Origin of the sequence: Phormidium sp. FACHB-592, assembly GCF_014695795.1 — a bacterium.
Taxonomy (GTDB): domain Bacteria; phylum Cyanobacteriota; class Cyanobacteriia; order Leptolyngbyales; family Leptolyngbyaceae; genus Stenomitos.
The window spans coordinates 1-57,671 of record NZ_JACJOZ010000014.1; the positions used below are offsets into that span (position 1 = coordinate 1).

At 47.6% G+C, this 57,671-nt stretch carries 41 protein-coding genes and 1 pseudogene (1 of these 42 running past the window's edge); 15 read left to right on the top strand and 27 right to left on the bottom strand.

Features of this window, described 5'->3' with window-relative positions; genetic code table 11:
- On the bottom strand, positions 1 to 185 hold a 185-nt coding region (locus H6F86_RS02925; protein ID WP_190446619.1), incomplete at its 3' end, for a hypothetical protein.
- Between the two features lie 261 nt (positions 186 to 446).
- Between H6F86_RS02925 and H6F86_RS02930 the strand changes: the two genes are divergently transcribed.
- The 3 genes from H6F86_RS02930 to H6F86_RS02940 all read left to right on the top strand — a co-directional run bounded on the left by H6F86_RS02930 (position 447) and on the right by H6F86_RS02940 (position 3,753).
- Positions 447 to 791 (top strand): RidA family protein, encoded by a 345-nt coding sequence (locus H6F86_RS02930; RefSeq protein ID WP_190446620.1) that lies wholly within the window; start codon positions 447 to 449, stop codon positions 789 to 791.
- A gap of 145 nt (positions 792 to 936) precedes the next feature.
- Positions 937 to 1,143, top strand: coding sequence for a hypothetical protein (locus H6F86_RS31440; RefSeq protein WP_199304983.1), 207 nt, complete (start codon positions 937 to 939; stop codon positions 1,141 to 1,143).
- A 1,350-nt stretch (positions 1,144 to 2,493) separates the two neighbouring features.
- Positions 2,494 to 3,753 carry a glycosyltransferase family 4 protein gene (locus H6F86_RS02940; RefSeq protein ID WP_190446621.1) on the top strand — a complete coding sequence of 420 codons (1,260 nt, stop codon included), beginning with the start codon at positions 2,494 to 2,496 and terminating at the stop codon, positions 3,751 to 3,753.
- Between the two features lie 21 nt (positions 3,754 to 3,774).
- On the opposite strand, the gene H6F86_RS02945 is transcribed toward H6F86_RS02940, so the two are convergent.
- The 9 genes from H6F86_RS02945 to H6F86_RS02985 form a co-directional block, all read right to left on the bottom strand.
- Positions 3,775 to 6,102 (bottom strand): sialidase family protein, encoded by a 2,328-nt coding sequence (locus tag H6F86_RS02945; protein ID WP_190446622.1) that lies wholly within the window; start codon positions 6,100 to 6,102, stop codon positions 3,775 to 3,777.
- A gap of 278 nt (positions 6,103 to 6,380) precedes the next feature.
- Positions 6,381 to 6,944, bottom strand: coding sequence for a serine O-acetyltransferase (locus H6F86_RS02950; RefSeq protein WP_190446623.1), 564 nt, complete (start codon positions 6,942 to 6,944; stop codon positions 6,381 to 6,383).
- A 23-nt stretch (positions 6,945 to 6,967) separates the two neighbouring features.
- Positions 6,968 to 8,293, bottom strand: coding sequence for a flippase (locus tag H6F86_RS02955; RefSeq protein WP_190446624.1), 1,326 nt, complete (start codon positions 8,291 to 8,293; stop codon positions 6,968 to 6,970).
- A gap of 387 nt (positions 8,294 to 8,680) precedes the next feature.
- The gene (locus tag H6F86_RS02960) at positions 8,681 to 9,475 is read right to left on the bottom strand and encodes a glycosyltransferase family A protein (RefSeq protein WP_190446625.1); all 795 of its coding nucleotides are present in this window, start codon (positions 9,473 to 9,475) and stop codon (positions 8,681 to 8,683) included.
- Between the two features lie 64 nt (positions 9,476 to 9,539).
- On the bottom strand, positions 9,540 to 10,673 hold the full coding sequence (locus H6F86_RS02965) for an exostosin family protein (protein WP_190446626.1): 1,134 nt from the start codon (positions 10,671 to 10,673) through the stop codon (positions 9,540 to 9,542).
- Positions 10,670 to 11,770 (bottom strand): glycosyltransferase, encoded by a 1,101-nt coding sequence (locus tag H6F86_RS02970; RefSeq protein ID WP_190446627.1) that lies wholly within the window; start codon positions 11,768 to 11,770, stop codon positions 10,670 to 10,672. The genes H6F86_RS02965 and H6F86_RS02970 overlap by 4 nt, the downstream gene beginning before the upstream one ends.
- 30 nt (positions 11,771 to 11,800) lie before the next feature.
- Positions 11,801 to 13,057, bottom strand: a complete 1,257-nt coding sequence (locus H6F86_RS02975) for an O-antigen ligase (RefSeq protein WP_190446628.1) — start codon at positions 13,055 to 13,057, stop codon at positions 11,801 to 11,803.
- On the bottom strand, positions 13,054 to 13,998 hold the full coding sequence (locus tag H6F86_RS02980) for a glycosyltransferase (protein WP_190446629.1): 945 nt from the start codon (positions 13,996 to 13,998) through the stop codon (positions 13,054 to 13,056). Before H6F86_RS02980 ends, H6F86_RS02975 begins: the two co-directional genes overlap by 4 nt.
- Positions 13,999 to 14,005: 7 nt before the next feature.
- A complete protein-coding gene (locus H6F86_RS02985; RefSeq protein ID WP_190446630.1) occupies positions 14,006 to 16,228 on the bottom strand; it encodes a polysaccharide biosynthesis tyrosine autokinase in 2,223 nt (740 codons plus the stop codon).
- Positions 16,229 to 16,788: 560 nt separating this feature from the next.
- On the opposite strand from H6F86_RS02985, the gene H6F86_RS31445 reads away from it, so the two are divergent.
- The 8 genes and pseudogenes from H6F86_RS31445 to H6F86_RS03030 all read left to right on the top strand — a co-directional run bounded on the left by H6F86_RS31445 (position 16,789) and on the right by H6F86_RS03030 (position 23,781).
- Complete coding sequence (locus H6F86_RS31445) at positions 16,789 to 17,016, top strand: hypothetical protein (RefSeq protein ID WP_199304985.1); 228 nt, start codon at positions 16,789 to 16,791, stop codon at positions 17,014 to 17,016.
- Positions 17,013 to 17,207: a hypothetical protein gene (locus H6F86_RS31450; RefSeq protein WP_199304987.1), complete on the top strand. Its 195-nt coding sequence runs from the start codon at positions 17,013 to 17,015 to the stop codon at positions 17,205 to 17,207. Before H6F86_RS31445 ends, H6F86_RS31450 begins: the two co-directional genes overlap by 4 nt.
- Positions 17,208 to 17,538: 331 nt before the next feature.
- Entirely contained in the window at positions 17,539 to 18,516 is a 978-nt protein-coding gene (locus H6F86_RS02995) for a GNAT family N-acetyltransferase (RefSeq protein ID WP_190446631.1), read from the top strand.
- A gap of 754 nt (positions 18,517 to 19,270) precedes the next feature.
- Positions 19,271 to 19,501: a hypothetical protein gene (locus H6F86_RS03005; protein ID WP_190446633.1), complete on the top strand. Its 231-nt coding sequence runs from the start codon at positions 19,271 to 19,273 to the stop codon at positions 19,499 to 19,501.
- A gap of 177 nt (positions 19,502 to 19,678) precedes the next feature.
- Positions 19,679 to 20,470 (top strand): TnsA endonuclease C-terminal domain-containing protein, encoded by a 792-nt coding sequence (locus H6F86_RS03010; protein ID WP_190446634.1) that lies wholly within the window; start codon positions 19,679 to 19,681, stop codon positions 20,468 to 20,470.
- 331 nt (positions 20,471 to 20,801) lie between these two features.
- A complete protein-coding gene (locus H6F86_RS03020) occupies positions 20,802 to 21,245 on the top strand; it encodes a hypothetical protein (RefSeq protein ID WP_190446636.1) in 444 nt (147 codons plus the stop codon).
- Between the two features lie 130 nt (positions 21,246 to 21,375).
- A pseudogene (locus H6F86_RS03025) lies at positions 21,376 to 22,737 on the top strand (IS4 family transposase).
- 334 nt (positions 22,738 to 23,071) lie between these two features.
- A protein-coding gene (locus tag H6F86_RS03030) for an IS1 family transposase (protein WP_199304989.1) occupies positions 23,072 to 23,781 on the top strand; the annotation gives its coding sequence in 2 pieces (ribosomal slippage) (positions 23,072 to 23,357 and positions 23,357 to 23,781; 711 coding nt in all).
- A gap of 1,002 nt (positions 23,782 to 24,783) precedes the next feature.
- Here the strand turns inward: H6F86_RS03030 and H6F86_RS03035 are convergent.
- The 4 genes from H6F86_RS03035 to H6F86_RS03050 form a co-directional block, all read right to left on the bottom strand.
- Positions 24,784 to 26,916 (bottom strand): ATP-binding protein, encoded by a 2,133-nt coding sequence (locus H6F86_RS03035; RefSeq protein WP_242033337.1) that lies wholly within the window; start codon positions 26,914 to 26,916, stop codon positions 24,784 to 24,786.
- 13 nt (positions 26,917 to 26,929) lie between these two features.
- Positions 26,930 to 27,418: a hypothetical protein gene (locus tag H6F86_RS03040; protein ID WP_190446637.1), complete on the bottom strand. Its 489-nt coding sequence runs from the start codon at positions 27,416 to 27,418 to the stop codon at positions 26,930 to 26,932.
- A 3-nt stretch (positions 27,419 to 27,421) separates the two neighbouring features.
- Positions 27,422 to 28,249 (bottom strand): GNAT family N-acetyltransferase, encoded by an 828-nt coding sequence (locus H6F86_RS03045; RefSeq protein WP_190446638.1) that lies wholly within the window; start codon positions 28,247 to 28,249, stop codon positions 27,422 to 27,424.
- A 191-nt stretch (positions 28,250 to 28,440) separates the two neighbouring features.
- Positions 28,441 to 29,268, bottom strand: a complete 828-nt coding sequence (locus H6F86_RS03050; RefSeq protein WP_190446639.1) for a hypothetical protein — start codon at positions 29,266 to 29,268, stop codon at positions 28,441 to 28,443.
- A 140-nt stretch (positions 29,269 to 29,408) separates the two neighbouring features.
- Here H6F86_RS03050 and H6F86_RS03055 point away from each other — a divergent pair, with 140 nt between their 5' ends.
- Positions 29,409 to 29,786, top strand: a complete 378-nt coding sequence (locus H6F86_RS03055) for a four helix bundle protein (RefSeq protein WP_190446640.1) — start codon at positions 29,409 to 29,411, stop codon at positions 29,784 to 29,786.
- Positions 29,787 to 30,090: 304 nt separating this feature from the next.
- On the opposite strand, the gene H6F86_RS03060 is transcribed toward H6F86_RS03055, so the two are convergent.
- The 5 genes from H6F86_RS03060 to H6F86_RS03080 form a co-directional block, all read right to left on the bottom strand.
- On the bottom strand, positions 30,091 to 30,792 hold the full coding sequence (locus tag H6F86_RS03060; RefSeq protein ID WP_190446641.1) for a hypothetical protein: 702 nt from the start codon (positions 30,790 to 30,792) through the stop codon (positions 30,091 to 30,093).
- Between the two features lie 260 nt (positions 30,793 to 31,052).
- A complete protein-coding gene (locus tag H6F86_RS03065) occupies positions 31,053 to 33,056 on the bottom strand; it encodes an ATP-binding protein (protein ID WP_190446642.1) in 2,004 nt (667 codons plus the stop codon).
- On the bottom strand, positions 33,049 to 33,597 hold the full coding sequence (locus H6F86_RS03070; protein ID WP_190446643.1) for a hypothetical protein: 549 nt from the start codon (positions 33,595 to 33,597) through the stop codon (positions 33,049 to 33,051). Before H6F86_RS03070 ends, H6F86_RS03065 begins: the two co-directional genes overlap by 8 nt.
- The gene (locus H6F86_RS03075; protein WP_190446644.1) at positions 33,594 to 34,835 is read right to left on the bottom strand and encodes a DUF4255 domain-containing protein; all 1,242 of its coding nucleotides are present in this window, start codon (positions 34,833 to 34,835) and stop codon (positions 33,594 to 33,596) included. Before H6F86_RS03075 ends, H6F86_RS03070 begins: the two co-directional genes overlap by 4 nt.
- Before the next feature lie 535 nt (positions 34,836 to 35,370).
- Positions 35,371 to 35,586 carry a Nif11-like leader peptide family natural product precursor gene (locus tag H6F86_RS03080; RefSeq protein ID WP_190446645.1) on the bottom strand — a complete coding sequence of 72 codons (216 nt, stop codon included), beginning with the start codon at positions 35,584 to 35,586 and terminating at the stop codon, positions 35,371 to 35,373.
- A gap of 205 nt (positions 35,587 to 35,791) precedes the next feature.
- Here H6F86_RS03080 and H6F86_RS03085 point away from each other — a divergent pair, with 205 nt between their 5' ends.
- The 3 genes from H6F86_RS03085 (at position 35,792) to H6F86_RS03095 (ending at position 41,854) form a co-directional block, all read left to right on the top strand.
- On the top strand, positions 35,792 to 37,936 hold the full coding sequence (locus H6F86_RS03085) for a substrate-binding domain-containing protein (RefSeq protein ID WP_190446646.1): 2,145 nt from the start codon (positions 35,792 to 35,794) through the stop codon (positions 37,934 to 37,936).
- Between the two features lie 26 nt (positions 37,937 to 37,962).
- Positions 37,963 to 39,093 carry a hypothetical protein gene (locus H6F86_RS03090; protein WP_190446647.1) on the top strand — a complete coding sequence of 377 codons (1,131 nt, stop codon included), beginning with the start codon at positions 37,963 to 37,965 and terminating at the stop codon, positions 39,091 to 39,093.
- Positions 39,094 to 39,373: 280 nt separating this feature from the next.
- On the top strand, positions 39,374 to 41,854 hold the full coding sequence (locus H6F86_RS03095) for a ShlB/FhaC/HecB family hemolysin secretion/activation protein (protein WP_190446648.1): 2,481 nt from the start codon (positions 39,374 to 39,376) through the stop codon (positions 41,852 to 41,854).
- A 90-nt stretch (positions 41,855 to 41,944) separates the two neighbouring features.
- Here H6F86_RS03095 and H6F86_RS03100 read toward each other — a convergent pair whose 3' ends face one another.
- The 8 genes from H6F86_RS03100 to H6F86_RS03140 form a co-directional block, all read right to left on the bottom strand.
- Complete coding sequence (locus H6F86_RS03100) at positions 41,945 to 42,109, bottom strand: hypothetical protein (RefSeq protein WP_206755999.1); 165 nt, start codon at positions 42,107 to 42,109, stop codon at positions 41,945 to 41,947.
- 332 nt (positions 42,110 to 42,441) lie between these two features.
- Entirely contained in the window at positions 42,442 to 42,831 is a 390-nt protein-coding gene (locus tag H6F86_RS03110) for a hypothetical protein (RefSeq protein ID WP_190446649.1), read from the bottom strand.
- Positions 42,832 to 43,089: 258 nt separating this feature from the next.
- Positions 43,090 to 43,851 carry a DUF928 domain-containing protein gene (locus H6F86_RS03115; RefSeq protein WP_190446650.1) on the bottom strand — a complete coding sequence of 254 codons (762 nt, stop codon included), beginning with the start codon at positions 43,849 to 43,851 and terminating at the stop codon, positions 43,090 to 43,092.
- Positions 43,852 to 43,976: 125 nt separating this feature from the next.
- A complete protein-coding gene (locus H6F86_RS03120; protein WP_190446651.1) occupies positions 43,977 to 44,810 on the bottom strand; it encodes a DUF928 domain-containing protein in 834 nt (277 codons plus the stop codon).
- 66 nt (positions 44,811 to 44,876) lie between these two features.
- The gene (locus H6F86_RS03125; protein WP_190446652.1) at positions 44,877 to 51,998 is read right to left on the bottom strand and encodes a DVUA0089 family protein; all 7,122 of its coding nucleotides are present in this window, start codon (positions 51,996 to 51,998) and stop codon (positions 44,877 to 44,879) included.
- An 11-nt stretch (positions 51,999 to 52,009) separates the two neighbouring features.
- On the bottom strand, positions 52,010 to 54,685 hold the full coding sequence (locus H6F86_RS03130; protein ID WP_190446653.1) for a CHAT domain-containing protein: 2,676 nt from the start codon (positions 54,683 to 54,685) through the stop codon (positions 52,010 to 52,012).
- A 154-nt stretch (positions 54,686 to 54,839) separates the two neighbouring features.
- Positions 54,840 to 56,495, bottom strand: a complete 1,656-nt coding sequence (locus H6F86_RS03135; RefSeq protein WP_190446654.1) for a tetratricopeptide repeat protein — start codon at positions 56,493 to 56,495, stop codon at positions 54,840 to 54,842.
- 13 nt (positions 56,496 to 56,508) lie between these two features.
- Positions 56,509 to 57,671: the 3' portion of a hypothetical protein gene (locus tag H6F86_RS03140; RefSeq protein WP_190446655.1), read on the bottom strand. It continues 1,354 nt past the right edge of the window; 1,163 of the gene's 2,517 nt are visible here — the last part of the coding sequence; its start codon lies off the right edge, out of view; the stop codon is at positions 56,509 to 56,511.

Below are 57,671 nucleotides of genomic sequence, written 5' to 3' on the forward strand. Positions count from 1 at the left end.
TTTTTTTGTCGCGTTAGCCCCCATTTCTTGAGTGCTCGGCTAATTGTACTGGTACGAACCTGGAGTTGAGTTTGTTGCTGTAAGCGACTTGCCAGTTGTGGCAGTGTGGCATCCTTATCCGCTTGCATCAATTGTTCAAGCACTTGTAGATGCGGCGATTGTAAGGTTGGTTTGGAACCACCCACAGAGGCTTTAGGAGCAAGGCTATGGGTTTCACGTTCTTGCTTCAGCAGTCGGTGTACGCAGTCGGGGCTGGCAGCAAAGCGGTGTGCTCATTGACGGATTGAGCCTTCACCGTTGTTGTAAAGGTCTACATTTTTTTGGCGTAAGTCGCAGGCGTAAGGCCTCATAGAAGCAGGGGAAATAGAGCAATTCTGCATCTCATAAGTGTACTGAGCAAACTTGCACACCGCTATAAAGAACTCTATGATGGTTCTGCATTTGGCATGTCTCAAGCCGTGATTGAGACAGAAACGGGACTACTCTACATTTCTGGACAAGTGGACTGGAATCAACAATATGAGACGACAGAGAAATCTGTCGAAGGACAAACGAGGAGGGCGCTGCACAACCTCAAAATTGTTTTAGAGAATGCTGGAGCGTCAGTTGGTCAGCTATTGCATGTTCGCGTTTACGTTCGTGGCGAACTCGGCGAACACATGAATACCATTGCCCCGATTTTTTCTGAGTTTGTCGGTGAGTCTCGTCCTGCCGTGACTGGAATTGGAGTCGCTTCTCTGGCATCACCAGAGACTTTAGTGGAGATTGAAGCAGTAGCAAGTGTTAGATAGCCCAAGAATGAGGGTTCTCCTCGCCATATGTTTTTGTCCGATATTTAACCAACCGACACAAGATGTGAAACAGAATCCGATCGCTCAAGTTTTTGCTGCCCATCTCGCCTTAATTGGAACGGACATTTAAGCGTGGTCTGATCTCTTGGCTGAAGATGCGATCGTAGAATTTCCCTATGCTGCCGCTCTGGTTTCACTGAGCCGATTAGAAGGCAAACCTGCGATCTATACCCACATGAAGAACGCAGTCACACAATTGCAAAAATGGGTTTTTACCGATGTTCCTGCCTATCAAACGCTGCTTCCAAATGTTCTGTTTGCTGAATTTCATGGAGAAGCTGTGTTTGTGTGACGGGTCAGCCCTATCAGCAAGACTATGTAGTGCGGCTAGAAACCAAGCATGGAAAGATTATGCACTACCGCGAATACTGAAATCCGGTTCCAATACTTGAAATAGTGGGCGGAGCGGAACTGCTTTCTCATTGAACCCAAACGCATAGAGATTTCAGCCTCTATAGCAAAGAAATGACATGAGATGCTTCGGCGATCGTAGAAAATGATAAAGCTCTTGCAGGACATGAGTTTCAAGCAATAATCAACGAAATGACACTTATTTCTTCGGTAGTTCCACGAAATGACATTTATTCCTTGTCGAAGGTAAAGCTGCTTCAATGAAATAACACGTAATCATTCGGCAAACTTAGTAAGGCTTAAAACTGCTGATACGTAAAGGTTTTAGCTTCTAAACCAACGAAGTGACATTTATTTCTTCGGTGATCGCCACGGAACGTTGAAATCATTTCAGAGCAAAGGTTTCAAGCAACAACTTACGAAGTGACACTTATTTCTTCGGCAGCCCCACGAAATGACATTTATTTCTTCGATTTTTTTTCTAAAGATTGAGCGCTAAAAAACCTCAAAGCCTTATTCTGCTGGACTTTGAGGCGAAGGGCGGCTGTGACATTCCTTCCTTCGATTGTGACACTTATTCCTTCGCCCTACAAACGGGGTCAGTCAATTGGAGAAAAACACTTGCCCCCAAGGGAGCTAAAAGCGTGAGGGCAGAGGAACACTTGGAATTGCTTGACAACCTTTTCGTGGTTAGCAGAAAGATAGGTTAATGCGAGCAGCACGACTAGTCACAAACGCTCCTGAGCGGTCTCGAAACTTGGACAGACAGCCTAAAAACAGCGGTGCAGATCCTGTTGACTGAACTTGACTAAGCCCATCAGCCTGAGAAAGCGCTGATAAAAACTGCCTTCGCAACATCTTAGTTTCACATCACCTTATGTGAGCAGTATGTAAAAATACGGTGAAAATTTTCCTTTAGAAGGTATTAAGTACAGCTTTGCTTTATTATATGGAGAAGAAATTGTAAAGGAACGAGGTACTGTACTTTGTTCCTTTGATTCTTTAATAAAAGTCGGTCTGTATATACCGTCATGAGGAGGGGTTGAGAATACCACTTTTATACACGCTCATGACGTAAATTTTTCAACTATGTTTTATCGCGTCTGTAAAACCTGTTATCAAGCTAGGAAAGTGAGGTTCTAGCTAAATGAATCTGATGTAAATATTGAAAGGCTGTTTCGATAGTAAGTGTTGGAATTAACAGTATATCTACAACACTTGAACTGGAACTTGTAAGCCAATCTTGTAGGGATTGATTTCGTTCTGATAGCGGACAGCTTTCAAAGCTTCGATGAAACATCCAAACCTTTTGAGAAAATATTTACTGTCGAATGTGATGCACCAAACTTCATTCCTATCAGAAACCAAGGGCAACAGAAAAGCATCTGTAGTTAAACTGCCAATTCCAAAATCTAAAGAAGGTAGAGAATGCCTGCATATTCTCATGATGGGTCCGAGCTTGAGCCAGCAAGGTGGCATGGCAACAGTCGAAAATCTAATCATGGACAGAACTGCTGATGATATTCAAATCCGCCACATTACGACTCATGAGGAGGGGACAGTTCTTCATAGAATTTGGATATTCTGCTTGGCTCTTGCTATGCTTCTTCTGAATCTATTGAGAAATAGATGTGATTTAGTTCATCTACATGTTTCTGAAAGAGGTAGTGTTGTTAGAATATCTATCCTTATATTAATTGCGCGTTTTTTTCAGAAACCGGTTATTGTCCATGCTCATGGTTGCGAGTTCCACACTTTTTATAATTCGCTAACAGTCTTCTTTCAAAGATGTGTAAGTTTAGTCTTTAAACAATGTGCTTGTGTCTTTGTTCTATCTAAAAGCTGGCGAGATTATTACGTGTCTCAATGTGGTCTTTCACCAGAGAGAACAGTAGTTTTAACAAATCCAGTAGATTTTCCAACTACAGTTCCGGATCGAAGTGGCTTAGATAAAATTACCCTTCTTTTTCTTGGACGTGTTGGTCAACGTAAAGGAGCCTTTGATCTGCTCCAAGCGTTCTCAAAGCTCTCAAAAGAAGATAAAGAAAAATCTACTTTGATACTAGCAGGCGATGGTGAGCTTAATGCCGCATACGAAGTGGCAGAAAGCTTAGAAATCCAACCTTTTGTTTCTATACTAGGTTGGTTATCTCAAGCGAAGTGTAAGGACCTCCTTGCCCAAGCTGATATTTTTGTTTTGCCCTCCTATAACGAGGCTCTTCCTATGTCAATCTTGGAAGCGATGAGCTGGGGGCTTCCTATTATCAGTACACCTGTAGGGGGCATCCCAGAAATCATTATTCCTTACAAGACCGGAATTCTAGTAACTCCTGGTGACGTACAGGGAATTAAAGAGGCAATTCAGTTCTTTATAGAAAATGAAGAGCAGAGAATATCGATGGGGCTAGTTGCAAGAAACTGTGTGGCACCGCTTGCTATAGAAAACTATGCCTTACATCTTGCCAATGTTTATCGAAGAGCGATTGCTTCAAGAAAGTTGCAAACAACAGATTTTTTCTCAATGCCATCGATTAATTTGGACGAAGGTTAGGCTTACCTGGTTGAGCCTAGGTTATTTGTCCTCAACATCGAACTTAGTTTCCATTTTAGGATCTCCATATAGAATGCCACGTCCTCCTGTGCCAACGTATACTCGCCCAAAAAGGCTGCGATCGCCCTCCAAGAAGGTTATTAATCCCAGTTTTTGTTGATCAGTCGAAATTTTGATCCATTTTGCCCGAGCCGCATCTCCAGGTAGGTTCGTTGCATCATCTGAGCGAAATAAACCTTTGATGCTATTAATAGTTCCATAAACGAATACTGTTGGATTACGGCGACCTAGTGCTGCTTTGCCAAAAGCAACTTCATCTGCTGTTTGAACTTGAGCAAGTGGAGTAAATGTTAAGCCAGCATCACTGGATCGGTATAAATGATTTTTATGTATGCTTAACCATACTTCTCCTCGCATTTCAGGGGCTGCTTTAACTGAATGTAAGTGAAAATCTGGCAGCCGTGTTACGGTTTTTTGCCAACTTGCTCCACCATCTGTACTGCGGTAGAAGGCTCCCTGACTAGACGTATCGCTGTACTTGTAGAGGTAGAACAAATTACCATCAACCCGGTCTGAAGCGATCGATTGGTTAGCAAACCAGAGTTGTAGAGTTGTACGATTCGGTGCTCCTTGTACAGGGAGCCAGGTTTTTCCTCCATCTAGCGATCGCTGGGGGTATACATCCCCTTGAGGTGCCCAGTTGATTATGGGATACCCATTAGCTTGAAGCGTTGCCGAAACAGCAACTTTACCGTTAACAGCCCCGGATAGAGTCTTGCCAAAAGGCGTCCAGGTGCGTCCATTATTAGTGGAGTAAGCTGAGCGCCCTTGGCTGTCTTCCCTGCCTCCCTTCCCTGGTGAGCTGCCTACCCGTACAACAATATTGGGATTAGTTTCGGAAAAATCAATACCAGTTGTGTCACCAAATTTACCGCGATCGTAGGTTTGCGTGGGAATACTAGTCAAAGATTCGTGTCGAAATCCATCCATATCCGCAACACCACTTAATAATGATGCTCCTCCAGGTACCGGAGGACTCTTTACAACGAATGTAACCAATTCTTCTAAATTGGTCATGCACGCTGACCAATGAGATGGATTAGCAGTAATGTCATCGGTTCGCAGCACTCCAAACCCGTTTGTTAACCAGGCACGGTTAAGATGATGAGGATCAAGCACTAAACGTCCCATCAATGTGTACAAATGCCAATTAGGCCACCAGGATGGCGTTTGTACGCGCAGCTTAATTTGCTGCCATTGCCTGCCTCCATCCGTTGAACGATAAAGCCCTTCTGGAGAAAGCGGATACGTCGCAACAAGCAACTGGTTACGATTGCCGGAATCGACTGCGATCGCAGAGTAATTTTTGTTTGGAGAGGGGGTCATCTCAAACCAGCGACCATTCTCATACTTCCACACCCCGCCACGAGTATTTTTCTGAGTAGCAAAAAAGGTTGTGTACAGCGTCCCCTCTGCTGTTAAAGCTGCTTGCTGTGGGGAAGCATCAGGTGAGCCGATTAAACGTACCCAATTTGTGCCACCATTTGTACTGCGGTAAACTCCGCCACCCATGACACCCACATACAAAGTCTGAGATTTTTTCGGTGAGGACTGTTCGCTTTTACCAGAACGACGATCGAACACTACAAAAGCAATTCCGCCGTTTGTCCCTTTGTCCGAAAAGCTCTTGACCACTTGCCAAGACTTTGTTCCATCTATACTGCGATAAAGCCCATCAAGCCGCGAACCAAAATAAATAATCTGGCTGTTATTTGGATCAACGGCTAATCGTTCCCCAATCCAACGCCACTCTTCATTGCCCCCCATCCGTACGCGTGTACCAACGGGAGTGCTTAAATTTGTTGCAGTCCAGGTCTTACCACGATCAGTCGACTTCAACACCTCACCGTCTGAGTTGCGAGTATAAGCACCTGTCGCTGCATAAATCACGTTTGGGTTGTTCGGATCTAACGCAATACTCTCAATACTGTAACGATCGTGCTCCTGATCCAAGAGCTGTACCCAACTCGATGTACTTCCATTCCAACGGTAGATTCCTCCAACATCAGTGCGAGCGTAAATCAGGTCAGGTTCATGAGGATGAATAACTAAACCTGTGACGAAACCCATTCCAGCTATAGCAACATTGTTCCAGCTATACGGTTCACTTTGAGCAAGAGTAGCTGCTGAAGCAACGAGAGAGGAATTTAGCTGGGTTTTAAGAAGCTTAGAAGAGGAGGGACAGGGGTATGAGGACTGAGGACTGGTGCAGCCTATGAGATTAAATGTTACATAGGCAATCGCTAAGGCAATGATAATGTAGTAGTATCGCCGAGATAGGATTGCCATGCGATCGCCTCTTATTAAAGTTGATAGTACCAGTTGTACAGACTCAAATCTGAAGCGTCTTATTTTCGACAACTGTAACGATATCTTTCAGAGTTTGAGTAGCAGAAGTAGAAACTTTGACTGGTAGCAAACGTATTAGCATCAGCTTAGCAGTTAGTCTTTGAGCATACCTTCTCAATAAAATTTGAGGATAGTCACTTTACTAGTCGCCATCCATAAATACTTATTAAGCTTAGCTTTACTCCACCTTCGATCGCTCTCTAACCACTGAGGTAAAGCTATTGACGATAAATAACATAATCATATGAACCTTCGTAGCTAATTACTTTGGCTGGAATGCCTACAGCAACGGCTTTATCTGGTAGATCTTTGGTGACAACCGCATTTGCACCGATTGCAACGTCGTTGCCGATCGTAATAGCACCAAATAACTTAGCTCCAGGACCAATAAAGACACGATCGCCAATTTTTGGACAGCCACGCTTTTCTCCCCTACCACCAACCCCGATCGTAACTTCCTGGCTTAAGTTACAATTCTCGCCCATTAATACATCATCATTAATAAATATGCTTCCAAAATGCCCTATATAAAGACCCTTACCAATTTGAGCTTCGCAGGCAATACTGATTCCTGTTGTGATTTGAATTAGCTTATGCCAAATAAAACTGATTAGTTTTAGGATTTGGCGCAGCAGAGGAATATGAATATACTGACGTATCCAGTAGCTGAAGCGGTGCTCTGCCAAAGCCCATAAACCTTGCTCTGTTAGAACTAAGAATAGCCATGATTTCTGACGCAATACAACGTACCGATCGAGGTCTGCTCTAAATTTCTCAAACATTACAACAAGCTTTCTCTATAAAATTAGGCTCTGTTTTTGATAAAATTTAAGCTCATTGCCTGTGTCATTATCCAGCCAAAGCGACGGGTTGAGGGATAAAAAAAGCACAGAACATAGTCTGCAAGACTATAAGAAATCACTGTTGCCAACGCAGCCCCTACCTCTTTGTAAGGTGGGATTAACACAAAGTTAAGTAGTACATTCATAGCAGCGCCTACAATGGTAAAGGAAAAAGCAAACCAGGTAATACCTTCAGTCGTAATCCAAATTTCTTTTACATATCCCAAGAATAGAAACATTGAAGACCAAATGTGGATTGATAAAACCACTCCTGCTGGCTCATATGCTTGACCAAACACCAAAACTACGAAGGGTGTGGAAAGAAAGGTCATGGGAATTGCAATGCAATAAACTAATAATGCTTGTAAATTACACAGCTTTTGCAGCTTCCCGTAGTAGCTATCCTCACTTACTTTTTTAGCTGCAATAATAGATGGAGCCAGCGACTTCACAATTATTGTTGAGGCAAACGGCCAAAGTTCTGAAAGCCTTACTGCTGCTGAGTAAGTTCCTACTGACTGTGCTCCTGCTAACTGCCCAAGCATGATCTGATCTATTCGCATATAAATGACAATAGCAAAAGTAGAAAATATTAAAGGAAAACTAATCTGTATTAAATCTTTAGCTAGCTTCCAGTCAAATTGCCAAGCTAAAATATTATTTCCAGTTAATTGAAAGACAATAATGAACCCGAAAACATTTAGAAGACTTTCAATCACCACTAACCAGGCGAAGAATTCGATCGGTGCTTCTAGCTCAAGTAAAGCGACTCGTAATGCTGTAGCTACCACAAAAACGCTGTTTCTTGCCCAAATTGTGTACTTCACCTCAACTTGAGATTGAAACCAGAGTTCAATACCCACAAAGCCCCCTAAGAAAGAGCTTGTGGCTAAAATAATAACTAGTTTGCAGATTAGAGGATTACTTCTCTGTAATAAAATAATTGAGGCTACTGATAGAAAGAAAACAAAGATTCCAGCAATAAACTTGATCAGGAAAGAGGTTCCAATGATTTTCTCTTTGGCTTCAGGACTATTAACTAAATCTCGAAATGTAATCTGATCAGACGCAAGTTGAAATAGGGGCGAAAACATAGCCGCAAAAGCAAGTGCATAATTGAGTGAACCAAACTGGTCAACTCCTAGATAGCGCGCTGTCCAAGCTAAAGTTAGAAAGCCCACAGCCATGCGAAAAACTCGTTCTGCTGATAGCCAGCCAATGTTAGTAATAACTTTACGTTGGTCAGCACTATATTTGCGATGAATTACTGCTGCCAGTTTCTTCAGCATTGGTTGTAGAAGTAATAGATATGTAAGTACTGAGCAACAACAATGACTATAAATGGTATAGTCAACATTTGTATATCCTATTAAGGTGTCAATCGCATACAAACTGAACTTATTACAAATAGAGTCCGCAACGAGTTAAGTAATAGGAGATGGGTAGAGTCTTTCTAGGGGAGCCAAAATCAGTTTTTTAAGCATTCTACCGTTAGGAGACAGTGTTTTTTGGACCCGCTACGTATTTTCCCCATTATCCATAATATGAATTATGCTTCAAAGAGCAGTAAACGAAGAGATATCCTCCTTGCCTTCAAAAGTCTTCTCGCGTCGGTATGGTACAAAACACATTTTAAGTTGATGTCGCACCTAAGACATTGGGTAACATCTGTTCTCTTAACGAATAGGAAACAGGCTAAAATTTTCCCGAACCTCGTTAGTAAGTAGCTGTTCATTCATAGGAGCCATAACGGCTTTCTTAATACCTCGTAGCACTTCCTTAGGATTGCGTTTTAACTTAGCTAAAAGTGTTTCTTGCATTGAAACACTTTCTCCAGCACTATCTCGTACAAAGACAACTCCAGGGAACGGAAGTGGTTCAATAGGAGCACCCCTTTCTGCCAGATCTCCTTTAGCAAGGGGATGCCCACCTAGAAAACGGTCATACCCCGTTAATTCCTCATAAGGCAGCATTTTCTCTGGCAAGCTAAATAAACGATAGTTAATGATGTTGCATGTTCCACAGATTTTATGGAAATCCTTACGTCGGATAGAAATCTTGTGGCTTCCTTCTTCGTACTCATAGCCACTATTGACGTACCAACCATTGCTGTCTTTGTGCTGGCTAACAAATGCTGCAATTTGTTGACTAATACAATCATCTGCATCTACAGACATAACGTGGCTTGGTTGTAAATCCCTCACGGCTAAAAGTCCAGCAACAACGCGTTTTGCACGATCGTCAACCTTTGCCCCGTAATCAGCTTTAGGCGGAGGGAAATCAACTTCTAAATAAGTAACGTTAGGGTGCTCAAATGAGGTCTGTGGTCTTTCGTTACAAACTACAAGAACTTGAAAATCTGTTGACGTTTGATTGCAGACTGAACGTAAGCATCGATCAAAAAGCTTAGATAATGCTGGCCAAGAAGTAGCAGCTCTTTGACTTTTAACAGGAATAATAAACATTAACATAATCGAGAACCCTATACTATGGAAAATCATTAGAACGATAAAGCTTTGAGAAGCTCTTCAAAAATCAAGGATAGGACTGAAAGTGTAAGTGAAGCTTAGAGTAAAATCCCTCAGAACTAAGCCATTCCTTCCACATTTTTCTGCATTGTTGTTGTAACTCTATAAACTCTTCTGGTGAAAGACGTTGGTGGAACTGTGATACCTTCTTGGCTATTTGCGAAACTTCTGACTCTTCTACCCAAACACAATACTTCTTCCAATCTAAAGCAAAATCATACGGCAATGCGCAATCGGTATTAATCAGAATTGGAATTCGTCCGCAACAGAGAGTTTCAAATAAGCGATTTGAATAGTTGCCAGCACCGCGAGGACAGATAACATAGTCGCTATTAACAATATTTTCGACAAATTCAGTCCTGTGCTTATGCCTCGTTTCCATATTTTTTTCCGTTAAGAAAACCATGCGATCGTAAACGTCAAAGTTGGTTGCTACAAGTGGGCTATGCTCAAAAAGTGCCAAAAGTTTAGAACGTAATATGTGACCTTGTATAGGTGGGAATCCTAATCTTTGATGATGTAAGAGCATATGACCATAATAAGCGAGTTTTTTAAGCTGATTTGTTACTGATTTTGATTTAATACATCCAGAAAAACCAATTACTGGTTTATTTGATTTTTCGCGAATAGGAAGAGACCCATTCAGGTAATGTTCAACTAGATCTTCACAAAAAGAAGGCCAAACAAAATTTTTAGGCTGCTGGCGCGAACGGTAATAGGAATGGCGAAAAATATAAGTGTTTTCAATGCAGACCGCTTCATCTGAGCGATCGCTACCAAAAAAAATAATTAATGGTTTACCAGCCTGCTGGACTTTCTCTGCAAATTGCAAGTAAAGTTCTTTTGCTTCGTGGTTAACATTGGCATACCAGACTTCACCGACGACAGTTCTCCAATCATCAGGCATTATTGCGAAATCAGCTTCCTCTAATGAAGTCATTTCAAATAAATCTTGAGCAATCTGCATATAGGGCTCATGGAACTTCATCCAGGAATAGGCACCATCTTCTGCTAAGTGTTTCCAGAAAGGATATAGCATTGGATGAGGGCGTACTCCATCCTGCTTCAGTAAATAACGTTCATCTGAATGAATTTTTAATTTCATTCCCTTACTTAAAGAACTACCAATTTCTACGATCATAAATTATAGAGGGATTTTAACAACTTGTCATACTGTGCTACCGCTTTCTCAAGTGTAAATTCCTCTGCCCGTTTTTTGAGGTCTTCTCGATTCAGGGGATCTTGAAGCGTATCTGCCATAGCAAATGCCATCTCTTTAGGATTCCCTACAGGAACTAATCGACCATATTTTCCGTGCCCTAAAATCTCTGCTGGACCACTTTCACAATCTGTTGCCAAGACAGGAGTTCCTGCTGCCATTGCTTCTACTAAAACGTTGCCAAACCCCTCCCATGCGGATGAAAGGGCTACAATCTCTGCTTTTGCCATGTAGGCATAAGGGTTAGCAACAAACCCTGGAAACAAGACATTCTCCGAAAGCCCTAACTCTTGTACTAAATTTTCTAAATTAACTCGCTCTTCCCCTTCCCCTAAAATCATTAGACGAACGAACATATGTTGTTGCAGCTGAGCAAAAGCGCGAATTAAGGTAGAAAAATCTTTTTGCCTGGTTAATCGTCCTACACCTAAAATGACTGGCGGTTGCCCTGCTTGGAACCAAGGATGTTCCAATTCTTCTTGAAGCTTAAGCCGCAACTCTGCTGTCACAATTGGATTAAAGACTGCCTGGACTTTTTTGGGATCAAGCCCAAGATGAATAAGATCATCTGCTACCCCCTGAGAAACCGCAACAGTGTGATCAGCCAAAGGATAAAACAGTTTAACTAGCTGAGGCGTCATCCGACGCTTGAGCTGAGTAGCGTTCCGAGACTCACAAGAAAGATGGTTATGAACAGTAACAATTATTTTGGAAGAGACACCCGAAAACTTTTTAGCTAAAAGAGCAATAATATTTGTATCCTCTAAAGCAGATAACAATACTGAAGGTTTTGTCTGTTTCAAGTAGCGAATTAAGGCTGGCAGACTAAAAAGCAAACGAGAACTTTTCAACTTGACCAAGTTAATCTTGGATGACAATTGAGATAGGTAAGGACCTTCTGCTTTGACCAATACTAGGTCCACTTCCTTGCCTTCAGCAAGGAAACCATGAGCTAGATTAAGCATTACTCTTTCAGCCCCACCACCACTAAGATCCATTAGAAAAATTGATACTTTCATGAGTCGTTTGAATAATTAGTGATTCTACGCCTAAACTTTTGGCTGCATGGGCTGTATTCGATTATGCTGTTTTGTTGATAGAGCAACAGAAACTAGTAAAGCCCAAAAAATCGAATTCTGCTCAATAATCGTATTTTCGCTATAGTTATACATAAAAAAGAATGTGACGTAGTAGATTGGCCATAGCTCTAGTACCGTTTTACCTGAGCGTAAATAGCCAATGGCTCGCACATAGCTCACTGTAAGAATAGCTAAAAAGATAAATAGTCCTATTAAACCCAAATCTAGCGGTATGTTAATAAACCCGTTATGAGCATGAGGAGGCTTGTATCCTTCTGACAACCAGATGCTAGCAGCTCCTCCTCCATCACGCCAAAATCCCTGATAGCCGTATCCTAACCAAGGACGTTCAACAATTTTCTCAATTGCTGCTTCCCAGAGACCAGTTCGACCACTTAGGCTAGGGTCTCTCCCTATAGCAGTTAAAGAACTCTCCCAATTTGTCAGAATCAGTGTCGCAATACTTCCACTGATCACAATTACCATAATGGCAATAGGAACCGTAATAGTAGCCTTCCATCTCAACGCTTTGTAGAATGGTAAAAGAACTAAGACCATGAGCAATAGCAGTAAAGCTGTTTTGGAAGTTGTTATCAAAATCAACAGAAGGTTGATGCCAAAGCCTATCCATAAAACAGCTCTCCTTCTGGGAAACCCTAAGGCGTTAATCAAAAAGACAATTAATCCTAGAACGGCTATACGGGCAAGTAAGTTTTTCTGCGTGAAAGGTCCCCTAAACGCACCTGCATTAGCCCCTGTTTCTATAGCAGACCCTCGGAAAAGCAAACAAAAAATTAGTGAGAGGACAGCTACAATTCCGAAGACCCATGCGAGTATCTGTAACTGCTGCTTTAAGCGAAAACGCGAAGCAAAATATAAGCCAAAATAGCTGGTTTGAATCGTTGCAATTCCTTTACGGAGTGAGTCGTCAGGAAAATCTGACCAGAGGAATGAAACTACTGCCATTAATGGTAGAAACCAGATCAATAACTGTCCTTTCGCTGTGCGAAAAGAGCTTTTCCCGCGTGCTAGAAGTAAGAGAAGTGAAACTGCGTAAATAGTATATTGAAAAAGTGAATTAATAGAATCAAATGGATTGTATTCATCAGTAGAAACTGCTTTCGCATCAGGAGATACAAAAAGACTTGACCACCGCAAGATGCCAGTCAAAAAGACAAGAGAGAAGACAGTAAACCATTTTTCTATAAAATTTAGTGTTGGATTCATTTTTTGAAACCAAAGGTATTAAGACGATGACGTATAAAGCGGTAATAAACCACCTTTGTATATATTTTAGCTTTCTCCAAGTAATTTATTGTTGACATATAGGTATTAAGCAATTTTTGAGTAGCTGCCTCAATGCTTCCAATCTTCCAGTAAATACTGATACCCATTGCCACTAAATTATTAGAAAACTTAGATAGCTCCGGGAATTTTTCCTTCAACTGGCAAGCCGTCAGGATTTGAGTTTTGGCTCTTAATTTTTCAATGCCTGGCGTTAATGTGTAAGCATTATTTCCGTGTATCCTTTGACGGGCTAAAGGTTGAAAGGAAATAAATCCTTTGCTAATTCCTAAAGCCGCATATTTGATGTAATCATCACTTGTGATTCTAGTTTCTTCTGACATTGGCAGAATTCTTTCTAACAGCGATCGCCGGCAGCAAGTTCCAGAAGTTGCTATGTTTACCTCAAAAGGTAGGCTTCCTCTTAGCTTCCCCCTTAAAATATAGGGTCTTAAATCATATATTCCTGACAATTCTGACGAGACTGAATCTAACTCCTTTTGATCAAGCTGACTGCCAAATAACTCTAGAGTATGAAAGTACCAACCAATAGTTTTGTCTTGCTGAAAAGCATTAACAACTGCTGTCACTTTATCTACCTTAAATAGATCATCAGAATCTAGAAAACAAATAAAATCCCCTGTACTAGCTGCAAAGCCAGCATTGAAAGCAGAAGCCTGCCCTCCATTTTTCTTAAGGATAGGTTTAATACGATCGCCATAACTAGCAATAATTTCTCTAGAATTATCGGTCGAGCCGTCATCCACAACAATTACTTCGATTTCAGGATAGTTTTGGTTGAGGGCACTGTCAATTGCTTCCGCTATAAAATTTCCATAGTTGTAATTATTAATTAATATGCTAACAAGAGAGTTTTTGTCCATGATTTTATTAACTTTTTGACTTTAGAGAATTAGAAATATTCTGAAGCAGCTTTGCTAAAGAGCTAGAATTATCCTCGTGATACGATCTGCTACGGCGAAGATAGCTATTAGGCTCATTCTCTTCTATTACGCCATTAACTACTAAACCTAAAACCTCTTGATTAGATTGAGTTAATAGCTCGTTAGCTGCCGTTGCACTAGCAAGATCAATCGTACCTGGGCGAGCCACTAATAAAACGCCATCAACCATTTTCCCTAACGCTAAAACACCGGAAATTAGAATTAAAGGAGGGGTATCAAAGATGACAAGGTCATAAATCTGAGAAAACTCCTTTACTAATTTAGCCATTTGGCTAGAGTCAATAATGGCTAATGAATTGGGAGCAATTTTTCCGGCAGGAAGCACGTGAAGGTTCTCTTGAATTATCTCGATCGCTGTTTCTGAATCAATCTGCTTCATAACTAAATCGCTTAAGCCTACGGCATTCGTTATATTCCAAATATGGTGCTGAACAGGGTGATGTAAGTCGGCATCGATCAGTAAAACCTTCTTGCCTAACTGAGCAACAGAAAGCGCTAGGTTAGCAGAGACTGTAGACTTGCCTTCTTTAGAAACTGAACTCGTCACAACAATAGTCTTTAAAGGCTGGTCAGGTTTCAGAAATTTTAAGTTGGAGTGAAGCATTCGGTATGCTTCACTAACCAAACTTAGAGGGGCATCTTTGACAGGAAGCATTGCCTCATAGAGCTCTGAATCTTTATTTGAATTTTTTCGAGTAAAAGGGATCAAACCAAGCCAGGGATATTTAAACACCTCACGTATCTCTTTTACTGTTTTAACTGAGGAATCTGTTAAATCAATTACAAAAGCAGTTACTACATAAAGTAAGCTGCCAACTAAAAAACCACCGATAAGGATTAGTTTTTTCTTAGAAGCAGATGGTTGATTAGGAATAGTTGCTGCTGAAACTACACGAGCATTTCCCAGATTTTGACTCTCCGAAATTTGAACTTCTTGAAACCTCTTCACTAGAAGCTCATAATTTGATTTAATAGTCTCAACTCTACGTTCTAATCCTTGTAACTCTTGCTCTACTTGCGGCAGCATATTTGCACGCTGCTGGTAGGCTCTCTGGGAACTAGACAAGGAATTTAGCTCATTAATTAAACCTAAACGTGCTACCTCATTATTGACAAAGCTCTCAATCAACGTGTCAAGTAATGCTGGTGTAGTAGATTCATTGCTTTGCAAATTTACTTGAGGAATGCGACCCTGATCTCCAACAACCTCTTTAATTCGCTCTTGTAGTAATGCTTTGAGCGATGCCTGTTTTGCTTGCAAACTAGTAATGACAGGATTAGACTCTTGATAGCGAGAGCGTTGAATAGCTAGTTGTGATTCTAACTGCTGTAGATCAATAAATGCCTTCTGAACACCTGAAGACTGGCGAAGCGAACTTAAAATTACTGCATTTTCTGAGTTGAACCCTAACCGTGCGGAAATAGCAGCGATTTGGGCTGATGTGTTGGCTAGCCGAGCTTGTGCCATTGAAATTTGGCTGTTGAATGCCGCTATTGAAGTAACAACTGAGTCTGATTCGGCTTTTAAGCCAACAACATTATTCTGCTCCTTAAAGTTACGTAGATTAATCTCTGCTTGCCGTAATTCTGCTTCGGTTTTAGGAAGCTGCTGTGCAATAAACTCGCGAGCCGCTGTGGTTTCAGTTCGATTAACAAGGACGTTACTATCTAAGTATGCTTTGATCAGTTGGTTGACAAAAGCCGCTGCCTCCTTAGGATCGGCGCTTTTATAGGACACTAACAAAACATCAGTGCCTTTAATTCCCTTTGCTGTCAGATTCTTTAAAGCTTTTTCTGGTTCAACCGGCTTTCCTTCTTTATCCCTCAGATCTAACTCTGTAATCGTTTTTTCAATTAAAGGAAGCGAGCGAAGTACTTCTGCTTCTGTATCGATTGGCGTATTTTGCTGACTGAGCGATTCCAATTCACCAACTTTTCCGGCACCTTCTGTCAGGAGTGCAGCCGTTGTATCTCTTTTCCTGAACAGAATCTTACCTGACGCTTCGTATCCAGGTTTTTGTAAAGCTACAACGATCGCTGTTAGTAAGAGAACAACTACGAAAACGCTTCCGGCAGGTACCCAGCGACGTTTTAAGATGAGCCAGTATTTACCAAAATCAATATCTTCTGGGTAAGACTGCGCTTCCATTGGCATGTGCTCTTGGAGATGAGGGACGGTAAATGCCTATACTCTATCAAGCTACCGAGACTCTACCTAAGGATTTACTTAACCTTTAGAGAGATTTTATTAAATGGTTGCTTCTTCTGTACAATGACTTTTTATTTGTTGTGGAGACGTCTTAGTGTCGTTAAAACAGCAAAGCTAAACCAAGCTGGCTTTTCCACCTAAAGTCAGTTTGGCAATCCTCATAGATTGAGGCGGTCACAGAGCAAACTCTCTCTGCAAACCTGCGACAGTGAGGGTTTTGCTCAGCGACATAAATTTGTCTGGATGTCATTTAATTTGGCACTGTATAAAGGGTCCTTTTTTCATAGTGATCAGAGCACAAGTGATTGCCCCTAATTTTTTGTCTTCCTAGTTCATTAACTATTAAGGAGAAGTTAATGGGTTAGAGGAGAGGCTGGAAAGTTTGCTGAGAAGGGCTTTGAGTGTGGTGCGGTTGAGACGGACTAAAATTGGGGGCGGCTTACTGAATAAGTATTTAGGCTGAAATGCAGGAAAGTTAATCAAACTGAAGGGCGATCTCGATGCCGTTTTCCAAGGGGCAAAATCCTAACTATCCCACTGCTGGCTCCACGACTGCGATCAGCCGCATCAAGAAAATTCTGACCGACCGTCCCCGCAATTTATGCCTGTTCACGTTGGGGATTAACACCGCCTACCGTGCCAATGAGTTGCTATCACTTAAGGTCGGACAGGTGAAGAATCTGCAAGCCAGGGATGTGAGCGCAAGACGTACAAGTACCGCCCCATGACGCTAAATGCTACAGCCGTCGCGTCAATACAAGCCTGGTTAGCGATTGGTGACCTGAAGGTAGACGATTACCTCTTCATAGGACAACGCGGTCGTCTGACAGTGGAAATAATGAGTACGCGGATGAAGACCTGGTGCCAGGATGTCGGGCTGAAGGGCAGCTATGGCAGTCATACCCTACGGAAGACCTGAGGCTATTGGCAGCACCTGGAGCGGGGTATAGCCATTCCCCTGTTGATGGAAGCCTTGGGCAGGCGACGCAGCAGTAAACGCTGGCGTACCTGGGCATCCAATCGAATGAGATTGCCGCCATCTATGAGCTGGAACTGTGAGCCATTCGACCTGATTTGCATCGAAAATGACCTTTGGTCAGCAGATTGGCAAAAGACATCTTGCCCACTGTGCGTCTGAGCTTGATAGGGGCTTCAAGCAAGGTATACTACAGATATGCTACAACTTGTACGAAATCAATTGCTCACTTGCTGTAGTTGGTTACAGGCTCTCAACCATCTCAAAGGTGCTTATGCCAGCACTTACTCAACCAAGCTCCACATCTCGCTCCTATGCAGATGAAACGGACTTACAAGCGATCACCGATCTGATGAACGCCTGTGAGGTCGTTGACCAGTTAGACCAAGGAACCTCTGTCGAAGAACTGCGGCGCGACTTTGCTGACCCAGACTTTGACCTGACCCGTCATCTCCAGTTGTGGGTGAATGCTCAAGGACAGTTAGTTGGGTATGGTCGCCTCTGGATGCTACCTGCTGGTGATACTCAAGACGGGTTTCTAAGCTTTATGGTGCATCCAGAGGTCAGAAGCCAGGGGCTTGAAGATCAGATTTTGGCTTGGGCTGAAGACCAGTTACGGGAACAGAGCCAAGCCAGTGGCTTACCAGCAAACCTGCGGACTGGTGTTCGCGAGCAGCAGTCCGACCGGATGGCCTTCCTTGAAACGCACGGCTTCCGCATTATGCGCTATTTCTATCGGATGGCGCGTCCACTCGCCATAGCGATCCCGACCCCACAACTACCGCCAGGGTATCGAGTGCAATCGCTCGCACCGAGCCAAGTCGAAGCGTGGGTTGAGATGTTTAATCAAACCTTTATTGACCACTGGAACTTCCACCCTCTCACTGTGGAACAGCGACAGTATTGGCTATCAGACCCTGACTATGAGGCTGGTTTAGATTTGGTGGCACTTGCCCCCGATGGCACGTTTGCGGCTTTCTGCTTCGGCTATCTCTCTAACCAGAACAACAGGCGCACGGGACGCCATGAAGGTTGGATTGCTGATTTGGGTACTCGGCGTGGGTTTCGGCAACAGGGCTTAGGTCGGGCAATGCTGTTAACTGGAATGCAACAACTAAAGGCAAAGGGGGTTGATACAGCCCTGCTAGGCGTCGATACCGAAAATCCCTCAGGCGCTTTACGGCTCTACAAGTCCGTCGGCTTCCACCAGATCTTTACTAGCCTTGCTTACTGCAAAGCGCTGTCTGGTTAAAGCAAATGCACTCGATCGCGGCTCTAGCAAGTTGTCTCTATCCTTTGCTAGTTTGAGACTTAAGGGCTAGAGGCGGCTGCAATGATAGGCAGTACTGCCTCAAGGTCTAACGTGATAGTGAACGCTTGGAGCAGTCGACAAGTCTCAAAACGCATTGGCATAAGATAAGTCAGTGAGAGTGCTTCCGTCCATGCCTGACCTCGGAGAGTGCACGCTCGTAAGCAGCTTCCTGTGCTTGCACGAAGCAGTTCAGGTGATACAAGTCGCCCGTATGACTAGCTTGGCTCATGTTTACCCTAAAGCTTTCCTAGCGTCTGTTGTAGAGTGAAGAAATAAGTGACAAGAACGAAGCACTATTTGTCAAGGTCATCTGATGCCCTGAATTCATCTTCTTGGGGTTTGAAGCTTCTCTAAAAAACTCTGTAGCTGAGACGAGCAGCAAGAGCAAACCTTGATGTAGCAATACATTTTTTCTAGTGAGAATTAGCAAAGAGTCAAAATCGCTCATCGTGACATTTAGTTCTTCGTCAAGGACACTTATTTCTTCACCCTACACCTGGTGTACAGGTTGAACACTGTGATGCCTCAAAATGTTCTATTGCCAAGAAAAGGCAGGTTTCCACTGTTAACCGTTTAAACGTTAGGCAGTCTACTTGGAAGGAATTTTTCCTGCAGATTCTACAAACACTTCCTAATCAATTACAAACAAATCCAAATTCTGAGGTTATTAACCCAAATTCTGAGGTTATTAACGATGTTGAGTAATGATGAGTTTGAGGCATGGTGTTGTCGTCTTCATCTATCAGATGAAGCCATAGAAGGGATTCAGCGTATTCACAACTCACCACCCTCCCGATTAATCAGTGGTAGTAAAAAAGCTATTTCTGGTCGCTATCCAAGCAGAAAGATTAAGCAAGCCACCGAATTTGAGTCACATCAGAAAGAAATTGCTCATCCCTTTGAGTACAAAGTTGATGATAAGTAAGTTTGAATCTTGAGACTCACTAGCAATGTTGACTGAAGCAGAATTTGAAGATTGGTGCCGTAGCAATAATCTCTCAGATGAAGCCATAAAAGAGATTCAGGGTGTTCGCAGCTCACCACCGTCACGATTGATTGATGGTGGCAAAAAAGTGTTTCTGGTCGTTATCCAAGCCAGAAAATGGGATGCACTATCCAGTTCGAGTCCCATAGAAATAAACTAGCGCACATTTATAGATATGAATTTGATGATAATGTTCTCGAGTATTGGGATCAATCGCCTACTTTTCATTTAGATTATTCAAGTAAGTCGGGACGTCCAACCTATCACCTACATACATGTGACTTTTTCGTAATTCGGAGAAAGAGTGCAGGTTGGGAGGAGCATAAAACCGAAAAAGATTTACTGAATTTAGCAGAAAGTAGCCCATATCGGTGGAAACGAGAAGATGAAGACACTTGGCGCAGTCCACCCGGTGAGGAGTACGCACAAAAGTTTGGTTTGTACTATGTGGTGCGATCGTCTGCTGAAATTAACTCAGTATTGGTTCGCAACTTTGAGTGGCTTGAAGATTATTTCTTTTCTAATAAGCCTTTGAAAGTTGATGAGGAAATAACTCTCACTATTCAAAATCTGGTTCAGGCTAATCCCGGAATTACTCTTGCCGAGATTCGCCAACAGGTGAAGCGCACCACCGCTGACGACTTGCATATTCTAATTGCAACAAGAAAGGTCTTTGTTGACCTCGATGTCTATCTTTTGCCTCAACCTGAAAAAGTTGAAGTTTTTTTAGACGAGAAAACTTACACGGCATATAAACTGGTCAGGAGGATTGAACCATATCCTACCTTTAATCGAGTATGGGTCATATTCGCCGCAGAGCGGCGGCGAAACGTCAAGCTTGCAATCCGACTCCTTGGGGTCGGGAGTAAATCTGCTTCCATACCCCGTCTGCTTGCAGCGGGTTCTTGATTGCATGAAGTGGCTTGGCTCTGCTACAAGTGAACAGTGTGAACTGTTGTCAGAACACGAATTAAAGTGGTTGGTTTGGGTTGCAACTGTAGTTGGAGAATTAATCTCTGCTGCCTCTGGCTTAGAAAGCATGCCTGAAAGAGGGCAAATTTCTCGCTCTTTGAGGACTTACGTGAATCTCACAACTAAAGGTAATGTTGCAGAGTTTGCCCGCCAAATACAGATGCCTCGCAACACCGTTTGGTTGTGGCATGAAGGCAAAAATTAACCTCAGCTAGAAGCTTTATTGAAGATTTGTTACTGCCTTGATGTATCAATACTTGAGTTCTTATTGGAAGAACCGACTAAAGGTAATCTAGGAATTCTACGCTCACCATTCCCAAGTTCAAACAATTCAAGAGCTAAAGCAAGAAAAATTGATTTGAAGCAGTTGGAGCAGAAACTTAATGCTTTGCTTCTAAATCCTGAATATCCACCGCCATCGATGGAAGAAGCTGCTAGGCAATTGGGATACGCCTGTCGAACAATCTTCAGGCATTTCCCAGAACTGTGTAATTCTATTTCTGCTAGATACTTGAGCTATAGAAAAGAAGCCAAATCAAGAGCGATCAAGCAATGTTGCTATGAGGTGAAGCAAACAGTTGCCGAGTTGCGTAATCAGGGATTAACTCCATCAGAAGGGCGCGTTGCAGAACTCATAACCAGACCGGGTTACTTACGTTACGAAGCAGTGAGAAAGGCCTTGAGGCAAGCGAGACTTGAAATTGAGTTGTAGAAGCCCCCAAGGGAGTATCTCAATTTCAAGCTTAAGTTGAATGGCACTAAAATAAGGAGATAGAAAAAGGCTCTAAGGCTTGATATGACAGAATCAGAGCCTTAGAGACCAACAAAATCATCCCTTTACTATGGCAAATCGAGCCGCCATCCTCAAGCAAACGTTCCAAAACAGTGTTGCCCTGCCCTTTGAGCAAGTCTTGCCGGAAGTGGTGCTTCAAAAGCTCCTCGAAGAGCAAGGATTCAAGTACCGCAAACGCTCTACACCCCAATTGTCGTTCTGTGGGCGTGGGTCTGCCAGGTGCTTGATACAGATAAAAGTTTAAGCAACGCCGTCAACCGAGTCATAGCTTGGTTAGCTGCCGCTGGACAGGCAGTCCCTTCTGGCGATACTGGAGCTTATAGCAAAGCCCGCAAACGTCTCAGCGATGCTCCAAGCCTTGTTGCCGTGAACGTCACGGGCTCTCACCGCACAGGTCAAACCAGAACAGCAATGGTGTGGACGACGAGTTAAAGCCTATGATGGCACGAGCATACTGATGAGCGATACGCTCGCAAATCAGGCTGTCTATCCCCAACACAGCAACCAAAAAGTGGGGTGTGGCTTCCCGTTAGCCAAGGTCGTGGTGTGGTTTTGTGGGACGACCGGAGCCGTCCTAGAGGTGGCGGTCGCAGCCTTTAACACGAGTGAATGGCAACTCTCCCGACACTTGTATGCCAGCCTCAACCCGGAGGATGTGGTAGTGGCTGATTCGGCCTATGGGACTTATGTGGATCTCGCGTTGGTGTGTGTAGCAAAAGCAGATGCGGTGTTTCGGAAACATCATGCCCCTCGGTGTAATTTTCGCAAAGGCAAAGAATTAGGGATTGGCGATCATCTTATGCAGTGGCAACGTCCGTTACAGCGCCCTTTAGCCATGAACTCGACGAACTTTGAAACCCTGCCGAGGCAACTGGCGGTGCGGGAAGTGCATTTGTTGATTCAACAACCGGGGTTTCGCCCGAGCGAGATCATTTTGGTCACAATGCTCGTAGACCCCAAACGCTACCCCAAAGCGAAGTTAGCAGAACTCTATCAACTGCGTTGGTGCGTCACAGAAGTCAACTTCAAGCATCTCAAAACGACCTTACAAATGGAGATGATTGCAGCCAAGACACCGGAAATGGTGCAAAAGGAAATCTGGATCCATTTACTCGCCTACAACTTGCTGCGCCTGCTCATGTGGCAAGCCGCTCAGCCAGCCCAGGTCTCCCCTTTACGACTGTCCTTGCAGGCAAACCGCCAACAATTCAATCAACTTAGACCACTGTTAGCGCACGCAACCGCTAAACATCGTCGTCACCTCTACATCACGCTGTTAGAAAGCATTCGAGTGCAGGTGGTGCCGTTGCGACCGAACCGTAAAGAGCCGGGAGTGGTGAAACGAAGACCCAAGCCTTTTTCGAAAATGCAGCAACCTCGCTCAGTGCTCAAAGCTAGACTGGCTGCTTGATGCATCTTCTTTTAGTGCCATTCACCCTTAGTGTATTCCTAACAAATTAGGGGGAAGTAGGCGAGGAGTTACCTGAGTGGACGTAGCTTAGATCCGCAGTTCCTCATGATATTGAGGTTGAAGGAGCACTTCTCCCATTTGCATACCTAAGATTTTCCGTAGTAGTCGAACACTAAGATACGGTCTCTACTTATAGCGACTGATAGGGTTAACTTTGCGATCGCACGTCTTCAAGTCCTAACTGAGGACTGCTTACTCTTGCAAAGGTTTCTTTTCAGTCTAAAAGGGTAGTGCTCAAGATGTAATGATAGAGAAGTAGAGTTGTTCTCCTCCTATGCCTGCCTGCCCCCTTTGTGCCTCCTCCAAAACGGTTAAGAACGGACGTATCCACAATGGTAAACAACGGTTCAAATGCCACGACTGCGGACGACAGTTCATCGAACAACCGACGAAGAAAGTGATCGACCCAGCCACACGAGCACTGATTGACCGTTTGCTGTTGGAGCGTATTTCTTTGGCTGGGATTGCTCGTGCAGCGCAGGTTTCGGAACAATGGCTCCAAACTTATGTCAACGAAAAATACGCCCAGGTGCCCCGCAATGTGCAGGTGACACCCAAAAAAAGGGGAGGCTAACGCTTCAATGTGATGAACTATGGTCTTTCGTGAACAACAAAGGCAACAAGCAGTGGGTTTGGTTAGCGCTTGATGCCAGCACCCGTGAGATTGTAGGCGTTTATATTGGCGCACGTGATGAAGCGGCAGCACGCCAGTTATGGCAATCCTTGCCGCCAGTCTATCGTCAGTGTGCCATCGCCGACACAGACTTCTGGGCAGCCTATGGGGCAGTGATACCGCAGTCTCGCTATCGAGCTGTGGGTAAAGAAACGGGTAGAACCAACTACATTGAACGCTTCAACAACACGTTGAGGCAACGAGTGTCTCGACTGGTCCGCAAAACCTTGTCATTTTCGAAATCAGTAGAAAATCATCTTGGTGCCCTTTGGTATTTCATCCATCACTACAACGCATCATTACTTGTGTAGCACTACCGTCTAAAAAGAATGATAAACTCGTCTTATAGTACAGCCAAAATCTTGGCTGGTACAAGGAAAAAATTGACAAGCATTAATTGTCCAAGGAGAGTTACAAGCATTAATTGTCCTTTTTGGACAATTAATGCTTGTTGTTCCATACCCTGTGGCTTTGCCTGAATTTTGGACAGCAGCATACCCAAATTTTGGACAACTGCAGGGCTGAAACCCTGATTCTTCCGTTAACCCTCAAGACCAGTTTTTTGCTGTTTTACTCCCAAATCTTGGACAAACATCAGTTTCCGAACCCAACGACTGGACAAAAGTTATCAATAATTATTTGCAATTCTTCTGATAAATTTTGCGTTATCTATGATAAAGCGATTGTGCAGTGACTTTTATGGCTCTTCCCAGCTTTTTGGGAAAAAGGGCGTAGCCGCTGATCTTGATTACGAAGATGCTAGGTTTCCAAACTGTTGCAGAACCCAGATCACCAAAACCTGGGAAGAGCCCAGATCTTCTGCTCATTCACACCAGTACTCACAGCTTCCGGCAAACGGCAATTATCTGAATGCACAATGAGCGTGTGCCGATCAAACACATTTAGTCGCTCTCTTGGCGCAAAAATCTGTCGGCATTACAGCGGTACATTGGCGTGACAAAGAAAGACAAGGAGATAGCGATCGCAGCACGCAGCATTTGATCAAATCGCTAATGAGTAGCTTTTGCGACACAACCAGAAACACTCAACAACGCAGGTTTTAACCGCTGTAACACCCCGACTCCTCGACCCAACACACTGTGTGGTAATGTCGCTAGAAACGGTTTCATCTTCTCAGGAAATACACAGGTCTAGAACATTACCGAACCATTTGTCCACAAGGATTATTTGTGACGCAACCGATGCTTTTGTTGCTCCTTTGGGTGTGTTGCTGCAAAGACATGAGCAAAGTCGAGATACTTCTACCTTTTATTGGAGTGAGCTAAAAGCAACTCTAGCAACAGTACTGGCGATCACTCTCTCCATCCTTTAATTTCAGCTTCCGTAAGGGGGCGTTCTAGCTTGATGTACTCACTTTGAGCGGCTTGCAAAAGGTGTTGCATTTGTATGGGCATATTGGTTTCTGCTGCTAAAAAAGCTGCATTTAAGGCAATATTGCGGATATTACCACCAGAAACATTGAGTCTTGCTAACTTTTGGTAGGACAGATTTTGAATGGGTGTTGACTTGGGAAAGACGCGCTGCCAGATTTCTATCCGTTGAGCCATTTCAGGAAAGGTAAAATGGACCACAAAGCGTAAGCGCCGGAGAAAGGCTTGATCGAGCGAATTTTTTAGGTTAGTTGTTAAGATTGCCAACCCGCGATAGGCTTCCATCCGTTGCAAGAGGTAAGCGACCTCCATATTGGCGTAACGATCGTGAGAATCTTTCACTTCGCTACGTTTACCAAAGAGGGCATCAGCTTCATCAAAGAGCAGAATGGCTCCGCCCATCTCGGCGGCATCAAAAATGCGTCGCAGGTTTTTCTCGGTTTCGCCAATGTATTTGCTTACCACCGAACTTAAGTCAACGCGGTAGAGGTCGAGGTGCAGTTCGTTCGCTAACACTTCGGCAGCGAGTGTTTTTCCGGTACCGCTGCCGCCCGCAAAGAGAGCGCTAATACCTAAACCTCGTTGTCCTTTGTTAGCAAAACCCCATTGTTCGTAGACCTTTGCCCGTTGTCTAACTTGAGTGGCAACGGTTTGCAATATTTGCTTTTCCTTGTCGGGTAAGACTAGATCATCCCAATCGACCTGGATTCGTATCGGTTGCGCCAGCTCTTCCATCTGGGGACGGGCATAACTCAAACAAGCCTTCCATAAGCGTTCTGGTAGAGAGTGCACTGCTGGTGATGGTTGCAGCTTCGATCGCAAAGATAAGGGAGATTCTAAAGAAACGCTTGCTAGCTGAGGTACGCACTGATCACATACCATCTGAATCACTGGAGGCGACAAGCTAAAATGGCTGACCAACTTATCAATCTGCGGAATGATTTGGGATGGTTCTGAGCCATTGCGTACGTCCTTCTCCTGCTCTAATGCTGCTTCCAGGCTTTGTAGCCAGATCTGCCGCTGTTCGGTAGTTGTGGGTTGAGTCACCTCAAAGCTGAAGACAGTTCGCTGTCGCGCTGAACGACGATCGCGGCTGAACACAAACATTGATTTGTGACAAGTTTCCATCAAACGAGCGATCGCCCTGCTTTGGGAATGGGCGGCATGGTTTCCCTCAACTTCCTGCATACCATCACAGTCAAGCAGCAACAGGCTGTTGGTTAATAGGGCTTCTCGCTCTAGGAGCGTTTGCATGAGATGGAGTTGATTTAAGTCGGTTGGCAGGCTGTCAGCCGACAAATTGAGCAAGCCGCAGCCCAGCTTGGCACAGACGGCGGTGGCGATCGCGCGTTTCGTGGCACTGTCGTAGCCGCAAAGTTGTATGAGAGAAGGAGCCTGAGCTGATTGCAAGAGGGCTAGCACCTCGACCACAAGCTGCTGTTGCGACTGCGGTAAAATAGGCGTTGCAGCGGTGGGTAGGGCTGTAACCAGACCAATTAGCTGTGGCTCAAGCTGTGTATCGCCGAGAAGAAAGTGCAAAATGCGCTCATTAAGCCGTAAGGGACTGTGAGTGAGCGTAGAGGCAGTACCGAGTTCGATTAAATGCCAGCGCCGTAGAGGAGACTCTGGTGTGAGGGCGCTCCAGTGTCCCTGAGGAAAATGAGTGAGGGCAAGACTAAACGTCGGGTTGGCACGTTGTGGATCGTCGGAGCTGCTTGCCAGTAGTCTTGCGAAGTCGCTTTGCAGTTCCATCCCTGCACACAGTAAGACGATCGCCCGCTCAAAACTAGACAACCGGAACATCTGACAAAGTTGATCAATGGCAGCAGGCGGCTGGATTGTTTCTGGGAGGGTAACAGACGTACTTGGCGCTTGTAGATAGGAGGCAACTTGGGCGATCGCTGCCAGCAGATAGTGCTCATTGAGTCTTGCCCAATCAGACATGTACTGCGCTGCCAAGACCTGATTCAAAGCGACTCGATCGTTCATTGCTACCAATTTTGATTGCATTTTGCCGACACCCTGAAGTGCTTTCAGCAGGGGAGGAGGAAGCATTTAATGTACTGACTCAGGCAAGCGTGACCCTCGGTCCGACATACCACTCATACGTCGGACTGTCAGGATTATCGTCTACTTGCAGTTGGCTTTCGGCGCCATCGATCATCAATCGCACCAGATAGTCGCCTGGTTTAACCGCCTGAAAGGGAATAGTCACTGAAGTGCTATCCCCTTCCGGTTTAGGTGCATCAAACAAATAGGATGCCGGACGCTCCACATTCCATTCGTTGAGCACCATTACAACCCGCTGTTTTGCTCCAATGGTTAAATTGGTTTGTAGTTGCAATTGTCCCGATCGCGCATCCTCCTCCTCTTCCTGCTCTGCTATAAGCTGCACCTGTAGCAAGCGTGGGCGCAACACAAAAGGAGCCGCATTTGATTCTTTACCCCGTCTACGGGACGTATCGCTTGATGGGGAGGGATGAACTACTTGTAGACTTTGAATTCCAGCTCTTAGTGCTGTAGACGGCTGATGGCGGAAGCTTTCCTTTTGAGACACAAGTTATAGATCAGTTTCCATCAAGGGCTGTCCAGATTTGACATTGCCCGATCGCTTGAAGCCTTGACGGGCATAAATCCCCTGGAGTGTAGCCGTGCTCATTCCGGGAGCTTCGGGATCAACTCCCAGCTGAGCTTTTTTGTAACCGCTCTTTTTGCCTTCTTGATTGGCAGCGTCCAGTAGTGATTTAGAAATTCCTTGCTGACGATGGGCAGGATCAACCCAGAGGTTGGCAATGTGCAGTTGGGAGCGATCAAGCGCTCCTTTGATTTTTACGGTGCCAATCTGTTGATGGGTGGTTTGATTGACAGCGGTAATTTCTCGATAGCCATCCGCACTGGCTTGGGGGGAAGTGATTTGAAACTTAGCTGATTGATCGGAGTGTTCCTGTTTCTGTAGCGTGGCAGGTGTCTTCATCTGAGCAGCTTTCTGCCCCAGGGTGTCGGCTTCCTGTTCCAAATTAGACTGATCGTTAACGGGTAAACCATTCACCTGGGTCGTTGGTTTGACTCTGCCCTGCCGTTGTTGCAGAACGTGGGCGAGTTCATGTCCGATCAGCGCTTTGCCGGAGCGAGTGTCGGGGTTGAACTGACCGGGCGCAAAGTGGACATCGTTGCCCTGGGTGTAGGCTATCGCCCCCACAGCCCCCACATGATTGCCTTCATGGATTTTGACGTTGGCAAAACTGGCATTAAAGGCACTTTCCATATGAGTGCGGAGCGGTGCAGGCATTGTGCGTCCACCAGAGGAGACAACGGCTTGATGTTGGAGGGATGTTTGATCGTCCTTGTCAGATTTTTGGGATCGGGTAGTGTGCGATCGCTGGGGCACAATTAACCTCGTCTAAGATATGGCTAAAATTTAACATTTTACTCTGAGTAGGTTATTGAGGTTATGGGCAGGAACTCACTCTACAAAATCAGAGCTCGTACTGTGGGAACCACAATTACTAGATCAATTCACTCGTCGATGAAGCATAATTTTTATTCTTCATTACAGTGTGAAAACTTCGACGACAGATCTTATCTAGACGGAAGCATGTGGTAGATAAAATCTATGCCACCTCGACTTCTGTGAAAGGAAAGCCCACCTGACCAACTATCAGAAAACCTCCAATTCCCACCCGCAGCATTCGCTTTTCGTCTTAATTCTTGAATAATGCCAGAGGAAACAGCTTTGGCTCCTGTAGTTAAACCGGGGGCAGCAGATCCCCAATATGCGCCGCGCTTAGTCTTAGTTCCATTCCAGCGGCTAAACTGATCTTCCATATCCCTAAAGACTGCCTCGCACTCCCTACTGAAAGTTGGTTTAGTGTCAGCGCCTTCGGACCGTTCTTTCGGCTTGAGTTCATCGCTAAGTGCTCGGTATGCTCCCCACGCTTCAACACCATCCCCTTTTTTCCAGGTTATAAATTCCTTTAAAGACTGCTGAACGAGTTTATCTGGATTCAGCAGATCTTCAAAGAACCTGTAGAGTCGTCGCAAACAAATTTCTAATTGACCTCCCGTTGATGACATCTGTCCTTTCGGAGTTTTCTGAAGCTTAAGAATCTCCATACGTTGAGTTTGAATATCTTTCTTCAGTTGCTCTACATCTATACCAGGTGCTGCTGGGCTGGGGATAATAGCACGTTGGATGGGTGAAATGGTGATCGCGCCCACAGCCCCCACATGATTGCCTTCATGAATTTTGACGTTGGCAAAACTGGCATTGAAGGCACTTTCCATATGAGTGCGGAGCGGTGCAGGCATTGTGCGTCCACCAGAGGAGACAACGGCTTGATGTTGGAGGGATGTTTGATCGTCCTTGTCAGATTTTTGGGATCGGGGAGCGTGCGATCGCTGAGGCATGGCTCAAACCCTCTGGGATATGGCTAGGATCTTAGCATTTGACATTAGCGGGAATGAGTAATGGGTAGTAAGTAATGAGTAACGAGTAATGGGTAACAAGTAATGGGTAATGGGTGGGTAGATGACGGTATTTTTATCTTGTGGCTAATTATATTAGTATTCAAGAACGAACTGAATTATTTGCGGTTAGGGTCGTTAAAGCCTATGTGGAATTAAACAAGAAGCATTTTGATGATGCCAGCAAGGTTTTGTCTAAGCAGTTTTTGAGGGCTGGGACAAGTATTGGTGCTAATTGCGCTGAAGCAGAATTTGCTCAATCAAATAAAGATTTTATTTCCAAGTATTCGATCGCTCTGAAGGAAGCTTCAGAGTGTCGTTATTGGATCCGAATCTTGATCAACTCCGGCGTTGTTTCTGATCAAAGGTTTGAACCCATGCTTTCTGAGCTGAATAGCATTATCAAGATTCTTGTATCAAGTATCAACAAATTGAAACAAAAAGAATCATCACCCGCGTAAAGTTCGCTCTCGATCCTGACGACTTGTTACTTGTTACTCATTACTTGTTACCCATAAAGCACTCCCTATCTTCAAGCCTTGTTACTTGTTGCTCATTACTTGTTACTCCTAAAGAATGCGGATGATATCCGGATTGAGACGTACCTGAACCGCTGGTGGCAATAGGTCAGGGGTGGGGTAGATGGGGTTTTGAGCACGGGGGATTGTGGTGCTGAGGCGTGGATTTGTGCGTTACGCTCTCGCTAATGCGCGCTACAAGATCTGTGATCGCGCTGCTCTCGCCACCTTGAGGACATTGGGAGCGCTATGTAATCAAGTGTCTGATGACTATCGCCATCCGGTTTTTTTGAGCGGCGTTTCCAATGCCAGCCGCAGCGAAGGTACCGTTGTCCCACACCACGGCGCCTCCAACGATGTGGAAATAATAATTGGCTACCCTGCCGGCTTGCTTCTTCTTCTTGTTCCCAAGCTGCGTTCCCACCATCGTCACATGATGCTCCTTTGACCCGGGACAGATGGATATATGCCCCTCGCCGACTATGTCATCGTCAAAGTTGTAGTACCACTTGCCACTGCTCATTGTTACCGGTTTCTTCGTGAACCCGCTCGGAAATCCCCCAGCTTCCCATTTATTCTCGAACGCAATACAATCGATTTCATCGCCTTCGCGGCCAAGCCTTTCCGCCTTTTTGACGGCCCTGTCCTTCTTGCTTTTCTGGATTAACCCGCTGTCTCCCGAACCCGGCGAGCTTTCCCTGTTATTCTTCTCCGCCTCATTTTCTTTCGCTGGGGCTTGCTCGCCCGGCAGAAGCTGTACCTTACTAAAATTTTGGTGGTAATATGGTCCCGCCGGGCCAGCGCTCAGAAGCTCTCCCCCATTACGCCCGTCCATCCTCTCCGCTCCAGGATAGACCGCCGTGCGGGGATGGGTTGTCGTGCGCCGAAGTGCAACCGCCTGTCTCTTGCTCGCCTTCGCCTCCCCTTCCCGTCTTCTATCCTGCGTCATTGCCTGTCCCTCCATTTGCACCGTTTCTTCACAAACCTTGCTCCCCAATGACAGCTTCCTAATCCTATTTTGCCGCATACCCTCTCACCACCGATATACCATCCCTCTCTTAATCTCACTCTTGCAGTGCGCGGTTATTGCTGCATGTATTCTTTCTCCGGTGATCCCTAAAGCATACTGAATGATTGGAATTGCTTCCTGTAGATCAAACCCGTATAGTTCGGTATGGGGTCGCTGAAAGAGAGATTGCCTTTTTGTGGTCATCTCATTCTCTCCAGGGTTTTCCAAGCAAAATCGGTTTCGTTAACGGGTCGATCGAGCTTACGAAATTCACTGCGTGATGCTGCCAGCACTAACGGCATTGTAATCTCACGCTCCTCACTGGTCGCTGCGGCAAACGCTGCATTCAGCGCAATATTGATAATGCTACCTCCGGTTAAGGTCATACGTGCTAACCAGGCATAATCTAAATCGGGGGCTTTGGGTATCTGGGGCGGAAACACCTTTTCCCACAACCTTTGGCGATCATCCAGTGATGGAAACGGGAAATTTATAATAAACCGCAACCGGCGTAGAAAGGCTGTATCCATCGATGCTTTTATATTCGTTGCCAGAATGGCTAAACCGCTATAGGCTTCGATGCGTTGGAGTAAATAATTGACTTCAATATTGGCATAGCGATCATGACTATCCTTCACCTCACTCCGCTTGCCAAACAACGCATCCGCCTCATCAAAAAACAGAATTGCGCCGCCATCCTCCGCCGCATCAAATAGCTTCCGCAGGTTCTTCTCGGTTTCCCCGATGTATTTACTCACCACAGACGAAAGATCAATTCGGTACAGGTTCAGCCGCAACTCATTCGCAATCACCTCCGCTGCCATCGTTTTCCCCGTGCCGCTCTCGCCCGCAAACAAGGCATTTACCCCCAACCCCCGATTCATCCGATTACGGAAGCCCCACTCGTCATACACTGTACTGCGGTGCCGTACCTGCGCCGCCATCTGCCGCAACAAATTGGTTTCGGCTTCCGGTAACACCAGGTCATCCCAGGTTGCCTTCGTGTCCAGCCGTTGTGCCAGCCGATCCAGGCTCGGACGAGTCCGCACCAGGCAACCATGCCACAGGCGATTGTCCCCTGACTCGGATGTATCCTGCTCCCCCTGCGCCGTGCTGGCAATTTGCTGAATCTCGACTAAATTCAAATTAAACTGACTGGCTAACACACCCGCGTTCTCGGCTGGACCAACGATCTGCTGCCAGATGTGCCGTTGTTCGATCGGCGTCGGCTTCTCCACCTCAAACGACAGGGTAGGCTGCTCAAACGAGCCGCTTTGTTCGCGCAAATCCAGAAAAAACAATCCGTGCGTACTGTCCAAAAAGGTACGCAGCGCGGCGGCTGGACTGTTGGGAGCGCTGCCCTCGATCGTTTCCCCATCCAGATACAACGCCACCGGGTACAACTGCATCTCCCGCTGCCACAGCCGAATCAGCGTTTCTAACTCCGAGGCATGTGTAGGTAACAGTTCCACACGCATTCGGTATAACGGCATGCTCATCTGCTCTGCCACCGCCAGCGCCACCAACTGTTTGCTCGTGCGATCGCTACCCAACAGTTGAAGCAGCGGCACCTGATACCAGTGAGGAATGGCATCCACCTGATCGGCGATCGCCTCCGCCACCTGCTGCTGCGAAGGGGCAAGCAATTGGGCAGGAGATTCTGCCGCCACGGGAATCGTCACCGGAGACAGCAGCGCACTCAGGCGATCGTCCAGGTAATTCAACCCTTTGAGGTAGTTAACGATCCGCTCATCCGCTTTAATCGGACTCACCGTTAAAGGTTGCGCCCCCGCTTGATGAATTTCGATCAAACGCCAGGAACGCAACGGTCGCTCTGGAGATACCACATCCCAAAAAGGCTGATCAAACAGTGACAATGCCAGCGCAAAGGTAGGATATGCCCGCTGTGAATCATCCTGGACTTTGGCACAAAAACTAGCAATTTGCGTATCCAATTCCATCGCCGCACAAAGCAACAGCAAGGATTGTTCAAACTCAGTTAAGCCCAAGACCGAACTCAAGGTGATGAGTGCCGGGGGTGGCTCGATCGCGGCAGCCTCTGACATGCTCTCCTCTGCGCTGGCAATCTCAGCATCGGTCACGGTTGCATCCGGCATCCGCTGCTGGAGCTTCAGCCGCAGCCAGTGAATTGCCGCAGACAAGTGGTAGGCATTCGCTTCGTGCCACGGGATTCTATCAGTCATGGAACCAGCCAGCCATTAACAACGATTGATTTCTCTGGAGCGTCATGTTCATGTAATGGTTTCCCTTGAGATAACTGACAACGCGTTCCTCTGCTTTCAGCAGGTTGCTCGTTAGCTCACGCGATCCCGCTTGCTGCACCTCGATCAATCGCCAAGAGCGCAACGATCGTTCTGGCGATAGCACACGCCACATTGGCTCTTCCAACGGTTCCATCACCAAAGCAAACGTGGGATAGGGGCGATCGTCATTGCCATGAACCTGAGCGCATAAAGCGGTGAGCCACAGTGCCAACTCCATTGCTGCACAGATAAATAGAACCGATGGCTCAAACCAATTCAGGTCAAATAGTTTACCCAACGGCACCAGTGCCAGTGGGGGATTCATGGCTGCTGCTGCCAGCCTTGCAGCCATTGCCTCGGCAACCTGCGCTTCTGTCACTTCACTCTCCGGTAACCACTGTTGCAACCGCAGCTTGATCCACTCCAGACAAGCCGAGCGATGATGTGCATTCTGCTGGTGCCAGGGAGCCGCACGAGTCATTCCACAATCCTAATTTTCTGATGGTCAGCGAACTGAAGTGGAGTGCTGGAGAAATCAACCGGGATGCTGTCTACCCCATCCACACGCAACCGTATGAGGTAGGTTCCGGGATGAGTAGCGGCAACTTGAAACGTGAGCAATGAGGGTTCGCTCGGATTGGGAGGTGTGGTCAGGCGGTGAAGTGGAATGCCACGATCGCCAAGCAGTAAGCTAACCTGCTGGTCGGGGTGAATTTGGGGATAGCAGGTCAAACTTAACAACACTCGTCCGACTGCTGCCTCTCGCGGTGTCACGCTTAGGACTTGAGGAGCCAGCAGCAACGGCAATTCGTTGGTTGTCCAACTGTACTCTGATCGCTGCACAACTCCATAGATAGAGTAGAACCCTGCTCTCCCATGCCATTCGTCTCCAGTGTCGGTGGCAGTGGGTAGCTGTACTTTTACTTCCGATGCCGTTGCGGGTTCGATCAGATCCAGTTGTAGGACAGTTCCGGCTCGCGTGTTCCGCGCTTGAATGGTCAAGCCGTTTTCATCCAGATATTTGCCAAGCAGCGTGACGACATCACCAGGTTGAGCACCCACTTGCCGATACGGAAGTTTCACCTCATGCAGGACAGGAAGGGGTTTAGGGAAGACGATAGCGCCGCGTTCTCCATCGTTGCGGGCAAGCACAGGCAGAGCCGTTGTTGCAGGTAACGAACTATCAATTAGAACAGCGGACACGCGGTAAGCAACGGAAGCCCGATACTGAGCTTGAAAGCCTCGCCAAATCTGCGACATCGCCTCAAATGATAGTGATTCTGTTGTGATGTTGATCTGTTCAACCTGGCGGTGCAAATTACTGTCAGCTAAATCAACCCCTGTTGCCAGTTCAATCTCTTCTGCATGCAGGATGGGATGATCATGCAGCACATTCATAATCTGCCCAAGCAAACGATGACTTTTGGTTTCACTGTCGCTCTGCCCATAAACGGTAATTAAGTAAAACAAATCCAATGCCAACGGCGGTTTGCCTGTATGACTATGCTTGCCCCGACTGGGACGGTAGTCATTTTGAAAGGCAGTATTCGGCATCGTATGGTAAAGAAACAGATTCACCTGATTGCCGTCTCGACCGCTCCGCGCTTTATCCAATGGTAGTGCGGTGATGTTACCGCTACCCAGTTCATCACGTATACCTAGAAAGACAAGGTCAAAAAGCGTGCTGGTGACAGCGGCGATCGCAAACTGATTGCTCATTGCTAGATCGGTTTAGAAAGAGAGTGAGCGTGAATTGCCTGTGAGTACATAACCTACTGTGTGCTGTTGTGAGTGAGCAGAAAATCTGGCGCAATAGGTCGGTGTCTCTTCGGTCCAGCGTTCTAGCTTGTGATGACCTGGGCTAAACTGTGGTTAAACAGCACCGCTTAGAAGTAGACCAAAAGCCTAGAACGCTCACAGGTGCTAGCCTTGCAAGCTTACGTCACTCATCTGTAAATGGCACTAGATCCTTTTGCTCATTCACAAGTGCGGCTTGCCGCTTCATTGGCGTTCCTCGTGATCGAAAGAGAGCCGCATCCATACTGTTCAACGCTGGAACACCAAGCGCGCTAAGGGTGGGAGAAAAGTAGAGATAGCGCGATCGTGATTGACTGCGCTGCTGCTGACAACTCGACTAAAGTTAGGCTGCACTCGCCTAAAAGGTTATTGATCGCAGTGTAACCCCAATTTCTTTACGTGAGGAGAGAAACAATATAAGCTCCTGCCTTTTGCTGTGCTTACGCCACCGTGTTAGTCACATACCGGCTCCTGGAAGGTCAGACAACTCACCCTCTAGTTCTTCAACTGCAAAGCCAGTCATGGACTGCCACTCTTCAAGCGTGAATTCATAGCCATAATTCCTTGCCAACACGACAAATTGTTCGATGTTGGGTGCCTGGTTAAGCTGTTCGCGGAGAGCCGGATCTGCTTGAGCCGCACGAAAGAGCTGAGTCACAACTTCCTTTGCCATCAGAATGCTCCTTAAGTTGAATCAGGGTTCAAAGGCAGAATAGCAACTTTTTCTAAGGAACAAGTACTAACTTCAGTCAAGTTTCGGAATGACCGCGATCGCTTTATTCTGCAAGTACGCATGATGCATCTGGGCTTTAAGCGCTTCGACGTTCAACCCTTAGCCCTCAACCGTTAGCTCCATTGTTTAGTCAGCGATCGCTCATATGAAAAAGGTTGCTGTAGTCTTACTCCGTACTTTCCTTCGTCGGTATCCGTTAGCGACACGGCTTAATCTGTTTAATTCTTTGGAGCAGTATGTCTGGCTGAAGGATATGTTGGAGGAGTTACGTCCAGAACTCTTTCCGCCACAGCAGGATGTTATTGAAGCAACCGTTGATGAAACAGGTCTACAAAAACCTGATAGCAGCGTTTTAGGCATTCTAGAACAGTCAGAAATTCGGGGTCGTATTGGCTATTACAAAGCGAAAACCTACTTGGGTGCGCGGGGCAACGGGCATTTGTTTAGCGCGATCGAACTCACGTCCAAACGTCCAGTCATTATTAAGGAGTTTCTGCTACCGACCGCAAACTTTACTAAGATTAATGCTCATCAACGCCAGAACGGCTTTCAGCGGTTAGCATGCTTTCAGTTAGCAGACGGGCGGCGGCAAGATTTTCGGGTAATTCAACCCTTTGAGGCGATCGCAGATACAGCATCGTGTGAACGCTGCTTTTTAGTGAGCGATTTTCGGGATGGTACCCCCACGCTCCGACAACACCTTCAGCAGCATGGAGCGCTGTCCCTCCCGATCGTGCAGAATGTCCTGAGCCAAATTTTGCAAACGCTCGATTTTTTGCACAACCAGAAGTTTAGTTTCCCCGCAGGTGCTGTGCAAAATGGACTGGTGCATGGCAATTTAAGTCTGGATAGTATCTTGTGGACCGAGCAGCATGATCAGCCGTTCGTCTACCTCTGTGACCTGCGGCTGTGGGAGCAATGGTTTGATCCGGCTGTAAAGGACTTGCAACCGACTCAGGTAACGCCAGAAACACGTCAGCAAGATCTACGTGCTGTTGGTGAAATTGGCATGACCTTGCTACAGGGATTGGAGGCACAGCCCATTACGATCGAACCGAAGCTACGGCAGATCCTGGATTCGCTACGTACCGCTAAGTTTGACCAAGCTGAAACAGCTCGGCGAGCCTTGCTCAAATTAACCGAGCGATCGCCGTCTGCCCTTGCACCCTTGAATGAAAGGACGGCGCAGATCCAGCCATCGAGCCGCTTTTCTGCCTTGCTGCTGCTGTCTCTTGGAGCACTAGCGATCGGTGCCCTTATGCTGCTGCCCCGCTTGCGGTCTACAGAGGCTCGTCCGTCTTCCATCCCTACCGTTTCGACCTGCTGCCTTGCCGAAGTGAGTGCCATGCCAGAGGGGAACTACACCTATACGGCTGTCCAGCGTGGTACGTGGGCAACCGTACTGCAACAGCGCAATTTACTACAGCGTGGCAGCGACCTGACTACGGCTCTGGCACTGGCACAACCCAAACTCCGGTTGCAGTACATTCCTACTCAGTCGCTCGATCAGGTGCTGTCGCAGGTGCAGTCTGGCGCTGCCGATTTTGCGGTGCTGCCATTGATTGGTAACCTGCCGAGAGACCTGCTAGCCCAAGAAATTGCCTACGACGGGCTGGCAACCGTGGTGTCCTTCAGCTATGCCAAACGCCAGCAGGGACTTCCCGCCACCTTAAACGGACGGCTCTCGCTCGATCAGGTACAGCAACTTTATACCGGACAAATTGACCAGTGGCAACGGGTGGGTGGTCCAGCTCTGAGTGTGCAACGCTACACCTCTCATAATCCTGAAGCGATCGCCCTTTTTGAACAACGGGTACTCAAGGTTCAAACCCTGCAAACAATACCTGCTATCACGAAATTAGCCCCGCTTGACCTCCTGCGACGAGTGATTCGTGATTTTGAGGGGGAGGGCATCGGCAGTATTGGCATGGCTCCCTTGAGCGAACTCTGGGGGCAATGCTCAGTGTATCCGCTGGCGCTGAGTCAAAAGGGGCAAGGAGCCGTGCAACCGCTGGTATTGAGTGATGGGCAGGCGATCGAGCCAACCACAGATCTATGTAGTCGCAAAGGAGCCTACGGACCGGCTCTCGATCGCTTTCAAACAGGGCAGTACCCTCTCAGCTATCCCCTTATGGTGGTTTATCCACGGAACAATCGCCGCTCTGCGATCGGCAAAAAATTCGTGGAACTGATGCGAACGATCGAGGGACAGCGGTTACTCAGGGCTGCTGGGCTCATTCCCCTCACACAAGCCACACAGCAGCCTGTGACCTCATCAACCCAACGCTAGGTCATCACTTTTACAAGGAGCGTCTCATGATGCGGATCACTGATACAGCAACACAATCACCTTCTAACCCCGAAGGAAAGACGGTTGAGAGCGTTCAAGCACTCCCAGTCATTAAGGGCGATCGTCTCATCCCCTTACCTCAGCCTTCTGGGACATCCTACGCCGTTAGGCTTCTTGCTATCACCAGCACTGTAGGGGTGAGTGCTATTTTACTGGGGCAAGGTCTCTGGCAACCTGATACTAACGCTGCCCGCCTGCCTACGTCTGAGGATGTGGTCGTGCGTAACTCACTACCTGCCCTCCGCGATCGCGTCTCTGTGACAACGCTTCAGGCTGCTGCGATGAGTCCGCCAGAGTCTCTGCCTGCCCCCATTAATGCCACTCGTCCAAACCAGTTAGAGCCATCAACCGCTTTACCTACCATTCGCATCAGCCGCGGGTTTGGGAACGTTGGACAACCAGCCCTTACAGCAGCACTCCCAGTCCCAACATTGCCGCCACCGCAAACTTCACCCCCGATCGCGGTGGAGCCTTCATCCCCAGCACCGAAGCTGTCCTCGATGGATCAGGCAGACCAAACAGCAACTGTAATTGCAGCCTTACTAGAGGTGCCCAAACCGCGTGCACTAGAAACACAGACATTAGAACAGCCTGCAACGATCTCACCTCGTACAAAGGCACCGACAGAAATAGCCTCTGCTCTCAATCCATCTCAAATAGCCCTGACAGGTGGAAGGGATACCTCTGAACAAGCGGCTCCGACTGGGTTACCTGTTCCCGCAGCAACATCAATGCAGCTTGCCTCTGCTATGCGAGAGACGGCGATCGAGCAAACACGTACTCCACAGGAGGGCGCTTACTTCAAACTGCTGACGATCACAGGTAATACCCGCTTTTCCTCAAAGGAACTGGTTGATGCTGTGCAGAAGGCGATCGCAGTCAATGCTGATCGGCTGTCTGCTAGTGATCAGCCAGGGGTTCCCCATAGCGCCCAGTGGGAGTTACGACAGACAAGCGAAGCCATCACCCAGTTCTACGCTGCACATGGTTACACCAACATGAAGGTTGATATATCGACAGCAGCGTTCAACGGTGCGATACCGGAAATCCGCATTGTAGAGGATATACCACAGACGAGCCGTTTGTCGCCGCCCTGAGCGCCATGCTGTAAACGGCAGCATACGTTTCAAAAAAGCTCTGGTGAATCTTCGCGGCTATAGAAATAAATTCTGCGTAGGCACACTAGAGGCGGCAGAATTAGTCTGTGCGATCAATGGTTAAAGACAGCAAACTGTGTCTACCCACCCATCACCTACCGTTGTAATGGCAACTGATGCTTGGTTTTATAGACGCGCTCTCTAACCAGAATGTCTTTGTCACTGCCCACAACCTTTTTATTGCTACATCACATTGTCATTTGCTTAGGAGAATTTGGGGATGAGAACAACTGAGCACGCACCGTTCTCTCCACTGATACAGCCGCCTGGAATGACGCTAGCGATACCATTACACCCGGCACCAACTCCCATCTCTTTATCCGATCGACTTAAAATAGTCGGTCTGATTGCTCTTACAGGGACATTGGGCATTGGGGTTGTACTGCTTGGGCGCGCACTTTGGCAGGCCGACATCGAAGAAACCTTACTGCCATTACCCAGCGAAACGGATCAGGGAACACAACCAACGTCTCTGCGCGATCGTGTGCCGGTGCTAATGCCGACTCCAGTATCGATCAGTCCACCTGAATCAAGGCAAATTGTTCCATCTAAGAGCGATCGTCAACCCCGATCGCAACCCCAATCGTCAACCGTTCATGCTAGTTACGGTTTTAGAACTATTAGTCAGCCAGCAACGATCGTAGCGAACCCGATACCAACCCCTGCCTCAGAACCGCAGCAGACAGCGGCTCTAGCCCCGCAAGCTGCCACTGCGCCATCACAAGCAACGGTTCGCTCAAGGTCGCCTCTGGACATTATTGCAGCGCTACTACAACCGCCGCAATCTACCACCGCAAGCAACGTGGCAAGTAGCCTACAGCCCAATGCTGTTACGAGGTCATCCAATGCTAGTCGAAACCAGGAACAACCGAGTTTAGCGCCTGTTCCACAACCAGTCCCTGGCTCTGAGGCTGCGATTACCCCCGCTCAACCGAGTGACAGCAATCTGGCTGCAACCCCTGCACCCGAATCTGGAACAGCGATCGCCCCTGTGCAACCCGGTGACAGCACTACAGCCCCTACATCTGAATCTGGAACAGCGATCGTTCCTGCTCAACCGAGTGATAACAAGCCGACTGCAACGCCAGTGCCTGCATCTGAAACAACCGCGATCGCCAAGCCACCAGTCCTCCAGGATGAGATTTACGTCGATCGATTACAAATCACAGGCAACACTCGCTTTTCGCAGCAGCAACTGGCGGCAGTCGTGCAAACTGCGATCGCGGGTGGTGCTGCACCTTCCCCAGCTAATAGCGACCCGATGGTCATTAAGCGCACCTTGACCCCAGCAGAATTAGTTCAGGCAAGCGAAGCGATCACCGAGCTGTATACCAAAAACGGTTACATCACGTCTGGTGCTTACGTCCCAGCAGAGGTACTGAACGGTGCAACGCCCGAAATTCGCGTTGTGGAAGGCAAACTAGAGGCAATTAATGTCGAGGTCTTACCGCCAAAATTTCTGTGGTTTGGGCAACCGCTCTCGCAAAATTATGTGCGGGGTCGGCTGTCACAAGCCATTCGCTTGCCGCTCCAGATTGATCAACTAGCCGATGCTGTCAAATGGCTGGAGCAAGATGCCTTAATTGACAGCATCTCAACCACACTTGCACCAGGAACAACAACAGGCAGAAGTATCCTCAACGTGCAAGTGCAGCAAGCGGTGCCATTTAAGGCAAGTGTCTCTGTTGATAATGGTCGGGCACCCAGCGTCGGGCGCTTACGGCAGCAAATCAGCGTGAGCCAAGTCAATCTACTGGGGTTGGGCGATCGCTTACAGGCTGGCTACAACCGTAGTGAAGGCAGCAATGGTTGGGATGTGGGTTACTCATTACCCATCAATGCCAGCAATGGCACGCTAAGTTTTAACTACAGCAGTAATCGCGGGCGGGTCATTGAGGCACCGTTTCAAGACCTGGATATCAAATCGCGATCGCAAAATTATGACGTGTCATTCCGGCAACCGTTGAAACAAACTGCAACGGAAGAATTTGCCTTGACGTTACGAGGCACCCATTACCGTAATGAAGGGGTATTTTTAGAGACGTTTAATAATGGTGTCCCGTTACCCTTTCCGGCACAAGGCTCTGATCTCAATGGCGTAACGAGTGTCACAGCGTTGCGGATTGGTCAAGAATGGTTGAAACGCAGCGATCGAGATGTGATCTCGCTCCAGTCAGAATTTAGCGTCGGTATCAATGCTATCGGTGCAACAATTTTGGACATACCTCCCGATGGTCGCTTTTTCGCATGGCAGGGACGGGGCTTTTGGGTTCACTCCTTTGCCCCCGATACACTCTTAGCCCTCAAAGCCCAAGTGCAACTTGTCGATCGCCCGTTAGTACCCGTCGAACAAATTAGCTTGGGCGGCATCGACACAGTGCGCGGTTATCGCACCAGCACCTTACTAGCTGACACGGGCTGGTTCGCGTCTGCCGAAGCCTACCTCCCCATTTTGCGCGTTCCGAAGTTGCGTGGTGTATTGCAAGTCGTTCCCTTTTTCGATCTGGCTCAGGGTAAAAATCGTGGCGATGCCCAACCCAGTCCAAACAAGTTAGCGAGTCTGGGTATTGGCTTACAGTGGCGGATGGGAGACAAGTTTCGGGCACGACTGGATTGGGGCTTTCCACTCATCAACGCCACCGCAGAAAATGGGCGATCGCTCAAGGAAAATCTCTTTTTCTCGATCGTTTTCACACCCTGATTCACCACGCAATGTTTTTACGCGTTTTCAGTTCAGCCTTTTCATGCATGAGAAAGCGCTCATGATTCTGGTCGTCTCGAAATTTCGAGTTTAGCTTAAACCTGGGCGCAGCGGATTCAACGGATGGCAGGAGTTCTCGTTTAGGGCTATTAGCGCGATCACCCTGACCCAATTAGGGATCTCCCATTCATCCCACAAGCGACGCCCAATTTTTCCTTCAATAGCGATCGCAATACGAGGCTGATCTTTTGGCAAGATGATGTTCATCAAGGGCACAGCGTAGCATCATCTTAATCACTGCTTGACGACTAATGCTAAGCTCACTCGCCATTTGGTCAAGTTCGTCGAGCATGGGGCTTGAGATATCGAGGCTTGCTGTCACAAGATCCTGTCGTCTGCGTGAAGTCATTGGTCAGGGGATACCAACCCTTGTTGTCGTCGAATCAAAATAGAGATCGATGACTTCTTCGCCTGCCTTAATCTTCCGCTCCAGTTCTTCAGTAGAAATATTGCTCATAGATCTCGTGCTCCCGCCTGCTACTGGTGTTTTAAGAAGTTTCAACGCATCAAAACAGCCTTACAGCCCACTACCAATCAGATTTGCTTGCCAAATTTTGTAGTTGGGTCAAACTTTGGGTCAAGGCTTGAGACAGAGTTGAGAAGGATTGGTCAATCTGGAGAGCCGCCTCCCGTAGTTGAAATGCCTTTCGGAGTTCGTCAGGGAGATCTGAAATGAGCTTGGAAAACTCTGTGATCAGTCCGTTGGTGTTGAGGTCAGGAATGTTCAACCCACGAGATTGGAGCGTTTCTAGCACTGCATCCATAATGGTTTGAATGGCTTGAGTGCGATCGGGATTCTGACTAATACCACTCTGCATTGCTGTTGCCACTTCAGCCACGAAGCTTTGTAAACCCTCTTGGGCAACTTCAGGATTTTCACAAAACTCCTCTAATGAAACGCCCAACAGGTTAGACAAGAGGCTGGCAGCAGGTTGATTTGGATCAGCAGATTTGCCGCACCTGCAATGTCTCCTTTGCTGTTTTGCAGCGCAATGGCAACAACGTTGGAAAACAGGCTAGCAATTTGCTCCATTGCCTGGGTTACTTCCTCTTGCGTCTAGGGTTCAGCCTCTTTGGCTGAAATTTTGTAGGATCGCAGCGTGAGACTACTGTATCAATCGGCATCAACCATCTTGAGCATGCTAGAGACCCACACACTTGCCTACCGGCTTTAGTTAGTTCTTGACGATTTGAACCACTACAGACTGCTTAAATTGGGGCAAACCAGCATCCTCCATCAGGGCTGCCCAGTCTTCGGCAACAGTGCGATCGTTGGGTAGGCGATAGCGCTGTAGTGCCAGTAGAGTGACTGTATCTTGCCAGATGCCTTGTTGAGCTAGCACAGTGAGCCGATCTCTACCTGTGGTTGCTGGCGGTTGAACCCGCTCGATCCAACTGCTAACAATGACCACGCTAGACAGTTGGTCAGGAATACAGTTAACGGCTACTTGCCAGAGATATTTTTGCCCAATTTGTAGCGCGGGTACTGACGTGGGTAAGGCAATCCCAACAATGCCTTGCTTTTCTGTGAGGTTAAAGTCAACGTTATATAGTTCTTTGGTCCCGGCTTCGTTTTGTAGTGTAAATTGAGCGGTGCTGCCTGGAAGGGAGGGTAGGTGAACAAAAAACGTCGGGCGGTCAGACGTGGTTTTATCTACAGTGGTTTTGTCACCGGGTAACCGTTCCTGGGATTGAGGTGGAGGCACCAGGGCAGCCAATAGCGGTTGCTTGCCACAAGAGCCCGATCGACTAAAGCCGCCCACGCGAGAGCGAGAGGGACGTACCCCCACCCGGAAGTTGAGTCGTCGCCGTGACGATCGCGCAACCAAGGTGCCGTCTGTGGGCAGCGCTGTTGCCATTGCGCTCAAATCAACGGCAGCGATCGCACCCAACGCGAACACCAGAGAGACCACTTTAATGCCTTTAGATAACCGCATGAACAAAACCTCGAAGTGATAAAGCAGAGTCGAATGTACGTTTCTAGCTAACGGAGAAACAAGCGTTCGGTAGCGGCATCTGAGCTAGCAAGATTAAGGCAAGGGTTTGGGAGCAGTGAGTATGCTTATTTCACGCCGAGAAAAGGCGCGTTTATAAATTCGTTCATCTGCGCCCCTGCTAATAAGCTACGCCAGTCAGCTTTTAATTTCTGATTTTTGGGCTGTTTTAGTTGCAGATCAATGAGGGTCGTGACAGCATCCTGCCAAATGCCCAAGTCAGCATACAAAGCAGGCTGTTCTTGCTTAGATGCACGCGCTAACGCTTGCACTAATGGTTTTGGATTAAACCCTTGTGTTGGCTTAATTTGGGCTGGATCAAGACGCTGAATCCAGCTACCTAGCACACCGCGATCGCTACTACGATCATTAAGGTCACAGACGATTGCCATCTGCCACACATACTGCTTGCCAACCGTTAGAGCGGGTGCTGTTTGGGGCAGACGAATACCCAAAAGACCAGTTGGTTCTTTGGACTGAAAACAGCTATTGTAAAGCTGCTTTTTACCAAACTCATCTTGCAGCGTAAATTGCATTTGTGTACCTGCTGGCACTGACGCTAATTGTACCCAAAAGGTGGGATGGCTCGACAAAGTGGTATCAACAGCGCCATACCCCTTATCAATTTTTTCATCTAATCGGCGTGGTGGCACAAAGGCAGTAATCTGTGTCTGATCGGTGCAACTGTTGATGCTGCGGCTAAACCCACTAAGGCGGGAAAGGGATGGTCGCACACCCACACGCCAAGAAAGGGCACGCCGTCTACGTTGAGCCTGGAGTGCTGGGGCAGATGGAACGGTTAAGCTGGGTGAAATATTGGTGTGAGCCTGTCCCTTCGTAGGGATGCTTGTAAGAAGGAGTAAGGATGCTAAACCAGGCACAAGTTGAGTGCAGTATTTCATGATTTGATTAACCTCCAGGTTCAACTGAGTGGATGTTTGGTAGAAGCTGAATGGTGTTGTGTTTTTCTAGAGGAGCGATCGCTGCTGCTCTTTCCAACTTTTGATACAGGTCGCTTGCACTTGATAAGTTTGTCCTGGTTGTAATGCGACGGTTGCCCCATTGGAAAAGGTGACATTCGTTTGCACTTGGGGGCTAACATCTAGCGAAACCCAGTCACTAGAGGTTTGTTGAGCAGGTAAGGGTGCCGTTGGGCTTAAGGTCACACCACCCTGTCCGGCAATACGAAGTTCACTGTTGACCGCAGCCTTTGCTCCTACGGCTTCACAAGCGCTCTTATTAAGTTGGGAAACATCAGTGAAAATGACCGGGGGTGTCGCAACCCCCCGGGTGACATCAGTCGAGAGAGTGTTAAGGTTCACACTGCCGTTGATACCAAAGTCCGAGCTGGCGGTGATATCGCTGAGAGGCGTTTGTTTTGGTCGAAATCTCAATCCAACGATCGCATTCGCCTTGATATCAATCTTGCCACCCTGTCCCCGTACTGCATTCGCCACAATATCGCTGTTTTCAAACGTTTGCCCGATGATATAGGGCGCATCGATGATGAGATTGCCACCATTCGCCTGGTTGTTGGCATTGGCTGAAATTAGGCTACCGTTTCTCAACAACAGTAATCCTCCTGGCGCAACCTTGAGGGTAATGTTGGCACCGTCTCCAGCCCCAGCAATCGCTTCTAGGGTGCCCCGGTTGAGCCGGAGATCGTTTGTAGTCACACTCAAACTTCCGGCTTGACCATCGGGGCTGCTAACACTTGCCCGTGCCCCATCCTGCACTGTGAATTGTCCAGCAGTAATGGTTACATCGCCCGCTGTTCCTCCCTGTTTGGCTTCTGCCACAAGTCCTCCTAGCGGATTACCATTACGATCGATCCGAGAGTTTCCTTGACTATCCCGTAAAGCAGTAGAAGTGCCATTGAAGAGAACTTGTCCAGTGGCATTTATCTCTACGTTTCCGGCAGTGCCACTTTGGGTGGAGGAGGAAATCAAACTGTTATTCACAGTCAGCGTTTGCAAGCCCTGCAACGTGATGTCGGCTGGTCTACTGGCTCCACCCGCATCGGTTTCGGCTGAAATCTGGGCTGCATTATTGAGAGTTACAGTTCTGGCACGAATATCCACGCTACCCGCTGTACCATCACCATTAGCACTACCGACCGCAACGGATGCTCCATTGTTGACATCTAAACTTGTGGTATTGATACTAACTGCACCAGCATTACCCCCATTGGTGGCTGTGGCAATAATGCCACCAACTGTTTCATTCCTGTCAATCAAATCATTATCATTTAAGTCAAACTGACCTGTTCCACTCAATGTGACGGCTTGAGCAGCAGGTTGACCGTTGCCATTAACACTGACATTACCAGCCACACCGCTTTGAGTGGAAGCGGAGATCAGACTGTTATTCAGATTTAGGGTATTTAATCTGTTTAACGTAATGTCTCCACTGCTGACATTGCTGGGAGCAGAGACATTGGAAGCCAAGATGTCGGAGTTGTTCTGTAGGTCGATCGATCGGGCATTTAGGGTGACACTGCCAGCCCTTCCTCCTGCCAGCTCTGCTGTCACCGCTATGCTGCCATCGTTGAGAACAACTGTGGCGGCTGGGCTGGCTGTGGTGTTTAACGTAATATTGCCAGCAATACCGCTTTCGGTTGAGGCGGAAATATTGCTATTATTGCTGACTTGCAAAGTATCTACCCCACTGAGGGTGATGTTATTCCCTATACCAGAATCGGTGGCGGCGGCGATCGCGGCTCTATTTTGAACGGTTAGCTGACTAGTGTTTACGGCAATTTGTCCCGATGAACCAGTGCCTTGGTCTGCTTGGGCTGACAAACCACCAATTTGAGCTGTACCGGAAGGTAGGATACCACCTGGCAAAACTCCACTTAAACCCACAGAAGCTGCATTTACAGAGATCGCGCCAGCACTACCATCGTCACCAGTGGTAGATGTGGAAATCAGGCTGTTTGCAACCTGTAAGGTACTCAGTCCATTGAGGTTGATACTTCCTCCCTGCCCAGAAACCGTAGAACCAGAAATTTGACCCCCATTATTGAGGATGACTTGTCCAGTTCCTGTGCTATTAACAGTGATGCTACCAGCCGCACCACCAACAGCCGTACTTTGAGCAAATAGTCCGCTACTGGTAACTCGACTTACGTTAGTGGTGTTGGATGGATCAATGGAAGCCTGATTAGCATTGCGGGTGTTGCGCTGATCAATGGAAGCTTGGAGGATATAGGTGTCTCCACCCCTAAATGGTACTGTCCCCACTCCCGTAGTCGGATTAGGAGTTGTACCACTTGGAGCAAAGTCATATTTGCCAACGCCAATAATATAGAGTCCAGGGTTCGTGAAAGTATAGTCAATGTAAGAGTCTAAGGTACTGTTACTGCCCTGACCACCGAGTGAGGTATTAGAATCATCATTCTGTGCTAACAACTCTCCGGTTGTGCCATTGAAGAGGAAGAGTCGAGTATCAAGGTCGCTATCGGTGTCAAAGATAGCTCGATTGCCAGTCGTGGCATTAAATGAGTAGTAGTCGAATGTGCCATCTCCGTTACCAGAAACAGTGACATGAGGAATAACTGTAGATGACTCAGTATTCGAATTAGTCAACAGAGAAAAATTGCTGATCGGTTGTGAACCTATTAGTAAATTATTCGGCTCAGCTTCAAGCAATTCACCACTATCATTTGCTACGTTGCGCCGACTGACAACATTAGTGGTTCCAGAGATCAAGAGATTGGGAGTTTCAATGGTAATATTGCCTGCTTGACCTGTGCTTTCAGCCGCAGTGACTAATTGCCCACCATTGAGAAGTTCAATACTCTCAACATTCACAGCGATACTGCCACCAGGATTTATACTGCGGTTAAGAGCACTTAAAACCGCTCCCTCTGAAACGACTAGCCTCTGTCCAGGTGTGGCTGTGTTGACAGAGATACTTCCGCCGGGTGCACTATTCTGATTTTGTGCAGAAACATATAGCCCACTATAAAGAGGTTCTGAGCCCCATGCGGCAGCGCCGGAGATGAAGATATCGGGTGCATTGATCTGGATATTCCCTGCTGCACCAAATCCCCTTGTCTGTGCTTCAATGCGAGAACCACTGATTATGGAAACTGCTCCGCCACCTGTCGTCTGCACCAGAACATCACCTCCTCTCCCATCACTGTTAGTGCTAGCATCCACCAGTGCTAGGTTAGTCATTGAGATTGACCCATTATTAGCCGTGAGGGTAATGTTTCCACCTATACCAGGGGTGGTATCACTGAAATTCGGCTTAACTGGACTTTCAACACCTGCAAAGATTCTCCCACCATCGATTTGAAGAATTGGCGTACTAACAGGTGAACCAGGGGTATTTGTAGTGGTAATAGAGACGCTACCACCATTTGCATTGCCAGTCGTGGTTGCATTCAAGGCAGAGTTACTGCTTAACGAAAACAAGCCTGAAGAGATTTCAATACTACCGCCTATTCCATCTCCTTCGGTGTTTGCACTAATATTGGAGTTGTTGGTAAGCGCCACTGACCCTGCATTTGTAATACTGATACTTCCTCCATTACCGCCTGAAGAAGGAGAAGTATTTGCACTAATATTTGCGTTGTTGTTCAGCGTAACCGAGCCAACATTGTTAATGTTAACGCTGCCACCGTTACCACTTGAAGAAGTGCTAGCGTTGATTTCGGCGTTATTACTTATCCCCAAGGTTGCTGCCTGAACAGTAATACTTCCACCTCTTCCAGTAGAAAGAGCTTGGGCAAACAAGCCGCTGTTGAGACCCTGATTGGGAATCAATCCCTGGCTTTGACCTGGTGCTTCCAGAGAAACCTGGAGATTGTAGGTATCAGTGGTAGCAGGAGCAGTTCCTTGGAGGAAGGTCGGTGCAGCAACGCTAGAAGTAGAAAATTTGCCAACCCCCAAGACGTATTCACCTGGTGTCGAAAATACATAATTGATGTAGGAATCATATTGACCACCCGCGTCAGAGCCAATCACAGAACTACTGCCAGTTCCACCATTAGCGGTATCGGAATCATCACTCTGGGCGAGTAACTCGCCAGTGGTAGCATTAAACAGAAACAGTTCAGTGTCAAAACTACCTACATCAGCAGCATCATTATTATTAGCATCACCATCAATATCAAAAATGGCCTGACTTCCTGCTGTTGAAACTTCAAAGGAGTAATAGACAAATTGGTCTGTTCCGTTAGCTGTTACCGTTTGATGTTGGAAGCGATCGGATGACTCAATATTAGGTTGCGTCGTTGGATTATTTGTAGGGGCATTGAAAGTGCCAGGGAATGCCACTGTTGTTGGATTACCGGGTTGATTGAAGGGAGATGTCAACGGGGCAGGAAAGGGGGTTGCAGAACCAGAAATATCAACAGTTCCTGTGGCATTGACCACAATACTTCCCGCAGCACCGCTGCCAGTAGTAGACGCAATAAATTGACCGCCGGAACTAATTTGTAAATTCTGTACAGTTGCCGTGATGCTACCACCTGTAACATCACTGCGATTCTGGGTACTGAGTACGGCACGATCGGACACACCCATCGTGCCATTGGGAACATTCACGGTAATGTTGCCGCCCCCCGATGCACTGATATCCGCTTCATTGGAAGCAAAAATGCCACTGGGTAAGCGGGTCGAACCAATGCCTGAAATATTGAGGGCCGGCGTAGTAGCACTATCGGCACCAGAAATATCCAACGTGATATTACCGGCTCTTGTATTTTGGCTGCTTAAGTTCTGAGCCTGTAAACTACTGCCATTGGTAAGAGCCAGCGTTCCACTGGTGATCTGAATATTGCCACCTTGAATGATGTTCGTTCCAGTTGGGTCACCTGCCTGAGCATCCACCGTTGTAACGATCGCACTTTCACTATCCAAAGAAACGCTATTGAGAGGACTGTTGGTGATGCCTTGTAACAGAACAGTCCCGCCATTTCTGCCACCATTGGTACTTGCATTCAGCACTGATGATAAAAATGATATGGAGCCAGCCTGGAGAGTAATATTGCCTTCCGGTGGGACATTGGCGAGGTCACGGCTAGGTTGAGCGCCCGTGTTAATGGATGTGATCACAGCACTCTGGTTTAGATTGATGGAACCACCATTTTGGGCTGTAATGAAGACATTACCACTGATGCCGTTGGTACCAATTGCACCTGCATCGACTAACGTACCATCAGTCAGAGAAACATTTGCTCCTGTAATTGTTACGTTGCCGGAGCCAGCGCGACCAGTACTGAGGATGCGGGTATTTGGAAGTGTAATATCGCCTGTTGCTATGAGGCTTACAGAACCTCCCGTCCCAGTATCAAAAGAAGAGGAGGTATTAATTGAGGGAGGAAGTTTCGGGTCGAACGAAACAAAAGAAATGTTTCCTCCTTGGGCATCTAAAATGACAGGTCCACCTGCTCCAGTAGCAGATGACGTATTAATTCCTGTAACTTGAATACTACCTGTGGGCAAGGTGCCACCAGAATTGAAAGTAGCTCCTCCAGTAGAGGTTGGCAGCACCGTAAAGGGAGTTGTAATGGTTGCTCCAGAGCGTAAAATTAACGCCGAACTCCGACCCAGTGTTGGTGCATCTGGATCAGTAGAGCGGGTTAGGGTTGGCACAATATTGCTGACATCAATACGTGAGTCAACTGAGGCATCTAGCACATCCACCACCCCAATCCCTAAGGTGTAGCGCCCAGGAGCTAGTGCTGTTTGCTGGAAGGGACTAGTAGAGGGTGAAGCAGACCTACTTCTTAGGGTGTTGACAATATTTGTATCAGGACCAGTCAAGGTCACAAATGAAAAGTCGTTATAGGGCGCAACATCTGAGGTGATAAAATTCCAGTCAAACTGAGCAGTATCACCAACTCCGACTGCTGGCACATTAAAGCTTGCTCTGAGTGCTGATCCTTCAGTAGCGGTTCCATTTCCTAACCCAGTTAGGGTATTGGCTGCTAGTCCCAAAAAACTTTCCAAGACGCTAGTAGGAACAGCACCAAATCCATTGGAGATATCAGCGCTATCTACGTTAGTTGTGCCAGTAAGATTAACACGACCGATCGTTGTTGGAATTCCAGCAAAATTAGGATCTGGACCCGTGATGGTAATCCGTCCAGTTGTAATACTACCTGTGGCTTCTACTTTCAGTGCCGTGCCTTCATAGTCACCAAAGGTGACATCTCCATTAACAAGAATAATTGGGTCATAGATACTCACAAATTTGCCTGGTTGTCCTGCTCGATTCAGCATGGAAAAGTTACCACCACTGAGGAAATGAGCATCGGCAGAGATTATGCCATCACTAATCAGGGTGAAACTGCCATAGCTTTGGAATGAGGGGGTAGCAGAATTAAGGGCAAAAATATCAATGCCGTTATTGCCCTGGATCAGAGTGTTTCCCCCCGATAGTGCTAGAAAGGGAGTTGATGTTCCATCTCTGATTTGCACAGTATCTTCGGCTTTTAGAGTAAGGTTTCGACCAGCAACTAATTGCCCTAATAATGTCAAGCGATCAGATGTCAGCGTTAAGTCTTGTCCAGCAAACAAGTTGCCCTGGTTTGTGAGCATGGCAGGAGGGTTAGCACCAAATTGTAGCCCGATCGAAAGATTCACTTCCACCAAGGGCACAGCCCGATCGCCCGTGGCGGCAAACTTCTGATTATCGGGAAACTCCAGCGCATTGGCGGTAGTTGCTAAGAAGGAGCCAGACACATCCAAACGGGCATTGGGACCAAAGATAATGCCATTGGGGTTCATGAAAAACAGATTGGCGCTGCCAGCCACACCCAACAGTCCATCAATGTTGGAAAGGCTGCCACCTGTCACCCGACTAAAAATGTTGCGAATGCTCGTCGGATTAGCAAAATACACTTGCTCGTTGGGGCTAATGTTGAACCGCTCAAAACTATGAAATAGGGCAGAACCACGCCCTGCACCGCCGGTGATATCAGTGCGGTTGCCAGTGGCTGACGTGACTGAGTTATTGCCGTTGCCAAGGGTATTGTCGGGTACCACCTGCGCCTGCACCCTAGTGGCGAAACTGGCTAAAGCAAAAGAGGCAAGTAGCCACAAGCTAACCTTATAAGCACGATCGCGACGTTGCATAAAAATCTCCGCTATAACCAGTTACCAATTAAAACAAACGGTGCCCAAAAGTAAGGATGGCGAAGAGATTGGTTATTGAGAAGCAACTGTTGTGCTTGTTGCAAAGCTTCAGCTTTCGTCACTGTACGAGTTGCCACTGCTTGATAAAAGCGCTGCATCAACAGGGCTGTGGCGTTGTCGTTGACCTGCCATAAGCTGGCAACCGTACTTCTTGCACCAGATTTCAGCGCAATGCCTGCTAAACCAAGAGGGGCACGATCGTCACCAAGAGCTGTTTCGCACGCACTTAAGACCAGAAGCTCAATGGGAGTAGTGCGCGTGTTATCGCCTGTACCGAGCGCGATCACCATGTCGTCAATATTGATCACGCCATCGGACGCGACCAGAAACGTTTGATCGCGGTTGGCGCTGAATTGTCCGTGGGTGGCGAGATGGACAATGGGTGCTTGCGATTTCTGGAGCAATTGTTTGAACTGATTCCGGGTGAAGGCTTTGTTCTGTTCCACCAGCGATGGCTGAATCTGCTTTTGCAGATCTGCCAATTCTGCTTGCACAAACGGCAGCTCTGAGAAAGATTGAGAGCCACCCCCCGGTAAGCTAATGGTGCTTGCTTCTGACAGCCCAAAGGCAACACTAGACAGCGCTCTTGCCTGCAATGGTTTCGGGTCGGTGAGTTTCAGTCCGGGTGTGGTGGCAATGCTGTATTTTTCAATCAGAAACTGTTCGCCATCTAATAAAGCCGCCATCGGCACACTGCGAAACGCACCATCTAAAACGAATACCAGGGTTTCTACCTTCTCTTGTTGTAGAACCGTTTCAATCGGTTTGATTAGCCAGTTATACAACTGCTTAGATGGTTCTTGATATTTCAAACTAATCCGATTTCGCAGCCTTTTCTGCAATATCGTTGCCGTTGCTTCGACAGTTTCGTGGGCGATCGGCTGGCTATATAATTTGGTTTCCTGCCCGGTCACGCTGACGATGATGGCAATTCGTTTTGGCAGAATGAGCGGGTAAATGACGGCTGTTTTGTTGGGTACTGGAACAGCGTCAATTTCCACTTGCGCTTGCAAACAGGACGCACGAAGGTAGTTGTTAATTTCTTCGAGTTGCAGCGATTCAATCACTTCGCGGGTTTGCTTCAGCGTATTGCTACTGGGCTGTGAGCCATCGTCTGGTAAAAGCAGGCTGACCAATTGCCGATGCACAGGCTCTAGGGTCTCTTGATCAAGTAGCTGTGTTTCTGAAGTGATGCCCAACAAATTGCTCCGCAGGGTACGCAGCGCGTTCACTGCCTGCGTGTAGGAGGCGATCGCACCCTGACGATTGCCCTGCTGTTCTTGCAACCGTCCTAGTTGGGCTGACCACCGATAAATTTGGGCGATGGCGTTGCCTGACTTTGCCGTCAGTAATGCCTGTGCTGTTGTCTTTTGGGCGACTGCGAGCTGTTGGCTTTGTTCCTGTGCCCGTCCTAAATTGCCAAGGGCATTGGCGAGTAGGTGAGAGTCATGCAGAGTACTTGCCTGATCAACTGCTTTGCCAAGTAGGGGAAGAGTGGTGTTTGCTAACGTCTCTTTGTTAGCAGGCAGGCGCAAGAGACTGTTGGCAAAATTCAAGCGCGCTTCAATGCTGGGGCGATCGGGTGGCAGGGTAAGAAGAGTTGGTTGTAGTGATGTGATCAATGCTTGTCGGGACGTGATCATTTGTTTCAGGAACGTGATCAATGGGTTGGCATCCATCTGGGAGCCGGTCTCGGCGCTCTTGATCAGCAGCGCGAGATGGGTTAGGAGCGCGAGATGGTTCAATTCTGCCCGCAGACGGTTCGGCGATGGCAGTACGGCTGCCTGTTCGTAAAGGGTGATGGCGTTCGTAATGTCGCGCTGGAGTTGCTCTCGCTCCAGTTTCTTCAGGTTGCCAGTATTGCTATTTTCTCGAATACGGGTGGCAAGCAAATTCGCTAGAGCCAGTTGACTAGCGGCAGTTTCCTGGGCATCTTTGAGGCGCTCGGCAATCGCAAGGCTTTCTTGCGTTACCTTCTGTGCTTCCGTCAGGTTGCCAACAATGCCAATAGCAGTTCCCAAACTTCGCAGCCCCCAGGCTTTGGTGCTTGAATTGGGCTGTTGCCGCAGTCGCTCTTGCAGGGGCAGCAACACCTCCTGGTAAGCACGCTCATAAAGTCCTAACGCTTGTAGCGCCTGGGCCTGACGCAACTGACTTTGCAGTTCCCCAGTTGAATTTTGCGTTTGCTGATACAGCGTGGTGGTTTTTTGCCAGGTTTGTAGGGCGGCTTGAGCCTTTCCTTGTGCCAGTTGCAGTCGTCCCTGCACGTTTAACACCTGAGCGGAAACGGCTATTTTGGCAGGCGTTTTAGCAGCGGCTTGCAAGATTTGGAGACTCGTCGCGATCGACTGGTTAGCAGCCTGCCAGTCTCCCTGGTCACTTTCAATTAAAGCCAGATTACTTAGAGCGATCGCTTGCGTCAAGGCATCGCCTTGCGCTTGAGACTGCTGCTGTGCTTGTTGGAGGAGGGCTTTTGCTTCGTTAAGTTGACCCGCTTCATAGCGCAGGCGGCTCTGCTGAAGCAGCGTATCGATCGCTGGTGTTGCGTCACCGCTCCAGGGATGCAGACTCAGCGCGATCGTAAGCAGAAATGCTGCAACCCATAACCAGCGACGACGCGATAGCATGGAAAACCTTCTTCTGAGCGCAAGGACTGGCGGACTATCTCAACTGTCTAGCACCCTTTCTAGTTACACAATGGACTTTAGTTAGCCCTCACCTCTTACTCTCATGAACTGCACCTACAAACCGCTTTAAAGTACATTTTTAACGTATATTCTTTCAACGTAGACTTGGTGCCGCTGGTGGCTGTGCCTCGGTCAGGGCTTGCAGTGCTCGTTGAGCTAGCGGATTTTGAGGATTGAGGCTAAGGGCGGTTTGCAACGCCTGAATAGCTTTGGGATACTGCTGACGTTGTGCCAGCACTAAGCCCAGTCCTGCCCAGGCTTCAGCGTTCGTTTTGTCCAGCACGATCGCCTGTTCGTAGCTGGATTGCGCTTCTGGATATTTTTTTAAAGCAACCAGCGCCACGGCACGATTTTGCCATCCCTGCACCAGCTTAGGATTGACTGCCAGCGATCGATTCGCCGTTTCCAGAGCCGCGTCAAAATTGCCAAGTGTCCATTGCACAACGCTTTGATTCGCCCAAGTGATTGCATCTCGTGGATCGCGGTTGGTGGCTTCGGTGTAAGCAGCTAGCGCCTTTTCTGGTTGGTTCAGTGATCGCAAGATGCGCCCTTGATTAGCCCAGGCACGCGCATCATCAGGATTGATGGTCACTGCTTTTTGCACGGATGCCAGCGCCTCTTCATAGCGTTTGAGATACCAGAGCACCACGGCACGATCGCTCCACGCTTCTCCCCAGTCCGATCGCATTGCCACTGCCCGATTAGCTGCCGCCAGTGCGTCTTCTAGTTTGCCCTGCGTTGCGAGAGCCTGACTCTGCTGGTTCCAGGCTTGCGCCAGATCAGCTGCACTCCAGCCGTCACCACCCTGGATGGCTTTTTGGCAAGCAGCCAGCGCTGCCTCGGCTTGCTGCACCTGATTCAGCACAATGCATTGCCCCAAGAGCGCTTGAGCGGACTTCGGCTCTAACTCTACCGCTCGGTTGTAAGCGATCAACGCTTCGGACGGCCGCTTGAGTTGACGCAGACTGTGACCTTGCTGGAACCAACTGGGGGCATGGTTGGGGTCGAGCTGTAGCGCACGATCAAAGGATTGAACTGCTAACTCTAGCTGACCCAGGTTGCGGTGAGCGGTGCCACGGGCATACCAAACCTGAAGGGGGGCTTCTGGTCCCCAATTGCCGTTGCCTTGAAGCGCCCGGTCAAACATGGCGATCGCCACTGGCAGTTGCCCTACTTTTACCAGCGTTTCACCGCGATAAAACAACGTTAGTGAATCATTTGGCGTTTGTTGCAGCACACTCTCGTAGACTTTGAGGGCAGCTTCATACACTTCCGGTTGGTTCAAAATGACGCTGCGAGCATGATGAGCAACGACCGCCGAGCGATTGCCCCAGTTGGCATTGACTTGAAGCGCTTTGTCGCAGGCAGCAAGGGCGGGTTCCTTTTGGTTGAGGGCAGTCCAGGCAAGGCATTGATCGGTCAAGACTTGAGCATTTTTAGGCTGCCGTTTGATGGCTTGATCCAGTGAGGCGATTGCATCGAGATATTGTTTCAGCCCCAGTTGTAGCGCACCATATCGTGCCCAGAGTTGGGCATCACCGGGACGCAGCGCGATCGCGCGTTCACAGGCAGAAAGGGCGTCGGCTGGCTTGGTCGTTGACAGCAGAGTACAAAGCTGAATCCAGTAGCTGGGGTCTTTCAGTCCCTCCAGCCGTTCGGCAGCGATCGCAGACGAACGCATAAGACTCCACCACAGAACGGCAATGAGTCCCCATTTGATCCGTTGTCTACCCCGCCATCGGACTACCATCTGCTTAGTCTCCTCAGTTAAATTGGGGTGCTTGTTCAGACGGTGACAAGCGATCGTTCACCGCTGGAGCGGATGCTGCACCAGGGCTAGGCGCACCACTGGCTGGAGTCGCGGGTGAGCCGGGGGCATTTGGCGCAGGTGATGCGGGTGTTGCTGATGGGCGTTTCTCGGCTGCTTTGACTGCTGCTTCTGCGATCGCAGCGGCATCAGTAGGATTGGGGTTGTACACTTCTACCGTGACCGATCGGCTTAAGACCTCCCCAGTGAGGGTTTTGACTTGCAGGACGATCGTCGTGCCGCCTTGCGGACTTAAGGGAAACCCAATTTTGCCTGTTAACGGAACGGTACCCGGTGATGGAGTAAGCTCAACGCGGGTAGTGGCTCCTCCCTGCACTCGCCAGCTAATTTGAACGAGGGGCAACGTTTGCCGCGCTTGCACGGGGATTAGTAGCTTGCTCGGCGCTTCTCGACCGTTGATCTGAAAGCTAAGAATTTGGGGTATTTGTGGCTGAATTTTGATCAGTTCCGTTGTTTTAGGCTTTGGAGCCGTTGCCTCTGATAGCTCCGGTGTCTTGGCATTGCTCGGAGCGTCAGCACTCAGCGCTTGCAGTTCTAACCGATACTCCCCTACGGCTTTAAGTCCTGTTGGCACATTCTGGCAAACGAGGGTTGCCCCGATACGGCAGAAGGGACGCAAGGCTGCTGGCAATTCACCGACCTTAGCAAATTCATACCAGAGATCACCCACCATCTTGCCATCCTTGTCTCGCCCTACAAGGCGCAATGCCCGGATGTCCTGTGGCATCGTTACTGCCCAGTCCAACCGCACACCGGCGGCATCAGCAACGGGTAGCGCTGCTTCAGCAGGGGTAAGGGCACCCGCTGCGGCTTCTCGATAAACCAAGGCTTTTGGTATGAGAGCTGTGACGATCGGCAACGGTTTGGCAGCGATTTCTACAGGTGTGGTTTTGCGAACAAGAGGGGCTGCTTGCCGCCCTTTAGGGGTCAGGATCAACTCAAACACATACTTGCCGGGTTGAAAGGCATCACTGCGAATTTGAGTGCAGTGGAGTAGTTTTTTTTGCTGCGTGCAGAAGGGTTGCAACGCTGCTGGTAGTTGTCCGTTAGTGAACTCATACACTAGCGGTCCACTCAGTACGTCGCCTTCAGGGCTGT

Excerpts from the sequence above, each read along its gene's own strand:
- H6F86_RS02930 (WP_190446620.1), top strand. The coding sequence starts at position 447 with ATGTCTCAAGCCGTGATTGAGACAGAAACGGGACTACTCTACATTTCT.
- H6F86_RS02940 (WP_190446621.1), top strand. The coding sequence starts at position 2,494 with ATGAAACATCCAAACCTTTTGAGAAAATATTTACTGTCGAATGTGATG.
- H6F86_RS02945 (WP_190446622.1), bottom strand. The coding sequence starts at position 6,102 with ATGGCAATCCTATCTCGGCGATACTACTACATTATCATTGCCTTAGCG.
- H6F86_RS02950 (WP_190446623.1), bottom strand. The coding sequence starts at position 6,944 with ATGTTTGAGAAATTTAGAGCAGACCTCGATCGGTACGTTGTATTGCGT.
- H6F86_RS02955 (WP_190446624.1), bottom strand. The coding sequence starts at position 8,293 with ATGCTGAAGAAACTGGCAGCAGTAATTCATCGCAAATATAGTGCTGAC.
- H6F86_RS02960 (WP_190446625.1), bottom strand. The coding sequence starts at position 9,475 with ATGTTAATGTTTATTATTCCTGTTAAAAGTCAAAGAGCTGCTACTTCT.
- H6F86_RS02965 (WP_190446626.1), bottom strand. The coding sequence starts at position 10,673 with ATGATCGTAGAAATTGGTAGTTCTTTAAGTAAGGGAATGAAATTAAAA.
- H6F86_RS02970 (WP_190446627.1), bottom strand. The coding sequence starts at position 11,770 with ATGAAAGTATCAATTTTTCTAATGGATCTTAGTGGTGGTGGGGCTGAA.
- H6F86_RS02975 (WP_190446628.1), bottom strand. The coding sequence starts at position 13,057 with ATGAATCCAACACTAAATTTTATAGAAAAATGGTTTACTGTCTTCTCT.
- H6F86_RS02980 (WP_190446629.1), bottom strand. The coding sequence starts at position 13,998 with ATGGACAAAAACTCTCTTGTTAGCATATTAATTAATAATTACAACTAT.
- H6F86_RS02985 (WP_190446630.1), bottom strand. The coding sequence starts at position 16,228 with ATGGAAGCGCAGTCTTACCCAGAAGATATTGATTTTGGTAAATACTGG.
- H6F86_RS31445 (WP_199304985.1), top strand. The coding sequence starts at position 16,789 with ATGCCGTTTTCCAAGGGGCAAAATCCTAACTATCCCACTGCTGGCTCC.
- H6F86_RS31450 (WP_199304987.1), top strand. The coding sequence starts at position 17,013 with ATGACGCTAAATGCTACAGCCGTCGCGTCAATACAAGCCTGGTTAGCG.
- H6F86_RS02995 (WP_190446631.1), top strand. The coding sequence starts at position 17,539 with ATGCCAGCACTTACTCAACCAAGCTCCACATCTCGCTCCTATGCAGAT.
- H6F86_RS03005 (WP_190446633.1), top strand. The coding sequence starts at position 19,271 with ATGTTGAGTAATGATGAGTTTGAGGCATGGTGTTGTCGTCTTCATCTA.
- H6F86_RS03010 (WP_190446634.1), top strand. The coding sequence starts at position 19,679 with ATGGGATGCACTATCCAGTTCGAGTCCCATAGAAATAAACTAGCGCAC.
- H6F86_RS03035 (WP_242033337.1), bottom strand. The coding sequence starts at position 26,916 with ATGCTTCCTCCTCCCCTGCTGAAAGCACTTCAGGGTGTCGGCAAAATG.
- H6F86_RS03050 (WP_190446639.1), bottom strand. The coding sequence starts at position 29,268 with ATGCCTCAGCGATCGCACGCTCCCCGATCCCAAAAATCTGACAAGGAC.
- H6F86_RS03060 (WP_190446641.1), bottom strand. The coding sequence starts at position 30,792 with ATGACGCAGGATAGAAGACGGGAAGGGGAGGCGAAGGCGAGCAAGAGA.
- H6F86_RS03065 (WP_190446642.1), bottom strand. The coding sequence starts at position 33,056 with ATGACTGATAGAATCCCGTGGCACGAAGCGAATGCCTACCACTTGTCT.
- H6F86_RS03070 (WP_190446643.1), bottom strand. The coding sequence starts at position 33,597 with ATGACTCGTGCGGCTCCCTGGCACCAGCAGAATGCACATCATCGCTCG.
- H6F86_RS03075 (WP_190446644.1), bottom strand. The coding sequence starts at position 34,835 with ATGAGCAATCAGTTTGCGATCGCCGCTGTCACCAGCACGCTTTTTGAC.
- H6F86_RS03080 (WP_190446645.1), bottom strand. The coding sequence starts at position 35,586 with ATGGCAAAGGAAGTTGTGACTCAGCTCTTTCGTGCGGCTCAAGCAGAT.
- H6F86_RS03085 (WP_190446646.1), top strand. The coding sequence starts at position 35,792 with ATGAAAAAGGTTGCTGTAGTCTTACTCCGTACTTTCCTTCGTCGGTAT.
- H6F86_RS03090 (WP_190446647.1), top strand. The coding sequence starts at position 37,963 with ATGATGCGGATCACTGATACAGCAACACAATCACCTTCTAACCCCGAA.
- H6F86_RS03095 (WP_190446648.1), top strand. The coding sequence starts at position 39,374 with ATGAGAACAACTGAGCACGCACCGTTCTCTCCACTGATACAGCCGCCT.
- H6F86_RS03115 (WP_190446650.1), bottom strand. The coding sequence starts at position 43,851 with ATGCGGTTATCTAAAGGCATTAAAGTGGTCTCTCTGGTGTTCGCGTTG.
- H6F86_RS03120 (WP_190446651.1), bottom strand. The coding sequence starts at position 44,810 with ATGAAATACTGCACTCAACTTGTGCCTGGTTTAGCATCCTTACTCCTT.
- H6F86_RS03125 (WP_190446652.1), bottom strand. The coding sequence starts at position 51,998 with ATGCAACGTCGCGATCGTGCTTATAAGGTTAGCTTGTGGCTACTTGCC.
- H6F86_RS03130 (WP_190446653.1), bottom strand. The coding sequence starts at position 54,685 with ATGCTATCGCGTCGTCGCTGGTTATGGGTTGCAGCATTTCTGCTTACG.
- H6F86_RS03135 (WP_190446654.1), bottom strand. The coding sequence starts at position 56,495 with ATGGTAGTCCGATGGCGGGGTAGACAACGGATCAAATGGGGACTCATT.